This window comes from Streptomyces sp. NPDC050211 (assembly GCF_040656035.1).
GTDB lineage: Bacteria > Actinomycetota > Actinomycetes > Streptomycetales > Streptomycetaceae > Streptomyces.
This window is the reverse complement of the sequence record NZ_JBFALC010000004.1, coordinates 1-56114: the sequence shown is the minus strand read 5'-3', so window position 1 is coordinate 56114 and position 56114 is coordinate 1. Positions and strand designations below refer to the sequence as shown.

The following is a 56114-nucleotide window of genomic DNA, read 5'->3' as shown; positions in this document are numbered from 1 at the left end:
GGGTCATGTCCTTGTGGTCCGGTACGGGGGCCCCGGCCTGGATCACCGGTTTCTTGCCGCCCTCGCCCGACACGCGGACGAGCGAGTCGGTCTCCTCTTCGTCCTCTTCCTCGCTCCAGGTGGAGTCGGGCTCCGCCCCGGCGCGGGCGACGACGTCGCCCTCGTCGACGACGTACAGGGAGCCGTAGCGCGTGTGCTTGCGCAGGGCGTCGTCGAGCACGCCCGTGGTGGCGTCGGGGTCGTCCGCGTCGATCAGACGGGAGATGGAGACGAGGTCGGCCTGGGCCTCGTTGAGGGCCCGGCGGACGCGGTCGGCGACCAGGTCGGTGCGGTCGCGCTGGTCGTTGACCATGGTGCTCGGCACACTCACCGACGCGTCCGTGCGGTTGAGCAGCAGACCGACCGGCACGCACCACAGCAACAGCAGGGCGGCGGTCAGCGCCAGCGGAACCCGCAGTCCGAGCCGGCCCTTACGACCACTGGCCTGGGACTCCACGTCCCCACCGGACAGCTGCGCGCGCAGCCGCTCCAGGGCGGCGCCGATGCGGGCGGCCTCGCCCCAGCGGGGCACGGCCACGGGACGGGTCAGATCGCCGCGGGCCAGTCGGCGGGACTCCAGGAAGAGCCCCAGCAGGGGCCGCTGCACGGCCATCCACAGCAGGGCCGCCGCCACCAGCCCGAAGACCACCAGGACGCCGGCCGCCACCAGCCCGTACAGCTCCCGCTCCTGTCCGACGGCCTGCTCCTGCACCACGGGCAGCATGGCTACGACCGTCAGCCCGAGGCCCGCGCCGACGCTCTTGCGCTGCTCGGGGTCGGCGGAGGCGAGGGAGGCGTATCCGGCGGTGGCGATACGGCCGTTGTAGGAGTCGCCCAGCAGGGTTCCGCTGACGCCCGGGTAGCCGCGGGATCCGGGCTCCCTGGCGCTGACGGGATCCTGCTCGGTCTCCGTGGCCGCCTGTTCGGACAGCCGGGTCATCTGCTTCTGCAGGAAGGAGAGTTCGCTGCGCTCCGCGTCCGAGTTGAGCGCCTCGGCCCGCTCGAAGCCGGCCGTGGCGAGGACCTCGCCGCCGCGGGCCACCACGGCCATCGAGCGGAACGGGCCCAGGTTGATGGCGGGCACGGAGAGGCTGTTGGAGGCGATCAGCAGTTGCTGCGGACGGTCCTTCCAGTCGAGGAGGGCCATGGTCATCAGCCGCACATCGCCGGTCTTCAGCCGGACCATGCGGGGAGTGAGGGCGTTCTCACCGGTCAGGACGTCCTTGTCCAGCCAGGCGAGCGGAATCGTTTCACCCCTCGCGGCGAGCACCTTGCCGCTCTCCAGGTCCAGCACGGTGGTGCCGGTCCACTTCTGGTACGTGTTGCTCAGGTCCGACAGCACCCGCTCCGGATCGGCGGGCTCCCCCGCCTTCAGCGCGGCCGCGGTGCGGTTCAGGTCGGTGACCCGCTCGTCGATCGACGCACGCAGGGCGATGGCGCCGTCCTGCGCGAAGTGCTTCTGGGAGCTCAGCACCGCCTTCGGCACGGCCGGCTCACCGGCGGGGCCCAGCACTTTGGCGGTCAGCCCGGCCAGGGCGAGGATCAGCAGGCACAGCAGCGCGATCGGCGGTCGTATACCGCCCAGGAGCGGCATGTCGGCGCGTCTACGCATACGCCGCCGCCCGCCCCGTCCTGGGCGTGGCGCGCTTTGTGTCGAAATCACCGGTGGTTTCCTTCGCCTCTTCACTACTCAGGCGCTCGCTGGAGCCACCGCTGACGCGGACATGAGACGCCGTCACTTTAAAAGACGGTTAAAACGCGCCGGGGTTGGGTTTCGGCGGGCAACCGCTGTCTGTGTCACTCGTCACTTCGTCAACGAGAGCTGCTCCAGACCGTCGCCACCTGGGGCGCCGCGGTTGTAGAGGAAGCCGCGGGTGCGGTCGGCGGCCAGCCGGTAGCGGGCGAGCCGGTCCTCGGACAGCTCTCCGGGACGGTCGAGCAGCTGCTGCACGTCCACCACGCGATGGTCCTCGACGGCTCCTTCGGGCGCCTTCTCCCCTGCCTCCACCTCCGGCGGGATGTCGACCAGCGTGGTCCGGTAGCGGGCGCCGACGTCCCAGCCGTCGGTCGTCTCCCTGAACTCGAACCAGCCGATCGCGCCCTCCTCGGTGAGGCCGGTCGGCGAGGAGTGGCGGGCCACCTGGTTGCCGAGGCTGTAGGCGATCCAGGTGCCGTTGAGCTTCTGGATGGGCTGCACCACGTGGGAGTGGTGACCGATCACCAGGTCGATCCCGGTCTCCTTGGTGATCCGCTCCGCCAGCTTCAGCTGCGGGACGCTCGGCTCGTTGTAGTGCTCCAGGCCCCAGTGGACCGAGAGGATCACCACCTCGGCGCCCTTCTTGCGGGCCTGGGCCTCGGCCTTCTTGATGGGGTCGATGCCGATCCGGTTGAGGGCCCAACGCTCCTTCTCGGGCGTGGGGTTGAGGAAGGACTCCCAGGAGAAGGAGAGATGGGCGACCTTGACGCCGTTGACGTCCCGGATGTTGATCTGCTCTGCTTCCTCGGGCGTACGCGCGGACCCGGTGTGGCCGAGGCCCACCTTGTCCATCGTGTCCAGGCTCCGCTTCACGGCCTTGAGGCCGTGGTCGTAGGTGTGATTGGAGGCCGTGGAGCAGGTGTCGTACCCCACGTCCTTGAGAGTCGTGAGGATCTGCGGCGGAACGAGGAACTCGGGGTACCCCTCGAAGGGGCCCTCGGGCGTGCCGACCGGAGTCTCCATGTGACAGATGGCCAGATCGGCCTTGCTGATGACCGGCTTCACCCCGGCCATGAGCGGTCCGAAGTCCAGCCCGGCCTGCCCCTCATCGGTCTTCTTGGCGTCCTTGGCCGCCTGTTCGACCAGTTCGGGGTGGATGAGCACATCACCCGCGGCGGCGACGGTGAACGAGCGCCCGCCCGGCTTCACCTGCGCCCCGGACGGCTCGGAGGCACACGAGGCGACCAGGCCGGCCAGAGCTCCCAGAACCGCCACCGAACGGCCTATACGGAGAGACTTACGGAATGTCACCGCGCCATACTCACATGGGCCTCACAGCTCAATCGGTCATTGCCGTCACAAGACAGTCACGTTTCGCTCGCATTCTTGCCCAAGGGGTTTTGATCGTGGCACTGGCCGGCTGCCAGACGGCATCACCCGAGTCCACGGAAGGTTCGGTTCCGAAATCTCGGGAGCTGGTGGACCTCCGCAGCCGGATCCTCACGTATACGGCCGACCTCGAGCCCGACGCCTCCTACACACCGCCCGGCGCGGCCCGGCGCGAACAGCTGGCGCGCGGCGTAGGCCGTCTGCTGGACGGCGACGCGGAGAAAGCTGAGCGCCTGCTCGCCCCCCTCGGCCTCGGCGTCACCCGCCTCACCGACACCGACTCCGGCCGCCGCTACGACGAGATCGCCGCCCTGCGACCGGACGGCGAGGCCGCGAGCTGGGGCCGCCTCTACCTGACCGCCGACTCCGCGGTGCGCTGGAACGTACAAGTACCGCACCCGGTCTCCGACCGCGACACCGAGGCACTAGGCGTCCGACTGCTGGAGGACACCCCCTCGGGCGCCCTCGTCGTGGCCGGCGCCCACCGCCGCGCCGGCCGCGCGGACGCCGCGGACGTCGCCCACCGCGAGGACAGCGCCTTCCACGCCATCGTCGTCGAGCTCCAGAAGCGCGGGGTGCCCGGCCTCCAACTCCACGGCTTCGCCGAGACGTCCGAGCGCCCCTACGAGGCCATCGTCTCCGGCGGCGCGGCCCAGAGCACGTCCGACGAGGCCTCGGCACTGGCCGACCATCTGGAGTCGGAAGGGCTGCGCGTCTGCCGCGGCTGGTCGGCCCGCTGCCCACTGGAAGGCACCTCGAACGTCCAGGGCAGGTCCGCGGAACGCCGTCACGCCACGTTCCTCCACGTGGAACTGTCCCCCGACGCCCGCGACGACGGCCCCGACGCCGACGAAACGACGGAGGCCCTCGGCGACCTCCTGAGGACGTGGTCGCAGGACTGAGTACGCCATGACCAACGCCCTATAGGGGCGCGGGGAACTGCGCGACAAGCCACGACGAACCCGCACCCTCCAACGATCCGTAGCGCCCGCCCCGTACCGAGAGACAATCACCCCACGTCATATCGGGGAGGGGGCGAGGGCAATGCGCATGCGAGGCCGGATCCGGCTGGTAGGTGCCGCGGCGAGCGCTGCGGTGCTGGCCCCGCTCGCAGTGTGGGCCTGGCCCGACCAGGACGACGGCGAGACCGGACCCCCGCCGGTGCCGACCGATCTCCGGGACCGCGACCCGAAGGCCACCCCCGAGGCACGCCAGGTGTACGCGATGCTCGCGAACCTGGAGAACACCGCCCGCCGCGGCCGCCCGAGCCGCACGGTGATCGGCCAGCACGTCGAGCTGCACAACGAGCGGTACAACGCGCAGTACGGCGACTACCGGGGCACCAAGCCGCCGGGCTACTACTACCGCAAGGCCCGCGACATCACCGGCCGCCTGCCCGGCTTCGTGGAGCTGGACCTCGGCCCCGGCTACGGCCAGCCCGGCTGGGCGGTGGGCCGGTCCCGCTCCTACTCCGGCGACTGGCCGGGCTGCCGCCGCCATTGGGGGTATGTCGAGGACGCCGTGGACCTGGCCGTCGGCGTGTGGGCGGGCCTGCCCAGGGCGGCGGCCGATGGCTCGTACCGCCCCTCGGGCACCCACCGGGAGTGCGCGACCGGAGCCGAGATGTCCCTGCCGCACAACGGCGGCGCCCCGGCGGGCCTGGTCGGCTTCTCGTTCCACCAGCCCTACCCCGGCAGCCCGGTCAAGGGCTTCCCGCAGACGCTGCACCGCAACTCGCCCGCCGCCAAGGACCCCCGCTGGTTCGCCCGGGTGGTGAGCCGGGGCACCACCGAGCACCGGGACCTGCTGCGGGACCTCGCCTATCTCGCGGACCACCTGGGCTACCTCGCCGACCAGGGCGTACCCGTGCTGCTGCGGCCGTACCACGAGATGAACACCGCACCGGGTCGTGGCTTCTGGTGGTCCGGCCAGGACCCGGCGGCCTTCCGGAAGCTGTGGCATGTGACATACGACTACCTCGTCCACCGCCGCGGTCTGCACAACCTGATCTTCGTCTGGGCCCCGAACTCCTGGCACAGTTCCTACGGCCGCGAGCCCGGGCCGTACTACCCCGGCGGGCGCTACGTCGACATCGTCGGCGTCGACGACTACAGCGACACCCCGGCCGAGCCGTTCGGCGGCGGAACCTGGACCGAGGTGTGGTTCCGCGGTCTGGAGACGTACCGCAGGCCCCGGATCGTCTCCGAGTCCTTCCATGTCCCGCTCAACGCCGCGCAGCCCAAGACCCTGGTCAGGACGCCGTGGGTGCTGTGGACGGTGTGGGGGCAGGCACTGTCGTACGACAACGTCTCCGAGCCGCGGAAGAAGAACACCACAGACGACGTGAAACGGACTTACCACTCCTCCCGTGTGATCACGGCTCAAGACTTCGCCTGATTAACTTTTAAACACATCTTCCTCACAGCGGTTCCATGGTCCGGACACGTATGCCAGGATCGTGCTCCTGTTCGGTCAATGGTTCTGGACGCCTGGGGGGGCATCTGAGCGGCGATTGGCCGATTTTTACGCCAGCAGGGCGTTGAGGGGTGGGGATCCCGGAGTGAAGGTGCCGTAGTGCGCTCTGTCGCGCCGCGGCCGAGATCTGTCGCTGCCTCAACGCACCACCGATCTCACGGGGGAGTTCCGCAGTCGTCATGGCATCGACACTGGTCGACGGGGGTGTGCCGCACTCACGGCACAATCAGAAACTGGCCAAGCGCACAGCGTCGTGGAAGCCCGGCATCCTCCCGTTCCTGCTGCCCTTCGTCCTTCTGGTCGCCTTCGGGCTATGGACCTATCGGCCCAGTTCATCACCGCTGAGCTGGGCACTGACCGTCGTATGGTCCCTGCCCGTGATCGGCGTGATGGTGGGCATCCAAGGCGCCCTGCTGATCCGCCGCCGGGTCCGCAAGAACGACCGGATGACCCCGCCGGCGCCGGCCCAGGAGGACTTCCTGATCGTCCTCTGCCCGACCATCGGGCGGCACGACACCTACCCGGCCCTGGAGCGCTCGATCCTTTCCTACGTCGAGCATCTGCCCGAGTGGTTCCCGTACATGCGCGTCGACATCCTCACCGAAGAGGGCTGCGAGGCGGCGGAGGACATCGACCGGCTCGCCGCCTCCCACCCTCTGATCCGGGTGATCACCGTTCCCAAGGCGTATGTCCCGGCCAACGGCACCCGCTTCAAAGCGCGTGCCAACCACTACGCCCATGAGCTGCGCATCGAGGAAGGCGAGGCCCTCGACCACGTCTGGGTGCTGCACATGGACGACGACACCGGCGTCGGCCCCGACACCGCCTCCTCGCTGGCCCAGTTCATCAACCGCCAGCGCCGCGCCCACCCCGACGAGGCCAAGCACATGGCCCAGGGCATCCTCACGTACCCCCGCGAGAACGCCGTCAACCTCTTCACCTGGCTCGCCGACGCGGTACGTCCCGCCGACGACATCGCCCGCTTCCGCGCTCTGACCGGCATGGGCACGCCGGCCGCCGGTGTGCACGGCGAGTTGCTGGTGCTGCGCGCCTCCATCGAGGCCACGATCGGCTGGGACTTCGGCCCCAAGGAGATCGTCGAGGATGCCCGCCTCGCCCTGACTTTCTGCCGCCGCTACCCGGGCCGCAGCGACTGGTTCAACGGCCGCTGCTACGGGGCCTCCCCTGCGACCGCCCGGGACTTCATCAAGCAGCGCGACCGGTGGGCCTGGGGCCTGGTGGCACTCTGCTTCAACAAGGCAGTGCCCTGGCGCTACCGATGGTTCCTGTCGATCTGTGTCACCACCTGGATCCTCGGCCCGCTCCAGCACATCGTCGCCGTGCTGTGCATCGGTCTTCTCGTCGGCGATCTCAACACCTCGCCCGTGACCCAGTCCGTGGTCATCCTGTGGGCCCTCAACTTCGCCTATGTCATCTGGACCTACTGGGAGGGGCTGCGGCTGAACGCGCTCGCGTCGATCAGCGGGCGGCGCAAGTGGTGGGAGCCGATCGTCGTGGTCGCGCTCATCCCCGTCTTCTCCGTGCTGGAAGGACTCGGCGGCTTCAAGGGCTTCCTGAAGTTCGTCCGGCGCGAGGAGAACAAGTTCGTCGTGATCGCCAAGCCCGCCTGATCCCCCGGAAGACACCTGACATGCGCTCGCGACTGCCTCTGCTCGCCATCTTCCCGGTGACCGTCCTCACCATCGTGCTGGCCACCCCCTTCGTCCTCGGCGACCACCCGGTGCGCTGGGAGTCGGGCTCGGCCCTGCCCCGAATCGTCAAGGACGGCTCCAAGGACTCCACCACCCCGGCCGACGACTCCTCCGGTACGACACCCTCGTCGTCCGCTGCGTCTTCCGCCGCCGACACCCTCAAGGTCGCCAAGCCCTGGAAGGCCGGCATGGCGCAGTGGGGCGTGCAGCTCTACTGGGAAGAGGAGAAGAAGAAACGCTCCGGCACGTTCATCGAGGACCAGGCCCGCAAGCACGCCAAGTACCTCATCGGCCTGGGCGCGAATTCGGTGTCCCTGTCCTTCCCCTTCTTCACCGAGGGCATCACGTCCGACGAACTCTCCGCCGAATCCAAGACACCGTCCCCTGAACGCCTGCAGCGAGTGCTGAAGGTGTTCGAGGACGCCGGCTTCCGCACCACGCTCCGCCCGATCATGGACGAGGCGTCCCTGGACCCGCCGACCGGCTGGCGCGGCAACATCGAACCGGCCTCGCGCTCCGCTTGGTTCGCGTCCTACAAGAAGTTCCTCACCCCGTATCTCGAGGTCGCCGAAGAAGAGAAGGCGAACACCTTTGTGATCGGCACCGAGCTCAACTCCTTGGAGGGCGACGCAGGCTGGGACGCCCTGGTCGCCTCCGCCGAGAAGACCTTCTCCGGCGAGGTCGCCTACGACGCCAACTGGGACAACTACGTCTCCGGCCGCATCAACATGCCGGTCAGCCACCTCGGCGTCGACGCCTACTTCCCCGTGAAGGTCGCGGACACCGCACCCGTCGAGACGCTGGTCGAGGGCTGGAACGACTGGCTGGACAAGAAGGCCACCGGCCCGCTGCCCAACCTCACCATCGCCGAGGCCGGCATCGGCGCGATGACCCGCGCCTACCACGCGCCCGGCGACTTCTACACCAAGCGCGCCGTCAATCCCCAGGTGCAGGCCAACTGGTACAAGGCCGTCTGCCAGGTCGTCCAGGAACGGCAGATGCAGGGCCTCTACTGGTGGTCGATCTGGTTCGACGACGACCCGAACACCCCGCCGGACGACAAGGTCGCGTCCCGGCTCGACTTCGCCGGCCGTCCCCAGACCGAGAAGGCCGTCAAAGCCTGTTTCACCTCCGACTACGCAGGTCCTGGCACCACAGCCCAGTAATCCGGCAGCACAGGAGATCCCCCCACGCCTCCATCACCCGTCCCCGCGACCCAAGGCGGACACCACATGACTGAAGCGATCCTTCTCGTGGGCGGTCAGGGCACCAGACTCCGGCCCCTGACCAGCCACACCCCCAAGCCGCTGCTCCCCGTGGCCGGGGTGCCGTTCCTCACGCACCAACTCGCGCGAGCAGCCGCGGCCGGGATCACCCGGATCGTTTTCGCGACCTCCTACCTTGCCGAGCTCTTCGAGGAGGAGTTCGGTGACGGCAGCCGCCTCGGCCTGGAGCTGGAGTACGTCACCGAGACGACCGCCCTCGGCACCGGCGGCGCCATACGCAACGCCGCCGAGCGGCTGCGCAGCGCACCCGACGAGCCGGTGCTGATCTTCAACGGCGACATCCTCTCCGGCGTGGACCTCGCTGCCCTGCGTGAGGACCACCGTGCCTCGGGAGCCGATGTCACCCTGCATCTGAAGCGGGTGGCCGATCCCCGTGCCTTCGGTCTCGTCCCCACCGACGCGGAGGGCCGCGTCCAGGCGTTCCTGGAGAAGCCTCAGACCCCGGAAGAGATCACCACCGACCAGATCAACGCGGGTTGCTACGTCTTCACCCGCTCCGTGATCGACCGCATCCCCGCCGGCCGGGTCGTCTCCGTGGAGCGCGAGACCTTCCCCGAGTTGCTCGCTACGGGCGCGCATGTGCGCGGAGTCGTAGACGACAGCTACTGGCTGGACCTGGGTACCCCGGCCGCCTTCGTGCAGGGCTCTGCCGACCTGGTGCGCGGCCTGGTCACCTCCCCCGCGCTGCCCGGCCCGGTCGGTGACGCCCTGGTGCTGCCCGGCGCTGAGGTGCACCCCAGCGCGGTGCTCAGCGGCGGCACGGTCGTGGCCGCCGGCGCCGTGGTCGGTGAGGGAGCCGTGGTCGAGGGCAGTGTGCTGCTGGCCGGCGCCCGGATCGACGCCCGGACCAGCCTGCACCGCTCCGTCGTGGGCCGCCACGCCCGAATCGGCGAGGGCAGCGTGCTGCAAGCCGCCGTGGTCGGCGACGGGGCCCACGTGGCCGAGGGCAACGAACTCCCACCCGGCCTCCGTGTCGCCTGCGGCGCCCTGCTGGCCGCCCACGCCGTCCGCACCTCCGCATCCCCCGCTCCCTGCACCTCGCAGGGCGTCGCCCACTCTGGAGTACCCCATGCATCGTCAGCCGCCCACTGACCATCCCGGCCAGGACGGCCACGGTCAGCAGGGGTACGGCCGGCCGAGCTACGGACAACCGGCGAACGGACAACAGCCGTACGGCACCCCGCCCGTTCCGCAGCAGCACGTCGGCGGGCTGGTTCCGCAGCAGCCGCAGAGCTACGTCCCGCACGTCCCTCACGTCCCTCAGCAGCCACAGGCGCAGCAGCCGTACGTCCCTCAGCACGATGGATTCGACGCGTACGACACCGCGGTCGCCGCTCCCGAGCCGGAACCCGCGCCGCGGCGGGCGCCGGAGCCGAAGCCGGAAGCCAAACCGGAACCGGCTCCTCTGCGGTCCCGCTTCCAGGCCGTCGACGGCCTGCGCGGCATCGCCATCCTGTCCGTGCTGCTGTACCACACCAACTGGTTCAGCAACGGCCTGTTCGGCGTGGACGCCTTCTTCGTGCTGTCGGGCTTCCTGACCACTCTCCTGCTGATCCGCGAGGTCGAGCGCACCGGCCGTATCCGCATCGGCCGCTTCTACCGCCGCCGCTTCAAGCGGCTGCTGCCGGGACTGATGGTGACCCTCACCCTGGTCGTGGGGATCTCCTATCTCACCAGCCCGCTCAAGGAGGCCCAGACCGTCTCCGAGCAGGCGCTCGGCGCGCTCCTCCAGATCGGCAACTGGGCCCAGATCGCCCGCGGTGACGCGTACTGGGACCACTTCGGTGCCATCCAGCCCCTGTCGGCGATGTGGTCACTGAGCATCACCGAGCAGTTCTACGTCGTGTGGCCGCTGGTCCTCGTGGTGTCCTTCGCCGTCTTCCGCAAGCGTGTGCTCCCGGTCGCCTTGGTCACCATGCTGTTGTTCGGTGCCTCGGCGCTGGTCGCGCCGGTGCTGTGGCGGGGCGGCAACCACGACACCGACTTCCTGTACCTGGCGACGCAGACCCGCGCCGTGGCCTTCATGGCGGGCGCGGCCGCCGCGTTCCTCGTGTACCTGGTGCAGCGCAGGGCGGCGCAACGCGACACCGAGAGCAGCGCCGGGTACCACCTGGCCACGGTGACCGGAATCCTGTCCCTCGCCGTCGTGATCTATCTCAGCATCAAGGTCAGCACCTACCATGAGCCCCGCCTCTACCAGGGCGGACTGGCAATCGTCGCCTTCCTGATCGCGCTCACCGCGGCCTGCCTCAGCACCGACCGCGGCCCACTGGCTCGGGTGCTGCGGCTGAAGCCGCTCATGGAGATCGGCCAGATCTCGTACAGCCTTTACCTGCTGCACCTGCCGGTGTACTGGCTGCTGCTGATGGTCTACCCGGACATGAAGCCGTACGCCCTGTTCCTGCTCGGCACCGGTCTCACCTGGCTCCTGTCGATGGTCATGCACTACACCATCGAGCAGTACCGGGTCCGCGACTGGCGCCCCGTCAAGGTGGTCCCCTTGTTCACCGCGGCCTCGTTGGCCATCGGCTTCGGCTCCTGGTACCTGCCCACTTACATCGCCGACTCCATGCGCCCCGACGGCAAGCCGCTGGTGCTCACCCTGGGCGACTCCATGGCTGAGGACTTCGCGACGGCGCTGGCACAGCACGGGGACGACTACGCGGTGGTCGACGGCGGCCAGCGCGGCTGCGGTGTGATGTCCCCGGCCGCCGTTCGCGACCGAACGGACACGGTCTTCGACAACTGGGACTCCTGCCTGAACTGGGAGGAGTTCTGGGCGGACCAGCTCCAGGGCTCCCAGCCAGACGCGGCCCTCATCCATCTGGGCTGGGACGCGGCGGAACAGAAGATCGACGGCAAGTGGCTGACCGCGTGCAGTCCCGCCTACAAGTCCCGCTACGTCAAGCAGCTCGGCAAGGCCATGGAGCTGATCCGTACGGAGTCCCCCGACACCCGGATCATGCTCATGAACGAGCGGAACTACAACGGCGCGATCACCTCGGACTGGGGAACCTGCTTCAACGAGGTCGTCGCCGAGTTCACGAAGGCCTCCGACACCCAGGTCCACCTGGTCGACCTCGACGGGTTGCTGTGCGACAGCACGGACTGCCGCCAGACGACGGACGGGGGCGGCCGCCTCTATCCGCAGGGCGACGACGTCCATCTCTCCAAAGCGGGCCTCGACTTCGTGGCACCGTGGCTGGAGAACGAAGTGGCAACGGCCCTGAAGTCCTGATACCGGAGGAGGCCTGGCCGGCTCCCCCCCTACCCGCAGCACCCCGCCGACGGCAACGTCCGCCTGTTCCGCGCCTCCTTGTTCCGCGCGGCCAGCAACTCGTCGGCGGGGTAACCGACTTCCTCCAACGTCAGCCCGTGCGGCCGTACGACATGCACGGCGGAGTCACGCACCCCGGCGGCCAGCACCTTCCCCGGCCAGTCCGGCCCCCGATGCCCGTCCCCCACGAACAACAACGCGCCGATCAACGACCGCACCATGTTGTGGCAGAACGCATCGGCCCGCACGGTCGCCGTGACGATCCCGTCCTCACCCCGCACCAGGCTCAGCTCCTGCAGCGTGCGAATGGTGGTCGCCCCCTCCCGCTTCTTGCAGTAGGCGGCGAAGTCATGCTCCCCCAGCAGCCCTTGAGCCGCCTCGTTCATGGCATCGACGTCGAGCGGCCAGTCATGCCACAGCACATGACTCCGCAGCAACGGATCAACGCCCCCCGGATTGTCGGTGACGCGATACGCATACCGCCGCCAGACAGCCGAGAACCGCGCATTGAACCCGGCCGGCGCCTCCCTCAGCGCCCACACCCGCACGTCCTTCGGCAACCGCCCGGCCAGCCGCTTCAGCAACTTCTCGTGATGCTCCCCCCACACCTCCCGAGGCAGATCGACATGCGCGACCTGCCCCCGCGCATGCACCCCGGCATCAGTCCGCCCGGCCACGGTCAGCTCATACGTCTCCCGGGACCGCGTAACGGTCCGCAGAGCGTCCTCGATCTCACCCTGCACGGTCCTACGCCCACCGGCCTGCTTGGCCCAGCCGGAGAACTCGGTCCCGTCGTAGGACAGATCAAGGCGCACTCGCACGAACCCGGGCGCTGCGTCATCACTCACGTACAGATCCTCTCAGCAACACAAAAGCGGGCCCGCCCCTTGAAAGGAACGGACCCGCAATCGCGCCCCAAAGGGGCGCGGGGAACTGCGCGACAAGCCACGACGGCGCCGCAGCCGCCACCACACAGCCCCCGGCAGAACGCTTACGCGTCCTTCGACTCCTCGGCGACAGTCTCCTCGGCAGGAGCCTCCTCCGCCTTGGTCACGTCAACCTTGGTCTCAACCGCAACCTCGGCGTCCTTGGCGGCACGCTTAGTCGCAGCCTCGGCCTCACCCGTCGCCTCCTGCGCGACCGTCAGCGCCTCGACCAGCTCGATGACAGCCATGGGCGCGTTGTCGCCACGGCGGTTACCGATCTTGGTGATCCGGGTGTAACCACCCGGACGGTTCTCGTAGCGCGGACCGATCTCGGTGAAGAGCGTGTGGACGACGCTCTTGTCCGTGATGACCTGGAGCACCTGACGGCGGTTGTGAAGGTCGCCCTTCTTCGCCTTGGTGACCAGACGCTCGGCGTACGGCCGCAGACGACGGGCCTTCGCCTCGGTGGTGGTGATCCGGCCGTGCTCGAAGAGCGCCTTCGCGAGGTTCGCGAGAAGCAGCTTCTCGTGCGCGGCACTGCCGCCCAGACGGGCACCCTTGGCGGGCTTCGGCATGATGTTTCTCCTAGGTGTCTGCCCCGGCCGTATCAGGTACCGAGGTCAGTATCCGAGCAGACGGTCGTCTGTCGGAGATCCGGGGTCCGCTGACGCGAACCCCGGAGGAGGAAACCGATCAGTACTGCTCGGTCTCCACAAAGCCCGCGTCCGCGTCGTCGTCCGCGCCGAACGCGTCCGCCGCAGCAGTCGGGTCGAATCCGGGCGGGCTGTCCTTGAGCGCCAGGCCCATACCCGCCAGCTTCGCCTTGACCTCGTCGATGGACTTCGCCCCGAAGTTACGAATGTCGAGGAGGTCCGCCTCGGAGCGCGCGACCAGCTCACCCACGGAGTGGATGCCCTCACGCTTGAGGCAGTTGTACGACCGAACGGTGAGCTCAAGCTCCTCGATCGGCAGCGCCAGGTCGGCGGCAAGGGCGGCGTCCGTGGGGGACGGACCCATGTCGATGCCCTCGGCGTCGATGTTGAGCTCGCGCGCCAGACCGAACAGCTCGACCAGGGTCTTACCGGCCGACGCCATGGCGTCACGCGGACGCATCGCCTGCTTGGTCTCGACGTCGACGATCAGCTTGTCGAAGTCGGTGCGCTGCTCGACACGCGTGGCCTCGACCTTGTACGTGACCTTCAGCACCGGCGAGTAGATGGAGTCGACCGGAATACGCCCGATCTCCTGGCCCACCTGCTTGTTCTGCACGGCGGAGACATAACCACGGCCGCGCTCGACCGTGAGCTCCATCTCCAGCTTGCCCTTGCCGTTGAGAGTGGCAAGAACCAGATCCGGGTTGTGCACCTCGACACCGGCCGGGGGCGCGATGTCGGCGGCGGTGACCAGACCCGGACCCTGCTTGCGCAGGTACATCACGACCGGCTCGTCGTGCTCACTGCTCACGACCAGCTGCTTGATGTTGAGGATCAGGTCGGTGACGTCCTCCTTGACGCCCGGCACGGTGGTGAACTCGTGCAGGACACCGTCGATGCGGATGCTGGTGACAGCAGCGCCGGGGATCGACGACAGGAGGGTGCGGCGGAGGGAGTTGCCGAGGGTGTAACCGAAGCCCGGCTCCAGCGGCTCGATCACGAACCGGGAGCGGAATTCGTCGACGACCTCTTCGGTCAACGAGGGACGCTGAGCGATCAGCATGTGTGGATCAGATCCTTCTTTCGTGGACGCCCGCTATTTGACGTCCGACGGAACCGCCCCCGGCAAAAGGGACGGGTACTGCAAGGGTACGGGCGATACCGCCCCGAAGAGCCGTACCGCCCGAGAAGCCCTGCGAAGCGAGGTCAGACGCGACGACGCTTCGGCGGACGGCAGCCGTTGTGCGGGGTCGGGGTGACGTCCTGGATGGAGCCGACCTCGAGACCGGTCGCCTGGAGCGAGCGGATGGCGGTCTCACGACCGGAACCCGGGCCCTTGACGAACACGTCGACCTTGCGCATGCCGTGCTCCTGGGCGCGGCGGGCAGCCGACTCGGCGGCCATCTGCGCGGCGAACGGCGTGGACTTCCTGGAGCCCTTGAAGCCGACGTGGCCGGCGGAGGCCCAGGAGATCACGTTGCCGGACGGGTCCGTGATGGAGACGATCGTGTTGTTGAACGTGCTCTTGATGTGCGCGTGGCCGTGAGCGACGTTCTTCTTTTCCTTGCGGCGCACCTTCTTGGCAGCGCCCTGACGACCCTTGGGGGGCATCTATAACTCCTACGGGGAGGTGGTCGGTCCTACAGCGAAGACCGCTGATGAAGCGTTGTCCGCTGCGGACTACTTCTTGCCCGGCTTCTTCTTACCGGCGATGGCGCGACGCGGGCCCTTGCGGGTACGAGCGTTCGTGCTGGTGCGCTGACCGCGGACGGGCAGGCCACGACGGTGACGGAGACCCTGGTAGCAGCCGATCTCCACCTTGCGGCGAATGTCGGCCTGGATCTCACGACGGAGGTCACCCTCGGTCTTGATGTTGTTGTCCACGTACTCGCGGATCGCGACGAGCTGCTCCTCGGAGAGGTCGCGAACACGGGTGTTCGGGTCGATGCCCGTCTCCGCCAGCGTCAGCTGCGAAAGGGTCCGGCCGATGCCGAACACGTAGGTCAGGGCGACTTCCACACGCTTTTCGCGCGGGATGTCGACACCGGAAACGCGTGCCATTCAATGGCTCCAGTTGTCGTTCGGAGGTCTGACGCGGAACCGATTCCCAGCCGCCGTACGAGGTACGAACTGGGTCCCCAGCCTCCGACCGGGGGTGTCAGGCCTGATGAGTCTCAGCCCTGGATTCCGCGTATGAACATGTACTGCTTGCGTCGCGCGAAGTTCTGCGGATGCAGAGAGTCGGTCGTGCGTCAGCCCTGGCGCTGCTTGTGGCGCGGGTTCTCGCAGATGACCATGACCCGACCGTGACGGCGGATCACCCTGCACTTGTCGCAGATCTTCTTGACGCTCGGCTTGACCTTCATTAGGTGAGGTTCTCCGGGTCAGTGCCACCACCCCGGCGAGCCGGGGCACAGGCAAGATCTACTTGTACCGGTAGACGATCCGGCCACGCGTCAGGTCGTACGGAGACAACTCCACCACGACCCGGTCGTCAGGGAGGATACGGATGTAGTGCATTCGCATCTTGCCGCTGATATGTGCCAGGACCTGGTGGCCGTTCTGGAGCTCGACCTTGAACATGGCGTTCGGAAGAGACTCGACGACAGTGCCCTCGATCTCGATGGCACCTTGCTTCTTGGCCACGCTTCGCCCTTCGAATCGACTACCTTGATCGACCCTGTGCGAGCGCATGCAGACATGCGGGTACACAAGAGCCGACGAGTCAGTCTACGACAGCGCACCCGGAAAGACGAATCGGGGAAGTCTGCCCCAACAGCCAGATCATTAAGCGCTGGGAAGTGGAACGCCCCGTAAGGGGCGCGGGGAACTGCGCGAGGACGGCGCTCAGACCAACGGATCCGGCGCGGCAACGACCCCGTACTCCGCCAACTTCGCCTTACCCCCGTCGGGAGACGTAAGCACCAACGGCCCCTGCTCGGTCAACGCAACCGAATGCTCCCAGTGCGACGACCACGTACCGTCCGTCGTGACAACCGTCCAGTCATCTGCGAGAACCTCCGTCTTCGGCGTCCCCAGCGACACCATCGGCTCGATCGCCAGACAGAACCCCGGCACCAGCTTCGGCCCCTTGCCACGCCGCTTCTCGACATAGTTCAGCAGATGCGGATCCATGTGCATCTCCGTGCCGATGCCATGACCGCCGTAGTCCTCAATGATCCCGTAGCGCCCGCCCCCGGGCTTCGGCTGGCGGCGGATGTACGTCTCGATGGCACGGGAGACGTCGACGAGGCGATGCCCCTGCTTCATCGCCGCGATGCCCGCCCACATCGACTCCTCCGTCACCCGGGAGAGCTCGATCAGCTCCGGAGCGTGACCCGAGCCCACGAAGGCGGTGTAGGCCGCGTCGCCGTGCCAGCCGTCGATGATCGCGCCGGCGTCGACGGAGATGATGTCGCCGTCCTTGAGGACGACCTCGTCGGACGGGATGCCGTGGACCACGACCTCGTTCACGGAGGTGCAGATGGTGGCCGGGAAGCCGCCATACCCGAGGAAGTTCGACTTCGCCCCGTGCTCCGCGAGCACCTTCCGCGCGACCTCGTCCAGGTCCTTGGTGGAGGCACCCGGCACGGCGGCCTCCCGCGTCGCCGCGTGAATGGCGGCAACGACCAGCCCTGCCTCACGCATCTTGGCGATCTGCTCAGGGGACTTGATCTGCACCATGGCGGCGGTGGCCTTTCTGGACCGGGGAGAAAAGAGGCTGCTTCCACAACCATACGTGCGCGGCCTGCGTCCGCTCTCACGCAGTAGCCGCGGTCCCCCGACGGGGAACCGCGGCTACGACAACGTACGAACGACTACTTCTCGTCGCCCTCGCGCTTCAGCGCCTCCAGCGCACGACCCGTGACCTCGTCCACCGGGCCCATCGCGTTGATCGTCACGACCAGGCCCTGCGTCTTGTAGTAGTCGATGATCGGCTCGGTCTGCGTGTGGTAGACCTCGAGGCGCTTGCGGACGGTCTCCTCGGAGTCGTCGCCCCGCAGGTACAGCTCGCCGCCGCAGACGTCGCAGACGCCTTCCTTCTTCGGCGGGCTGTACGTCATGTGGAAGACGTGCGCGGAGTCGTTCCGGCAGGTGCGCCGGCCGGCAATCCGCTTGACGACCTCTTCCTCGGGTGCCTCGAGATCCAGCACCGCGTCCAGCTTGACGTCCTCGGTCTCCAGCACCTCGTCCAGCGCCTCGGCCTGCGAGACATTGCGCGGGAAGCCGTCGAGCAGGAAGCCGTTCTCCGCGTCGGGCTGCTCCATGCGGTCCTTGGCCATCGCGATGGTGACCTCGTCCGGGACCAGGTTGCCGGCGTCCATGTAGGACTTCGCGAGTTTGCCGAGCTCCGTCTGCTGGCTGATGTTCGCGCGGAACAGGTCGCCCGTGGAGATGTGCGGGATGCGCAGCTTCTCGGCAAGGCGCGTGGCCTGCGTACCCTTACCGGCGCCCGGCGGCCCGACGAGGACGATTCGCATCAGCGGAGGAACCCTTCGTAATTGCGCTGCTGGAGCTGGCTCTCGATCTGCTTCACCGTCTCGAGACCGACACCCACGATGATCAGGATGCTGGTGCCGCCGAACGGGAAGTTCTGGTTTGCCCCGAAACCAGCCAACGCCATTGTCGGGACGAGAGCGATCAGACCCAGGTACAGCGAACCCGGCCAGGTGATCCGGTTGAGCACGTACGACAGGTACTCAGCGGTCGGCCGGCCAGCCCGGATGCCCGGGATGAAGCCACCATACTTCTTCATGTTGTCGGCTACTTCTTCGGGGTTGAAGGAGATAGCCACGTAGAAGAACGCGAAGAAAACGATGAGCAAGAAGTACAGAGTGATGTAAATCGGATGGTCACCCTTCACCAGGTGTGACTCGATCCACGTTTTCCAGCTGGAGTTACCGCTCGAGAACTGCGCGATCAGTGCCGGGATGTAGAGCAGTGACGAGGCGAAGATGACGGGAATCACACCCGCCTGGTTCACCTTGAGCGGGATGTACGTGGATGTACCGCCGTAGGACCGGCGGCCGATCATCCGCTTCGCGTACTGCACGGGGATGCGGCGCTGTGCCTGCTCGACGAAGACGACCAGGCCGACCATGAACAGGCCGACGAGGACGACGGTGCCGAACTCGATCCAGCCGCCGGCCAGGGAGCCCTGCGTCTTGATGGCCCACAGCGCGGACGGGAAGGTCGCGGCGATCGAGATGAACATCAGGATCGACATGCCGTTGCCGATGCCGCGGTCGGTGACGAGCTCACCGAGCCACATCACGACGGCCGTACCGGCGGTCATGGTGATGACCATGGTGATGGTCACGAAGATCGACTGGTCAGGGACGATCTCGGAGGCCACGGGGCAGCCCTGGAAGAGCGCGCCGCTGCGGGCGGTGGCGACCAGGCCGGTGCCCTGGAGGACGGCGAGCGCGACCGTCAGATAACGGGTGTACTGCGTGATCTTCGCTGTGCCGGCCGAGCCCTCCTTCTTCAGGGCCTCGAGGCGTGGGATGACCACCGTCAGCAGCTGCAGGATGATGCTCGCCGTGATGTACGGCATGATGCCGAGCGCGAAGATCGTGATCTGCAGCAACGCGCCGCCGCTGAACATGTTGACCAGACCGAACAGGCCCTGGTTGCCCTTGGCCACGTCGATACAGGTCTGGACGTTCTGATAGTCGACACCGGGGATCGGGATATGCGTACCGATCCGGTAGATCACGATGATGCCGAGCGTGAAGAGCAGCTTCTTGCGCAGGTCGGGCGTCTTGAACGCCCGGGCGAACGCGGTGAGCACGGTGCCTCCTGCGACCCCCGCGCTTCTGCGTCAAGGGTGACGGTTGTGAGATTCCGATGGATAACGACATACGTAACGGTCAACTGCCGCTCTGAGTGCCCCACGTGAAGCACTCAGTAAAAGTTGGCAGTGCAGGCCACCTTACCCGCGGGACTGCCACCCTTGGAACGACCAACCGGGGATACCCCATTTGTGGGTATCCCCGGTCGGGATCGCTCAAGTCATCGAGACGCCTGAGGTGTTCAGACGAGCTCGGTGACGGTGCCGCCGGCGGCGGTGATCTTCTCCTTGGCGGAGCCGGAGACGGCGTCGACCGTCACCTGCAGCGCCACGGAGATCTCGCCCTGGCCGAGCACCTTGACGAGGCTGTTCTTGCGAACGGCACCCTTGGCCACCAGACCCTCGACGGTGACCTCGCCACCCTCGGGGTAGAGCGCGGCCAGCTTGTCGAGGTTCACGACCTGGTACTCGGTCTTGAACGGGTTCTTGAAGCCCTTCAGCTTCGGGAGGCGCATGTGGAGGGGCATCTGCCCACCCTCGAAGCGCTCCGGAACCTGGTAGCGGGCCTTGGTGCCCTTGGTACCACGACCGGCCGTCTTACCCTTCGACGCCTCACCACGACCCACACGGGTCTTGGCGGTCTTGGCGCCGGGGGCCGGACGGAGGTTGTGGATCTTGAGCGGGTTCTGCTCCGCCATGATCAGTCGACCTCCTCGACCGTCACGAGGTGGCGGACGGTGTGCACCATGCCGCGGAACTCGGGACGATCCTCCTTGACGACCTGCGTGTTGATGCCCTTGAGACCAAGGGAGCGCAGGGTGTCACGGTGGTTCTGCTTGCTGCCGATGTACGACTTCGTCTGCGTGATCTTGAGCTGAGCCATTACGCAGCACCAGCCCCGGCACGCGCACGCAGCAGAGCCGCGGGAGCGACGTCCTCGAGCGGCAGACCACGGCGGGCCGCGATCTCCTCGGGACGCTGCAGGCCCTTCAGGGCCTCCACGGTCGCGTGCACGATGTTGATCGCGTTCGACGAGCCGAGCGACTTCGACAGCACGTCGTGGATACCGGCGCACTCCAGGACGGCACGCACGGGACCACCGGCGATAACACCGGTACCCGGCGAAGCCGGCTTGAGGAGAACGACGCCGGCAGCCTTCTCACCCGTGATCGGGTGCGGGATGGTGCCCTGGATACGGGGGACCTTGAAGAAGTGCTTCTTGGCCTCCTCAACACCCTTGGCGATGGCGGCCGGCACCTCCTTGGCCTTGCCGTAACCGACACCCACGGTGCCGTCACCGTCGCCCACTACGACGAGCGCAGTGAAGCTGAAGCGACGACCACCCTTCACAACCTTGGCGACGCGGTTGATCGCGACAACGCGCTCAACGTACGCGGTCTTCTCGGCGGCAGCTGCGCCGCCGTCACGGCCCTTCCGGTCCCGCCGCTCGCCGCCACCGGCACCGCCACCGCGGCGCTGGGGTCCAGCCATTGGAATTACCTCTCTCTGTCTCCGCTAGCTACGGAACCGACTAGAACTTCAGTCCGGCTTCGCGGGCGGCGTCCGCCAGAGCGGCAATGCGCCCGGCGTACTGGTTACCACCACGGTCGAATACGACGGTCTCGACGCCCGCGGCCTTGGCGCGCTCGGCGACCAGGGCGCCGACCTGCTTGGCCTGTGCGGACTTGTCGCCCTCGCCACCGCGCACCGAGGTGTCCAGGGTGGACGCCGACGCCAGGGTGTGACCCTTGATGTCGTCGATCACCTGGGCCACGATGTGGCGGTTGGAGCGGGTAACGACCAGACGGGGACGCTCCGCCGTACCCGCGACCTTCTTACGGATCCGGATGTGGCGGCGCTTGATCGCGGCGCGCTTGTAGGCGTCGCCCTTAAGGATCTTCTGTCCGTATGCCATGGCTTACTTACCCGCCTTTCCGACCTTGCGGCGGATGACTTCGCCCTCGTACTTGACGCCCTTGGCCTTGTACGGGTCGGGCTTGCGCAGCTTGCGGATGTTGGCCGCAACCTCGCCGACCTTCTGCTTGTCGATGCCCTCGACCGAGAAACGGGTGGGGGCCTCCACCTTGAAGGTGATGCCCTCGGGGGCCTCGACGGTGATCGGGTGGCTGTAGCCGAGAGCGAACTCGAGGTTCGATCCCTTGGCCTGCACGCGGTAACCGACACCGCTGATCTCGAGCTTCTTCACGTAACCCTGGGTCACGCCGGTGATCATGTTCGCCACCAGCGTGCGGGACAGGCCGTGCAGGGCCTTGTTCTGACGCTCGTCGTTCGGACGCACGACGTTCAGCACGCCGTCCTCGCCCTTAGCGATCTCGATCGGCGCCGCAATGGTGTGGGAGAGGGTGCCCTTGGGGCCCTTCACCTGGACCGTGCGGCCATCGATGGTGACGTCCACGCCGGCGGGAACCGTGATGGGGAGCTTGCCAATGCGCGACATAGCTGTTTCCTCCGTTCCCTTCCGCTACCAGACGTAGGCGAGAACTTCTCCGCCTACGCCCTTCTTGCCGGCCTGCTTGTCGGTGAGAAGCCCGTGCGACGTGGAGATGATCGCCACGCCGAGGCCGCCGAGCACCTTCGGCAGGTTGGTGGACTTCGCGTAAACCCGGAGACCGGGCTTGGAGATCCGCTTGATGCCCGCGATGGAGCGCTCACGGTTGGGGCCGAACTTCAGCTCCAGGACGAGGTTCTTGCCGACCTCGGCGTCCTCGACCTTCCAGCCCGTGATGAAGCCCTCCTGCTGGAGGATCTCCGCGATGTGAGACTTGATCTTCGAGTGCGGCATCGCCACGGTGTCGTGGTACGCCGAGTTCGCGTTCCGCAGACGCGTAAGCATGTCTGCGATCGGATCAGTCATGGTCATGAATTGGCCTTCGGCCTCTCTCGCCGGGGTTTCCTGGTGCGCCATCCCTCTCCCCGATCCGAGACGGGGCGGGTGCGGCGCGGTGGACCTACGGCGTAGTAAGTCGTATGGGCGTCCAGGCGCCCAACCCTCCTAGCCTAAGCCACGGAGAGGTGGGCACCTGACACTGCCCTTTACTTACCGAGAGTTCCTGACGTCCCGAAGTACGGGACTACCAGGAGCTCTTGGTCACGCCCGGCAGCTCGCCACGGTGAGCCATCTCACGAAGGCACACGCGGCAGAGGCCGAACTTGCGGTACACGGAGTGCGGACGACCACAGCGCTGGCAGCGCGTGTAGCCACGTACACCGAACTTGGGCTTACGAGCAGCCTTGGCAATCAGAGCCTTCTTCGCCATCTCGCTTACGCCTCCTTGAAGGGGAAGCCGAGGTGACGGAGGAGCGCGCGGCCCTCGGCGTCGTTGGTCGCCGTGGTGACCACGGTGATGTCCATACCCCGGACGCGGTCGATCTTGTCCTGGTCGATCTCGTGGAACATGACCTGCTCCGTGAGACCGAAGGTGTAGTTGCCACGGCCGTCGAACTGCTTGGGGGACAGACCACGGAAGTCGCGGATGCGCGGCAGCGCGAGCGACAGGGTGCGGTCCAGGAACTCCCACATGCGGTCGCCACGGAGCGTGACGTGGGCACCGATCGGCTGACCCTCACGCAGCTTGAACTGCGCGATGGACTTGCGGGCCTTGGTGACGGCCGGCTTCTGACCGGTGATCGTGGTGAGGTCGCGAATCGCGCCGTCGATCAGCTTGGAGTCGCGGGCGGCGTCGCCCACACCCATGTTGACCACGATCTTGACGAGGCCGGGGATCTGCATGACGTTCTCGTACTTGAACTCGTCACGCAGCTTGCCCGCGATCTCCTCGCGGTACTTCTGCTTCAGACGCGGGCTGGTGGTGGTCGTCATCAGATGTCCTCACCCGTCCGCTTGGCAACGCGGATCTTGTTGCCTTCGTCGTCGAAGCGGTAACCGACACGCGTGACGACCTTGTTGCCGTCCTTCTCAACGACCAGCTGGACGTTGGAGACGTGGATCGGCGCCTCGGTCGTGACGATGCCACCGGCCTGCGAACCGCGAGCGGTCGGACCGGCCTTGGTGTGCTTCTTGACCCGGTTGACACCCTCGACCAGGACACGGTCCTCACGGGGGAAGGCCGCGATGACCTTGCCCTGCTTGCCCTTGTCCTTACCGGTGATGACCTGGACCAGGTCGCCCTTCTTGATCTTCATGCTTACAGCACCTCCGGCGCGAGCGAGATGATCTTCATGAACTTCTTCTCGCGCAGCTCACGGCCGACGGGGCCGAAGATACGGGTGCCGCGAGGGTCGCCGTCGTTCTTCAGAATGACGGCGGCGTTCTCGTCGAAGCGGATGTACGAGCCGTCCGGACGGCGGCGCTCCTTGACGGTGCGAACGATGACCGCCTTGACGACGTCACCCTTCTTCACGTTGCCACCGGGGATCGCGTCCTTGACGGTGGCGACGATGACGTCACCGATGCCCGCGTAGCGGCGACCGGAGCCACCGAGCACACGGATGCAAAGGATCTCCTTCGCACCAGTGTTGTCGGCGACACGCAGTCGCGACTCCTGCTGGATCACGTCTATCTCCTGATTGTCTGCCGGTTCCCTCCGGGGGTGAGCCGGAGAGCCTGGCGGAACCGTCCTGCGGGTTGCTCCCGCAGGAATTACTGGGCCTCTTGAGGAAGAAAACCTCCGCCGGGGGCCTGGGGAGCCCCCAGCGGGGGGCAGCGGGGGCGGAGCCCCCGCTTATTACTTCGCCTTCTCGAGGATCTCGACGACGCGCCAGCGCTTCGTCGCGGACAGCGGACGGGTCTCCATCAGGAGAACCCGGTCGCCGACGCCCGCGGCGTTCTGCTCGTCGTGCGCCTTGAGCTTGTTCGTACGGCGGATGACCTTGCCGTACAGCGCGTGCTTGACGCGGTCCTCGACGGCGACGACGACGGTCTTGTCCATCTTGTCGCTGACGACGAGACCCTCACGGGTCTTGCGGAAGCCGCGCGCCTCTGCGGTCTGCTCAGTCACGTTGCTCTCACTCATCAGGCGCTCTCCACCGTCTCGATGCCCAGCTCGCGCTCACGCATCAGGGTGTAGATCCGCGCGATGTCCTTACGGACGGCCTTCAGCCGACCGTGGTTCTCGAGCTGTCCGGTCGCCGCCTGAAAGCGGAGGTTGAACAGCTCTTCCTTGGCCTCGCGGAGCTTGTTGAGGAGCTCCTCGTTGCCCAGCTCGCGCAGCTCCGACGCCTTGGTACCGGCCGACATCACGCTTCACCTGCCTCGCGCTTGACGATCTTGCACTTCATCGGCAGCTTGTGAGCCGCACGGGTCAGGGCCTCGCGCGCGATCTTCTCGTTGGGGTACGACAGCTCGAACATCACACGTCCGGGCTTGACGTTGGCCACCCACCACTCGGGAGAACCCTTACCGGAACCCATGCGGGTCTCGGCCGGCTTCTTCGTCAGGGGGCGGTCCGGGTAAATGTTGATCCAGACCTTGCCGCCACGCTTGATGTGACGGGTCATGGCGATACGAGCCGCTTCGATCTGACGGTTCGTGACGTACGCCGGGGTCAGCGCCTGGATGCCGTATTCGCCGAACGCGACCTCAGTACCACCCTTGGCCATACCACTGCGCTTCGGGTGGTGCTGCTTGCGGTGCTTGACCCTACGGGGGATCAGCATGACGGTCAGGCCTCCGTTCCGGTGCTCTCAGCCGGAGCGGCGGCAGCGGGAGCCTCGGCCTTGGGGGCCTCGGCGCCGGCAGCCTGCTGCGGCTTACGACCGCGCCCGCCACGCTCGCCACCGCGGCCACCACGGGCCGGGCGGTCGGCGCCGCCACCGCGAGCCGGGCGGTTACCCGCACGGGCGGCAGCGTTCTCGGCGCGGACCTCGGCGATGTTCTTGACGTCGCCCTTGTAGATCCAGACCTTCACACCGATACGGCCGAAGGTCGTCTTGGCCTCGAAGAAGCCGTAGTCCACGTTCGCGCGGAGCGTGTGCAGGGGCACACGGCCCTCGCGGTAGAACTCCGAGCGGGACATCTCGGCGCCGCCGAGACGGCCACCGCACTGGATCTTGATGCCCTTGGCGCCGGCCTTCATGGCGGACTGCATGCTCTTACGCATGGCCCGACGGAAGGAGACGCGGGAGGACAGCTGCTCGGCGACGGCCTGGGCCACCAGCTGAGCGTCCGTCTCCGGGTTCTTGACCTCGAGGATGTTCAGCTGGACCTGCTTGCCGGTCAGCTTCTCCAGGTCACCGCGGATGCGGTCGGCCTCGGCGCCACGGCGGCCGATGACGATGCCCGGACGCGCGGTGTGGATGTCGACGCGGACACGGTCACGGGTGCGCTCGATCTCCACCTTCGAGATACCGGCGCGCTCCATGCCGGACGTCATCATCCGACGGATGGCGACGTCTTCCTTGACGTAGTCCTTGTACAGCTTGTCGGCGTACCAACGCGACTTGAAGTCGGTCGTGACACCGAGGCGGAACCCATGCGGGTTTACCTTCTGGCCCATTACCGGGTTCCTTCCTTGCTGCTGACGACCACGGTGATGTGGCTGGTCCGCTTGCGGATCCGGTAGGCGCGGCCCTGGGCACGCGGACGGAACCGCTTCAGGGTCGGGCCCTCGTCGACGTACGCCTCGGAGATGAAGAGGCTGTCGGCGTCGGTGTGGTCGTAGTTGTGCGCGGCGTTGGCAATGGCGCTGTCGAGCACCTTGCCGACCGGCTCGGAGGCGGCCTGCGGAGCGAATCGCAGGACCGCCTGGGCCTCCGTGGCATCCATGCCACGGATGAGGTCCACCACGCGGCGGGCCTTCATGGGCGTGACGCGGATGTACCGCGCCTGGGCCCTGGCTTCCATGGTTGTCCCTTTCAGGTTTCTTTGTCTGAATGCGATCCGCTACTAGCGGCGCTTCGACTTCCGGTCGTCCTTGACGTGGCCCCGGAAGGTGCGCGTCGGCGAGAACTCGCCGAGCTTGTGGCCGACCATCGACTCGGTGACGAACACCGGGATGTGGGTCTTGCCGTTGTGCACCGCGATCGTGTGGCCCAGCATGGCCGGGACGATCATCGAGCGACGGGACCAGGTCTTGATGACGTTCTTGGAACCGGCTTCGTTCTGGGCGTCCACCTTCTTGATCAGGTGGTCGTCGACGAAGGGCCCCTTCTTGAGACTGCGCGGCATCTAAACCCGCTCCTAGCGCTTCTTGTTCGTCTTGCGGCGGCGGACGATGTACTTGTTCGACGCCTTCTTGGGCGAACGAGTACGTCCTTCCTTCTGACCCCAGGGGCTGACCGGGTGGCGACCACCGGAGGTCTTGCCCTCACCACCACCGTGCGGGTGGTCAACCGGGTTCATCGCCACACCGCGAACGGTCGGGCGGACGCCCAGCCAGCGCTTGCGGCCGGCCTTGCCCCAGTTGATGTTGGACTGCTCGGCGTTGCCGACCTCGCCGACGGTGGCGCGGCAGCGCACGTCGACCAGGCGGATCTCACCGGACGGCATGCGGAGGTGGGCCATCTGGCCCTCCTTCGCGAGCAGCTGCACGGAGGCACCGGCGGAGCGGGCGAACTTGGCGCCGCCACCGGGACGGAGCTCGATCGCGTGGATCGTGGTACCGACCGGGATGTTGCGGAGCGCCAGGTTGTTGCCCGGCTTGATGTCGGCCCCGGGACCGTTCTCGACGCGGTCACCCTGCTGCAGGTTGCGCGGGGCGAGGATGTAGCGCTTCTCGCCGTCGGCGTAGTGCAGCAGCGCGATGCGCGCGGTGCGGTTGGGGTCGTACTCGATGTGCGCGACCTTCGCCGGCACGCCGTCCTTGTCATGGCGACGGAAGTCGATGACACGGTAGGCGCGCTTGTGTCCGCCACCCTGGTGGCGAACGGTCACACGACCGGCGTTGTTACGGCCGCCCTTGCTGTGCAGCGGGCGGACCAGCGACTTCTCCGGCGTGGACCGCGTGACCTCGACGAAGTCGGCGACGCTGGAACCACGACGGCCCGGCGTAGTCGGCTTGTACTTGCGGATTCCCATTTCTCAGTCCTCGTCCGATATCGGACGATCCGACCCGCTTACGCGGTCGGACCGCCGAAGATGTCGATACGGTCGCCCTCAGCGAGGGTCACGATCGCGCGCTTGGTCGCCGCACGCTGGCCGAAGCCGGTGCGGGTCCGCTTGCGCTTGCCCTGGCGGTTGATCGTGTTGACCCCGGTGACCTTGACCGAGAAGACCGCCTGGACGGCCTGCTTGATCTGGGTCTTGTTGGCACTCGGGTCGACCAGGAACGTGTACTTGTTCTCGTCGATGAGCGCGTAGCTCTTCTCGGACACAACCGGCTTCAGCAGGACGTCACGGGGGTCCGTGTACGCCTTGCTCGCCGGGGTGACGACGGTGTTCTTGCCCTCGGTGGCGTGGCGACGCGCCTTGGCGACGCGCGCGGCCTTGGCCTTCTTGGCGGCCTTGGAGGCAATGGCGGGGTGACGGATGGCCATCAGACCTCGCTCCCTTCGGTGTCATTGGCCTTCGGGCCGGACACGAAGGACTCGAAGGCGGCCTGGGTGAAGACCACGTCGTCCGAGACGAGAACGTCGTACGTGTTCAGCTGGCCCGGCTCCAGGATGTGGACCTGGGGCAGGTTGCGGGCGGACAGCCACGCGGCCTCGTCGGCACGGTCGATGACGAGCAGCAGGTTCTTGCGCTCGCTGATCTTGCCGAAGAGCGTCTTCGCGGCCTTCGTCGACGGGCTCTCGCCCTCGATGACGCCGGAGACGACGTGGATGCGGTTGTTGCGGGCCCGGTCGGTGAGGGCGTGGCGCAGGGCCGCGGCCTTCATCTTCTTCGGGGTCCGCTGCGAGTAGTCACGCGGCTGCGGGCCGTGGACGACGCCACCGCCGGCGAACTGCGGCGCACGCGTCGAACCCTGACGGGCGCGACCGGTGCCCTTCTGGCGGTAAGGCTTGCGGCCACCACCACGGACTTCACCGCGGCGCTTGGTCTTGTGGGTGCCCTGGCGGGCAGCGGCAAGCTGCGCGACGACGACCTGGTGAAGCAGCGGAACGCTGATCTTCTCTACGTCGAAGATCTCCGCGGGGAGCTCGACGCTTCCGGCCTTCTCGCCGGCGGGCGAAAGGATGTCAACAGTGCTCATCGGTTACCTCAGGCCCCCTTGGCCGCGGTGCGGACCAGGACGAGGCCGCCGTTCGGACCGGGGACAGCGCCCTTGATGAGCAGCAGACCCTTCTCCGCGTCAACGGCGTGGACGGTCAGGTTCTGGGTGGTGACGCGCTCATTGCCCATACGACCCGCCATGCGGAGGCCCTTGAACACACGGCCCGGGGTGGCGCAGCCACCGATGGAACCGGGAGAGCGGTGCTTGCGCTGGGTGCCGTGTCCGGCGCCGAGGCCACGGAAGTTGTGGCGCTTCATGACACCGGCGAAGCCCTTGCCCTTGCTCTTGCCGGTCACGTCGACCTTGATCCCGGCCTCGAACACCTCGGCGGTGATCTCCTGGCCGAGGGTGTACTCGCTGGCGTCAGCGGTACGGATCTCGACGAGGTGGCGACGGGGGGTGACGTCGGCCTTGGCGAAGTGGCCCTTGAGGGGCTTGTTCACCTTGCGCGGGTCGATCTCGCCGAAGGCGATCTGGACCGACTCGTAGCCGTCACTGTCATTCGTACGGACCTGGGTCACGACGTTCGGGCCGGCCTTGACGACGGTGACCGGAACAACACGGTTGTTCTCGTCCCACACCTGCGTCATGCCGAGCTTCTCGCCCAGGATGCCCTTGATCTGCTTGGTCATTCTCAGCTCACCGACCCTCAGAGCTTGATCTCGATGTCGACACCGGCCGGGAGGTCGAGTCGCATCAGAGAGTCAACGGTCTTGGGGGTGGGGTCGAGGATGTCGATCAGGCGCTTGTGGGTACGCATCTCGAAGTGCTCGCGCGAGTCCTTGTACTTGTGCGGCGACTTGATGACGCAGTACACGTTCTTCTCAGTGGGCAGCGGCACCGGGCCCGCGACCGACGCACCAGTACGCGTCACCGTCTCGACGATCTTCTTCGCCGAGGAGTCGATGACCTCGTGGTCGTAGGCCTTGAGCCGGATGCGGATCTTCTGTCCCGCCATGGCTACTCAGTAGTCCTGTCTCTCGTAACGCTCTGGAACCCGGTGTTCCGTTCACTTCGCTCCGACCCACGCGGTCGGGCGTGTCGCACTTCCGCTGACACAGATGCCCCTTGATCGAACATCCCTGCTGGGAAGCACGGCCCTTCCGGAACCGCAAGCCGAGGGCGACTGCATCAATTGGCTGACGCGGGCCCACCGGGTGCCTGGCCGGTGCCGCACTGACACTTCCCGAAAGATTCCCGTACGTCCGCCCCAGCGCTGCCGTGTGGCAGTTAGGGCGACGAGTACTGTGGGACTCGCTTCCGGTCCTCCCGGCGGGAGGCGCGCAGCATCAACACTCGACCGAGCAACTCGGACAGTCTGCCATATGGGGCAGGTCGCTGGCCAATCGAGCCGGAGACAATACCCCGAGCGTGACGCAGGTCAAACACAGGGCAGTGAATCCGCAGGCCTCAGGCCGCGCGCTGGAAGCCCCGCAGCCGTACGAAGGACGAGTCCAGCCCCTTCTTCAGTGCCCGTGCCGCCGGACGCTCCACGAGCCGGTGCACCAGCCAGCTGAGCACCATGAAGCCGGCGATGAGGGAGGCGACCAGCAGGCGGGGGTCCATCGTGTCGTGCAGGCGGCTGATGAGGACCGTACCGGCGACGTAGTGCACGAGGTAGAGCGGATAGGTCAGGCAGCCCGCCGTCACCAGCCACTTCCACTGGATGCGGTCGGTGTAGCCGAGGGCGATGGCGACCATGAACAGCATGAAGGCGGTGAAGATGACCACCGCGCCGCGCCAGCTGCTGACGCCCTCGTGCCCGACCCGCTCCCCCAGCTCCAACTGGCCCATGAGCCAGGCCATCGCGAGGATGCCCCACAGGAGCAGGTCCTGGCCGAAGCGGTGCATGAGGTAGAGGGCGAGGCCGGCGATGAAGTACCAGGCGGCGCTCGGGTCGGCGACCAGCACCATGAGCGGGAACTTGGAGATGGGGGCGAGCATCGCGGCCGCGCCCCAGACGCAGCAGAAGATGATGACCCTGCGGTAGGTCAGGCCCATGGCGACGACGATCAGGAACAGCAGATAGAACCGCAGCTCCGACCAGAGGGTCCAGTACACGCCGTCGACGTGCGGCACGCCCGAACCCGCTTGCAGCATCGTCAGGTTGAAGAGCACCTTCCGCATCGACAGCCGCTCCCACACCCCGGGCATGAGCACCAGCACGGCGGTCGTGAAGAAGACCGCGAACCAGTAGGCCGGGTAGAGGCGGATCACCCGCGACACGAAGAAGTCCTTGGGCGTACGGCCCCAGCAGGACATGCAGATCACGAAGCCGCTGATCACGAAGAAGATCTCGACGCCGATCCAGCCGAAGGACGAGACACGGAACACCGTCGGCATGATCTCCGACACCGGGCGGTCCCAGATCACGTTGCCCGGCCGGTTGACCCGGCTCGTGCCGACGAAGTGGTGCAGGACCACCATCAGGGCGGCGAGGAGGCGGATGCCGTCGAGGACGTAGAGCCTGGGGCGCTGCCGGGCAACGCGGGTGGGCCGGTCCGGGCTTGGTGCGGGGGTCAGTTGTGGTGGACGCTCGGCCACCACGGCCGGCATCGGTACCGACAAGCGGCTGCGCACACCCTGCATCAAGAGACCTTGCCATCCTCGGTAGTTGGGGCCCGACGGCCACGGACGACCGTTCACGCTACGGCTGTACGTTCCGCCCCACCGGGACAGAAAAGAACATTCCTCGCGCAGGCGTTTCGAAATTGCCGGAACTCTCGCCAATCCGCCCCACAACGTTCGACTAGGTTTCACCTAGCCACAGCACAACCATCGGAATTGTTCGAATAGAGCGCATAGAGAAGAGCGCATAGAGAAAGGGCCCGCACGACCGAAGTCGTACGGGCCCCTTCAGGGAGCTACCGGGTCAGATCACTTGTTGATCTTGGTGACCTGGCCGGCGCCCACGGTCCGGCCACCCTCACGGATGGCGAACTTCAGGCCCTCCTCCATGGCGACGGGCTGGATGAGCTCCACCTTCATCTCGGTGTTGTCACCCGGCATGACCATCTCGGTGCCCTCGGGGAGGGTCACCACGCCGGTCACGTCCGTCGTACGGAAGTAGAACTGCGGGCGGTAGTTGTTGAAGAACGGCGTGTGGCGGCCACCCTCGTCCTTGGACAGGATGTAGGCCTGCGCCTCGAACTCGGTGTGCGGGGTGACCGAGCCCGGCTTGATGATGACCTGGCCGCGCTCGACGTCCTCGCGCTTGATGCCACGAAGCAGCAGACCGACGTTCTCACCGGCCTGGCCCTCGTCGAGCAGCTTGCGGAACATCTCGATGCCGGTGACCGTGGTGGTGGTCTTCTCCTGCTTGATGCCCACGATGTCGACGGTCTCGTTGACCTTCAGGACACCACGCTCGATACGGCCGGTGACGACCGTACCGCGACCGGTGATCGTGAAGACGTCCTCGATCGGCATCAGGAACGGCTTGTCGACGTCACGCTCGGGCTGCGGGATCGACTCGTCGACGGCCTTCATCAGGTCGAGGACGGACTGACCCCACTCCTTGTCGCCCTCAAGGGCCTTGAGCGCCGAGACCTTGACGACCGGCAGGTCGTCGCCCGGGAACTCGTACTCGGAGAGCAGCTCACGAACCTCGAGCTCGACGAGCTCCAGGATCTCCTCGTCGTCCACCATGTCGGCCTTGTTCAGGGCGACGACGATGTACGGAACGCCGACCTGGCGGGCCAGGAGCACGTGCTCCTTGGTCTGCGGCATCGGGCCGTCGGTGGCGGCGACCACGAGGATGGCGCCGTCCATCTGGGCAGCACCGGTGATCATGTTCTTGATGTAGTCCGCGTGACCGGGGCAGTCGACGTGGGCGTAGTGACGCGTCTCCGTCTGGTACTCGACGTGCGCGATGGAGATGGTGATACCGCGCTGGCGCTCCTCAGGAGCCTTGTCGATCTGGTCGAAGGCCGAGGCCTCGTTCAGGTCCGGGTACGCGTCGTGCAGCACCTTGGTAATGGCGGCCGTGAGGGTCGTCTTACCGTGGTCGATGTGACCGATGGTGCCGATGTTGACGTGCGGCTTAGTCCGCTCGAACTTCGCCTTCGCCACTGGGGTCCTCCTGTGGAGTGGTTCTGAACGCCTTGCTTCATCGGCGCCAGGTGATCTTTGCTGGAAAGCCCGGGCCCGGGGCATTCCCACCATGATTGTGGCGGAATGCCCCCTGAGGCTCCGGAGTCAAGCCTAAAGCGTGTGAACGGAGTGCGTTACTCGCCCTTGGCCTTCGCGATGATCTCCTCGGCGACGTTCCGCGGAACCTCGGCGTAGGAGTCGAACTGCATCGAGTAGCTTGCGCGACCCGACGTCTTGCTGCGGAGGTCTCCGACGTAGCCGAACATCTCCGAGAGGGGCACGAGACCCTTCACGACGCGGGCACCGGCCCGCTCCTCCATGGCCTGGATCTGACCACGGCGGGAGTTGATGTCGCCGATGACCTCACCCATGTAGTCCTCGGGCGTGGTGACCTCGACGGCCATCATCGGCTCGAGCAGCACGGGGCTGGCCTTGCGCGCGGCCTCCTTGAAGGCCTGCGAACCGGCGATCTTGAACGCGAGCTCCGAGGAGTCGACCTCGTGGTAGGCGCCGTCGAGGAGCGTGACGCGCACGCCCGTCATCTCGTACCCGGCGAGGATGCCGAACTGCATGGCCTCCTGCGCACCGGCGTCGACCGAAGGGATGTACTCCTTCGGGATACGACCACCGGTCACCTTGTTCACGAACTCGTACGAGGCGTCGCCGCCCTCGATGGGCTCGATCGCGATCTGCACCTTGGCGAACTGACCGGTACCACCGGTCTGCTTCTTGTGGGTGTAGTCCACGCGCTCGACGGCCTTGCGGATCGTCTCACGGTACGCGACCTGCGGCTTGCCGACGTTGGCCTCGACCTTGAACTCACGGCGCATACGGTCGACCAGCACCTCGAGGTGCAGCTCGCCCATACCGCCGATGATGGTCTGGCCGGTCTCCTCGTCCGAGTGGACCTGGAAGGACGGGTCCTCCTCGGCCAGGCGCTGGATCGCGACGCCCAGCTTCTCCTGGTCGCCCTTCGACTTGGGCTCGATGGCGACCTGGATGACCGGCGCCGGGAAGTCCATGGACTCCAGGATCACCGGGTTCTTGTCGTCGGCCAGCGTCTCACCGGTGGTGGTCTGCTTCAGGCCCATGACGGCGACGATGTCGCCGGCGCCCACCGACTCGATCTCCTCACGCTTGTTCGCGTGCATGCGGTAGATCTTGCCGATGCGCTCCTTCCTGCCCTTGACGGAGTTCAGCACGGCGGTGCCGGACTCCAGGCGGCCCGAGTAGACCCGGACGAAGGTGAGCTTGCCCAGGTGCGGGTCGCTCATGATCTTGAACGCCAGCGCGGACAGCGGCTCGTCGTCGGACGGCTTGCGCCGGACGACCAGCTCCGGGTCCTTGACGTCGTGGCCCTCGATGGCCTCGACGTCGAGCGGGGAGGGGAGGTAGCGCACGACCGCGTCGAGCAGGGGCTGAACGCCCTTGTTCTTGAACGCGGTACCGCAGAACACCGGGGTGACCGTGGTGTCGCTGGACTTGCCGGACGCGATGGTGATGCGACGGATCGCGGCGTACAGCTGCTCCGCAGAAGGCTCCTCGCCCTCCAGGTACAGCTCCATGATCTCTTCGTCGTTCTCGGCCACGGCCTCCAGCAGCTTGCCGCGGTACTCCTCGGCAGCCTCGGTGTGCGTGTCCGGGATGTCGACGACGTCGTACATCTCGCCCTTGGTGGCCTCGGCGGACCACACGAACGCCTTCATGGTGACCAGGTCGACGACGCCCTTGAAGTCGGCCTCGGCACCGATCGGGAGCTGCATGACGATCGGCTGCGCGCCCAGGCGGTCCGAGATCATGTCCACGCAACGGTGGAACTCGGCGCCCGTGCGGTCGAGCTTGTTCACGAAGCAGATGCGCGGAACGCCGTAGCGGTCCGCCTGACGCCACACCGTCTCGGACTGCGGCTCAACGCCGGCGACGCCGTCGAACACCGTCACGGCACCGTCGAGCACCCGCAGCGAACGCTCCACCTCGACGGTGAAGTCCACGTGGCCCGGGGTGTCGATGATGTTGATGGTGTGGTCGACGTCTTCCAGCGGCCAGTGACAGGTGGTGGCAGCAGAGGTGATCGTGATGCCACGCTCCTGCTCCTGCTCCATCCAGTCCATGGTGGCAGCGCCGTCGTGGACCTCACCGATCTTGTACGAAACGCCGGTGTAGAACAGGATCCGCTCGGTGGTGGTCGTCTTGCCCGCGTCGATGTGGGCCATGATGCCGATATTGCGCACCTTGGCCAGGTCAAGCGAAGTGGTAGCCATAAGGCTTTCGTCTTCTCTCGGTTCTCTCGATGGGGTAGCGACTACCAGCGGTAGTGCGCGAAGGCCTTGTTGGACTCGGCCATCTTGTGCGTGTCCTCGCGCTTCTTGACGGCCGCACCGAGGCCGTTCGAAGCGTCGAGAAGCTCGTTGAGCAGACGCTCGGTCATGGTCTTCTCGCGACGGGCGCGGGAGTAACCGACCAGCCAGCGCAGCGCCAGGGTGTTGGCACGGCCGGGCTTGACCTCGACCGGGACCTGGTAGGTGGCGCCACCGACACGGCGGGACTTGACCTCGAGGGTCGGCTTGATGTTCTCGAGAGCGCGCTTCAGCGTGATGACCGGGTCGTTGCTGGTCTTCTCGCGCAGGCCCTCCATGGCGCCGTACACGATGCGCTCGGCGGTGGAGCGCTTGCCGTTCAGCAGCACCTTGTTGATGAGGGAGGTGACCAGAGGAGAACCGTAGACCGGGTCGATGATGACCGGGCGCTTCGGGGCGGGGCCCTTACGAGGCATTCTTACTTCTCCTTCTTGGCGCCGTAGCGGCTGCGGGCCTGCTTGCGGTTCTTGACACCCTGGGTGTCGAGCGAGCCGCGGATGATCTTGTAACGAACACCGGGCAGGTCCTTCACACGGCCGCCACGCACGAGCACGATGGAGTGCTCCTGCAGGTTGTGTCCCTCACCCGGAATGTAAGCGGTGACCTCGATCCCGCTGGTCAGACGCACACGCGCGACCTTACGCAGGGCCGAGTTCGGCTTCTTCGGGGTGGTCGTGAACACACGCGTGCAGACGCCGCGGCGCTGAGGGGAACCCTCGAGTGCGGGCGTCTTGTTCTTCTCGACCTTGTCCTGCCGGCCCTTGCGGACCAGCTGCTGGATCGTAGGCACTACTTCTCCGGTTTCTGTGTGCCGAATGGTGAAGCTAACCTGGAACGTCGCCGACCCACGCGGTCGGGTGTGTCGAACCCGCAGACTCCCGCCGCAAGGCAGAAAGAGGCGCAGATTACGGTGGCCGCTCTCGGACCCCGGTGCGGTTGAAGGCACGCACAAGGGCCAGGGCACACCCCAGGCACAAGGTCTGAGCGTACCTACCTCATACGCTGCGGTCAAAACAAATGGGCCTCGGCCGGATCGCCGCACGGAGCATGTCAAGCCCCTGTGCGGCTGATGATCTTCGAATCTACGATCCGAGCACGTCACGCGGACGCGGCGGCGGCCACGATCATCGCGGTCAGTATGATCGCCCATCCCACCGTGGACAGCCAGCCGATCACCAGCCCGGTGAGCGCGAGCGCATCGCCCGCCTCCCCGGTCCGGCGGATCTCGGCACGGGCGGCGTGCCCCAGGACCACCGCGGGGACGCCGGTCAGCCCGAACGTCAGCAGGCACAGCGCACCGCACACCGCGGAACCGACCGCCTTGCCGTTCGTCTGCGGCCGGGCCGGCAGAAAGGTCCCCGGCACGTGCGTGACGGGCGCAGGGTGCGGTACGGGCCCCTGCGGCAGGTCGGCGACGAGCAGCGCCAGCTCACCCACCGTACGGGCCGCGTAGGCCCGCCCGACCCGCTTCTCGAACTCCGCCTGCTCCAGCCGCCCCTCCCCGAACCCCGCTCTGAGCACGTCCACGGCACGCTCACGGTCCGCGTGCGAGGCGAGCATGGACGGACTGCCCTGGCCGGCCCACGGCTGCGGGACACCGCCCCCCTGCCACCGCTGCGGGGCAGGACTCCCGCTCCCCTGCCACGACTGCGGCGTGCCGTTCCCCTGCCACGGCTGCCACGACGGGTGCGTCATGGAGCACCTCCCCCGTATCGGTCGGAGTGCCTCCATCATGCGCCGAAACCGGCATCTCCGGCACCAGGGACGACCCGGAGAAAACCCGGAGAGGCCCCTGAGACGCCGAAGGGCGGCCACCCCGAGAGGTGACCGCCCTTCAGTTCGTGCGACTCAAGCGACTCGCTTACTGGTTGTACGGACCGTAGTCGTAGTCCTCCAGCGGAACGGCCTGGCCGGAGCCCGTGCCGAACGGCGAGTAGTCGATGTCGTCGTAGCCGACGGCCGAGTACATCGCGGCCTTGGCCTCCTCGGTCGGCTCGACCCGGATGTTGCGGTAGCGGGACAGGCCCGTACCGGCCGGGATGAGCTTACCGATGATGACGTTCTCCTTGAGGCCGATGAGGCTGTCGGACTTGGCGTTGATCGCCGCGTCCGTCAGAACTCGGGTCGTCTCCTGGAAGGAGGCGGCCGACAGCCAGGATTCCGTCGCCAGCGAGGCCTTGGTGATACCCATCAGCTGCGGACGACCGGAGGCCGGGTGACCGCCCTCCTGGACCACACGACGGTTCTCGGTCTCGAACTTCGTGCGCTCGACCAGCTCGCCGGGCAGCAGCTCGGCGTCGCCGGACTCGATGATCGTCACCCGGCGGAGCATCTGCCGGATGATGATCTCGATGTGCTTGTCGTGGATCGACACACCCTGCGAGTTGTAGACCTTCTGGACCTCGCCGACCAGGTGGACCTGGACGGCACGCTGGCCCAGAATGCGCAGCACGTCGTGCGGGTTGGTGGCACCCACGGTGAGCTTCTGGCCCACCTCGACGTGCTCGCCCTCGCTGACCAGGAGCCGGGCACGCTTCGAGATCGGGAACGCCGTCTCGTCGCTGCCGTCGTCCGGCGTGATGACGATCTTCTTGGTCTTCTCGGTCTCCTCGATCCGCACGCGGCCCTGGGCCTCGGAGATCGGGGCGACACCCTTCGGAGTACGGGCCTCGAAGAGCTCGACGACACGGGGCAGACCCTGGGTGATGTCGTCACCGGCCACACCACCGGTGTGGAAGGTACGCATCGTCAGCTGGGTACCGGGCTCACCGATGGACTGGGCGGCGATGATGCCGACCGCCTCACCGATGTCGACCAGCTTGCCGGTGGCCAGCGAGCGGCCGTAGCACATGGCGCAGGTGCCGACCTGGGACTCGCAGGTCAGGATCGAGCGGGTCTTCACCTGCTCGATGCCGTGGTGCACCAGCTGGTCGATGAGCACATCGCCGAGGTCCACGTTGGCCGGCGCGATCACCTTGCCGTCGACGACGACGTCCTCGGCGAGCATGCGGGCGTAGACGCTGGTCTCGACGTCATCGGTCTTGCGGAGCGAGCCGTCGGCGCCGCGCTCGGCGATCTTCAGCTTCAGACCGCGCTCGGTGCCGCAGTCCTCCTCGCGGATGATCACGTCCTGCGAGACGTCCACCAGACGACGGGTCAGGTAACCCGAGTCGGCGGTACGCAGGGCGGTGTCGGCGAGACCCTTACGGGCACCGTGCGTGGAGATGAAGTACTCCAGCACCGACAGACCCTCACGGAACGAGGCCTTGATCGGACGCGGAATCGTCTCGTTCTTGGCGTTCGACACCAGACCACGCATACCGGCGATCTGACGCATCTGCATCATGTTGCCTCGTGCACCCGAGTTCACCATCATGAAGATCGGGTTGGTCTTCGGGAAGTTCTCGTTCATGGCCTCGGCAACCTCGTTGGTCGCCTTGGTCCAGATCGCGATGAGTTCCTGGGTGCGCTCGTCCTTGGTGATCAGACCGCGCTCGTACTGCTTCTGGACCTTCTCGTCCTGCGCCTCGTACCCCTTGACGATCTCCTTCTTCGCCTCGGGAACGACGACGTCGGAGATGGCCACGGTGACGCCGGAACGGGTCGCCCAGTAGAAGCCGGCCGCCTTCAGGTTGTCGAGCGTCGCCGCCACGATGACCTTGGGGTAGCGCTCGGCGAGGTCGTTGACGATCTCGGAGAGCTGCTTCTTGCCGACCTCGTAGTCGACGAACGGGTAGTCCTCGGGCAGCAGCTCGTTGAAGAGCGCCCGGCCAAGGGTCGTCTTCAGACGGAAGCTGTCACCCTGCTGCCACTCCGGGTCGCCCTCCTCCTGCGTCGGCGGGGTCCAGCCGCGCGGCGGGATGGTGCCCACCGGGAAGCGGATGTCCACGCGCGACTGCAGCGAGAGCTCGCCGGCGTCGAACGCCATGATCGCCTCGGCCGCGGAGCCGAAGGACCGGCCCTCGCCCTTGACGTCCCGCATCTCGCCGTCGGTGGTGAGGAAGAACAGACCGAGGACCATGTCCTGGGTCGGCATCGTCACCGGACGGCCGTCAGCGGGCTTGAGGATGTTGTTCGAGGACAGCATCAGGATGCGGGCCTCGGCCTGCGCCTCCGCGGACAGCGGAAGGTGTACGGCCATCTGGTCACCGTCGAAGTCCGCGTTGAACGCGGTGCAGACGAGCGGGTGGATCTGGATGGCCTTGCCCTCGACCAGCTGCGGCTCGAAGGCCTGGATGCCGAGGCGGTGCAGGGTGGGAGCACGGTTCAGCAGAACCGGGTGCTCGGCGATGACCTCTTCGAGGACGTCGTACACGACCGTGCGGCCGCGCTCCACCATGCGCTTGGCGCTCTTGATGTTCTGCGCGTGGTTCAGGTCGACCAGGCGCTTCATCACGAACGGCTTGAAGAGCTCCAGCGCCATCGCCTTCGGCAGACCGCACTGGTGCAGCTTCAGCTGCGGACCGACGACGATCACGGAACGCGCCGAGTAGTCGACTCGCTTACCGAGCAGGTTCTGACGGAAGCGGCCCTGCTTGCCCTTCAGCATGTCGCTGAGGGACTTCAGCGGGCGGTTACCGGGACCGGTGACCGGACGGCCACGACGACCGTTGTCGAAGAGGGCGTCAACAGCCTCCTGAAGCATGCGCTTCTCGTTGTTGACGATGATCTCGGGCGCGCCGAGGTCGAGGAGCCTCTTCAGACGGTTGTTGCGGTTGATCACACGCCGGTACAGGTCGTTCAGGTCGGAGGTCGCGAAGCGGCCACCGTCCAGCTGCACCATCGGGCGAAGGTCCGGCGGGATGACCGGGACGCAGTCGAGGACCATGCCCTTGGGGCTGTTGGAGGTCTGCAGGAAGGCAGACACGACCTTCAGCCGCTTCAGCGCACGGGTCTTCTTCTGGCCCTTGCCGGTACGGATGATCTCGCGGAGACGCTCGGCCTCCTCGTCCAGGTCGAAGGACTCCAGGCGCTTCTGCAGCGCCGCGGCACCCATCGAACCGTCGAAGTACGTACCGAAGCGGTCCCGCAGCTCGCGGTAGAGCAGCTCGTCGCCCTCGAGGTCCTGGACCTTGAGGTTCTTGAAGCGGGTCCACACCTCGTCGAGCCGGTCGATCTCGCGCTGCGCACGGTCACGCAGCTGCTTCATCTCCCGCTCCGCACCTTCGCGCACCTTGCGGCGTACGTCGGCCTTGGCGCCCTCGGCCTCGAGCTCGGCCAGGTCGGTCTCGAGCTTCTTGGCGCGGGCCTCCAGGTCGGAGTCGCGACGGTTCTCGATCTGCTGCCGCTCGACGGAGACATGCGCCTCCAGGGAGGGCAGGTCGCGGGTACGGCGCTCCTCGTCGACGTACGTGATCATGTACGCCGCGAAGTAGATGACCTTCTCGAGGTCCTTGGGCGCCAGGTCCAGCAGGTAGCCCAGGCGCGACGGGACACCCTTGAAGTACCAGATGTGCGTGACGGGGGCGGCCAGTTCGATGTGGCCCATCCGCTCACGACGCACCTTGGCGCGAGTCACCTCGACGCCGCAGCGCTCACAGATGATGCCCTTGAACCGGACACGCTTGTACTTGCCGCAGTAGCACTCCCAGTCCCGGGTCGGACCGAAGATCTTCTCGCAGAAGAGTCCGTCCTTTTCGGGCTTGAGCGTGCGGTAGTTGATCGTCTCGGGCTTCTTGACCTCGCCGTGGCTCCACTGACGGATGTCGTCAGCGGTGGCCAGGCCGATCCGGAGCTCGTCGAAGAAGTTGACGTCGAGCACTATGCGTCAATCCCTCTCAGGGTCGTAAGTCTTGGGGTCTGAAACGGGGTCCCGGGGTCGGCGGGCCTTTGCTGATCTCTCAGAAAGGCCCGCCGGACTCCGTCAGACCTCTTCGACGCTGCTCGGCTCACGCCGGGACAGGTCGATGCCGAGCTCCTCCGCAGCGCGGAAGACATCCTCGTCTGTGTCACGCATCTCGATGGACATACCGTCGCTGGACAGCACCTCCACGTTCAGGCAGAGAGACTGCATCTCCTTGATGAGCACCTTGAAGGACTCGGGGATGCCGGGCTCAGGGATGTTCTCGCCCTTGACGATGGCCTCGTAGACCTTCACGCGGCCGGTGACGTCGTCGGACTTGATGGTCAGCAGCTCCTGGAGGGCGTACGCGGCGCCATAAGCCTCCAGCGCCCACACCTCCATCTCGCCGAACCGCTGGCCACCGAACTGGGCCTTACCACCCAGCGGCTGCTGGGTGATCATCGAGTACGGACCGGTCGAACGGGCGTGCAGCTTGTCGTCGACCAGGTGGTGCAGCTTCAAGATGTACATGTAGCCGACCGAGATCGGCTCCGGGAACGGCTCACCGCTACGGCCGTCGAACAGCCGCGCCTTGCCGGACGGGAGGACCATGCGGTCGCCGTCACGGTTCGGGATGGTGTGCTGCAGCAGACCGGCGAGCTCGTCCTCACGCGCACCGTCGAAGACGGGGGTCGCGACGTTCGTGCCCGCGTCGACCTGGTCGGCGCCGATCACCTGGAGGCGCTGCGCCCACTCGTCGGCGAGGCCGGAGACGTCCCAGCCGCGGCTGGCGAGCCAGCCGAGGTGGATCTCCAGGACCTGTCCCGGGTTCATTCGGGACGGGACACCCAGCGGGTTGAGGATGATGTCGACCGGGGTGCCGTCCTCCAGGAACGGCATGTCCTCGATCGGCAGGATCTTGGAGATGACGCCCTTGTTGCCGTGCCGGCCGGCGAGCTTGTCACCGTCGGTGATCTTGCGCTTCTGCGCCACGTACACGCGCACCAGCTGGTTCACACCGGGGGGAAGCTCGTCGCCCTCCTCGCGGTCGAAGACGCGCACACCGATGACCTTGCCGGTCTCGCCGTGCGGCACCTTCAGCGAGGTGTCACGGACCTCACGGGCCTTCTCACCGAAGATCGCGCGCAGCAGGCGCTCCTCCGGCGTCAGCTCGGTCTCACCCTTGGGCGTGACCTTGCCGACGAGGATGTCACCGGCGATGACCTCGGCGCCGATACGGATGATGCCGCGCTCGTCGAGGTCGGCGAGGACCTCCTCGGAGACGTTCGGGATGTCCCGGGTGATCTCCTCGGGGCCGAGCTTGGTGTCACGGGCGTCGACCTCGTGCTCCTCGATGTGGATCGAGGAGAGGACGTCGTCCTGTACGAGGCGCTGCGACAGGATGATCGCGTCCTCGTAGTTGTGACCCTCCCACGGCATGAACGCCACGAGCAGGTTCTTGCCCAGCGCCATCTCGCCCTGCTGGGTGGCCGGACCGTCGGCGAGGACCTGGCCCTCGATGATCCGGTCGCCCTCGTGGACGATGACCTTCTGGTTGACCGAGGTGCCCTGGTTGGAGCGGGCGAACTTGGCCAGGCGGTACGTGATGTACGTGCCGTCGTCGTTGGCGGTGGTGATGTAGTCCGCGGAGACCTCCTGGACGACACCCGCCTTCTCGGCCTTGACCACGTCACCGGCGTCGACGGCGGAGCGGTACTCCATGCCGGTGCCGACGAGCGGGGCCTCGGACTTGATGAGCGGCACGGCCTGCCGCATCATGTTCGCGCCCATGAGGGCACGGTTGGCGTCGTCGTGCTCGAGGAACGGGATCATGGCGGTCGCGACCGACACCATCTGGCGCGGCGAGACGTCCATGTAGTCGACGTCGTCACCGGGGACGTAGTCGACCTCGCCGCCACGGCGGCGGACCAGCACGCGGGACTCCTCGAACCGGAAGTCCTCGGAGAGCGGCGCGTTGGCCTGCGCGATGACGAAGCGGTCCTCCTCGTCGGCGGTCAGGTAGTCGACGTCGTCGGTGACGACACCGTCGACGACCTTGCGGTACGGCGTCTCGATGAAGCCGAACGCGTTGACCCGGCCGTAGGAGGCGAGCGAGCCGATCAGACCGATGTTCGGGCCTTCAGGCGTCTCGATCGGGCACATACGGCCGTAGTGCGACGGGTGAACGTCACGGACCTCGAAGCCGGCCCGCTCACGGGAGAGACCACCCGGGCCGAGGGCGTTCAGACGACGCTTGTGCGTCAGCCCCGACAGCGGGTTGTTCTGGTCCATGAACTGGGACAGCTGGCTGGTGCCGAAGAACTCCTTGATGGAGGCGACGACCGGCCGGATGTTGATCAGGGTCTGCGGCGTGATCGCCTCGACGTCCTGCGTGGTCATGCGCTCACGCACGACGCGCTCCATACGGGCGAGACCCGTACGGACCTGGTTCTGGATCAGCTCGCCGACGCTGCGGATACGACGGTTGCCGAAGTGGTCGATGTCGTCGGTCTCGACCATGATCGAGCGACCGGACTCGCCGACCGTCTCGGTCTCACCGGCGTGCAGCTTCACCAGGTACTTGATGGTGGCGATGATGTCGTCGGTGGTGAGCACACCGGCGTCCAGCGGCTCGTCCGCGCCGAGCTTCTTGTTCACCTTGTAGCGGCCGACCTTGGCGAGGTCGTAACGCTTCGGGTTGAAGTAGAGGTTCTCGAGCAGCGTCTGCGCGGCCTCCCGGGTGGGGGGCTCGCCCGGACGCAGCTTGCGGTAGATGTCGAGCAGTGCGTCGTCCTGGCCCTGGGTGTGGTCCTTCTCCAGAGTGGCGCGCATGGATTCGTACTCGCCGAACTCCTCCAGGATCTGCTCGGTGGTCCAGCCGAGAGCCTTCAGGAGAACGGTGACGGACTGCTTGCGCTTGCGGTCGATGCGGACACCGACCATGTCGCGCTTGTCGATCTCCATCTCCAGCCAGGCACCCCGGGACGGGATGATCTTGGCCGAGAAGATGTCCTTGTCGGACGTCTTGTCGATGGAGGAGTCGAAGTAGACGCCGGGCGAGCGGACCAGCTGGGACACCACGACACGCTCGGTGCCGTTGATGACGAAGGTGCCCTTGTTCGTCATGAGCGGGAAGTCGCCCATGAAGACGGTCTGGGACTTGATCTCGCCGGTCTCGTTGTTGGTGAACTCAGCCGTGACGAAGAGCGGGGCGGCGTACGTGAAGTCGCGCTCCTTGCACTCGTCGATGCTGTTCTTAGGGGGCTCGAAACGGTGGTCGCGGAAAGTCAGCGACATCGACCCGGAAAAGTCCTCGATCGGAGAGATCTCCTCGAAGATCTCCTCCAGACCGGACTTGGTGGGGACGTCCTGACCGGACTCCAGAGCCGCCTCGACCCGACTCTGCCAGGCGGTGTTGCCGAGCAGCCAGTCGAAGCTCTCGGTCTGCAGCGCGAGCAGGTTGGGAACCTCGAGGGGCTCCTTGATCTTTGCAAAGGAGATGCGCAGCGGGGCGGTGCTGGCGCCGTTGTTCGTATTCGCGGTCGAGGCAGTGCGCGAGGCGGCCAAGAGGGGGTCCTTCCGAGGGCTCGGACTCACTACGCGCGTACCGGTCCCCCTCCTGCACACAGAGACAGGACTCCCTGATTTAGCCAAAAGGCCAGGTCAGGGACGTTCTGATCGTCGGTGCTCAAGCGAGGGCATGCCCCTGGTGACGGGCAGGAGGCAGCTAACAGGCAGCGCAAAGGGTCAGTGTAGCCACTAGGCTCACTGATGTCCAGTGCGGGTTTTTGAAGACCCTCGTTGTTCTCAACCCCTGCTGCAAGCCACGCCCTCAATGCACTTCGATGCTTCCCTCTTCGCCGTCGATCCATGCCTCGGATCCGGATCGTTGTGACGACGCGTCCTGAGAATTGCGCGCTGCGTGCGGTTCGTCAAGGCCCCCCTTGCCCAAACCGGGTGCTGCCATCGTCACTTGCGGCCGGCTTCGGAGGTGCCCGGAGACACGACGAAGATCACCATACTCCGCGCATCCGCCCGTGCAAGGCCGCCACCACCAGGCACCGGGAACGCCGAAGAGCGACCACCCAGATGGATGATCGCTCTTCGGTTCGCTCGCGTTACAGCCCTACGGCTGTATCAGCTCGCAAGGGTCCGTGTAGGGACCCTCAAGGTCTTACTTGACCTCGACGGAGGCGCCGGCGGCCTTGAGGGACTCGGCAGCCTTCTCGGCGGCCTCCTTGGCGACCTTCTCGACGACGGGCTTCGGGGCGCCGTCCACGAGGTCCTTGGCCTCCTTCAGGCCGAGCGAGGTCAGCTCACGCACGACCTTGATGACCTGGATCTTCTTGTCGCCGGCGCCGGTGAGGATGACGTCGAACTCGTCCTTCTCCTCGGGGGCCTCGGCCGCGGCACCCGGGGCACCCGGGGCGGCGACGGCAACCGCGGCGGCGGCAGCGGTGACGTCGAACTTCTCCTCGAACGCCTTCACGAACTCGGAGAGCTGGATCAGGGTCATGTTCTCGAACTCGGCGAGCAGTTCGTCCTGGGTGAGAGCCACGATGGCTTTCCTTCCACTAATTCGGCTGGTGCCGTGTGTACATGTCTGGCGGGCGTACGTTCGGCCCGCTACGACCGTTGCCTGAAGGCGAGGAGCCTCAGGCGGCGGTCATTTCGCGAGCCGAATTACTCGGCACCGCCCTGCTCGTCCTGCTTGGCGCGAAGCGCGTCCACGGTGCGGACGAGCTTCGACGGGAGCGCCTGGAAGACCTGAGCAGCCTGCGTCTGCTTGCCCTTCAGGACGCCCGCCAGCTTGGCGAGCAGAACCTCGCGGGACTCGAGGTCCGCAAGCTTCTTGATCTCGTCGGCGGACAGCGCCTTACCGTCAAGGACACCGCCCTTGATGACGAGGTTCGGGTTGTCCTTGGCGAAGTCACGAAGACCCTTCGCCGACACCACCGGGTCACCGGTGACGAAGGCGACCGCCGTCGGACCGTTGAACAGGTCGTCGAGCGTCGTGATCCCGGCCTCGTTGGCCGCAATCTTGGTCAGCGTGTTCTTCACCACGGCGTACTGGGCGTTCTCACCGAGCGAACGGCGCAGCGTCTTGAGCTGCGCCACGGTGAGACCCCGGTACTCGGTCAGCACGGCGGCGTTCGAGCTGCGGAACTGCTCCGTCAGCTCGGCTACCGCGGCAGCCTTGTCGGGCCTTGCCATAGAGCGTCGGCCTCCTTCCGGGTGTTGAGGACCGCTCGGAAGGGGCTGGGGTAAACGAAACGCCCCGGCGCAGGCGCACGGGGCGTAGCTCGACTGAATTCCCATGAGACATGGGCACTCCAGGAGCACTTCCACATTCACCTGCGCGGGTCGTCCGCAGTTCAGCGGATCCTTCGGCCACCGCACCCTCTCGTGAGCGCACAGCAACGACCAGCGGTCTTTGGCTTCTGTAGGAGCGTACGTGACCGGATCGCCGTCAGGCAAATCCGGTCGTACGGTGCTCAGGCCTTCTCGAGTTCCTTCATCATGTCGCCGAGGTCCATGGTGTCCTTGGCGGGCGGGGCCTGGACGGTGACCGGCTCGTTGAGGTCGGAGAAGGTGACGGTCATGTCGAGGGTGCCCTTGTCGGCGTCGCCGCGCATGCGGAACTGCTTGGTGTGGTCCTCACCGTCGACCCACATGTCCATGGTGAGCTTGTCGACGCCCATGTCCTCGTACTGTTCGAGGCTCTTCTCGCGCAGTTCGCGAGTCTTCTTGTCCTCGTCCTTGAGGCTGTCCCGCATGTCGTCGAGGGTGAGCGTGCCCTTGTAGTGGGTGGTCTTCACCCCGTCGACCGTCTCGGTGCCGACCTCGGTGACATCGTCGGCGCCGGTGAGGAAGGCGGATTCGGCGGCCGGGTTCCGCTCGGCCTGGGCGACACCGGCCGTCTCGGCGCCCAGCCGGTGCTCGCCGCCACCCGACTTGGGGGCGTCGATCTTCATCCAGCTCTTGCCGTCCATCTGCTCGGCCATCGCCTCGCCGCCGATGTACAGCGACTTGCCGAAGATGCGCATCTCGACCGCGCCCTTGATCTCGGGGTCGTCGGGCATCCGTATCTTCATGCTCATCGCCAGCGGCTCCATGCGCATCGCGGCCTCGGCCTCGACCCGGCCATCGCCCGGTACCTCGCCGCGCATCCGATAGCTCAGGGAGGTGATCTTCTCCGTCTTCTCGGCGGCCTTGGCCACGGCCGCCACCGGCGTCATCTCCGGCGACTGCTCGGTGCCGCAGCCGACGGCGCCCCCCGCGAGCAGCAGCGTGGCAAGGCCGGCGCCAGTCGCCCGGCGTCGCGCGGAACGGCGTACAGCAGTCTTCATCGATTCCCCCCAAGGAACACACGGCCGATTCACAGCCTCGCGAGCGTATCCCAGCGGGCTTGAGGAGGCCGCTGAATTCCCTGAGGTTCAGGAGGCGCTGCCGCCTTGTTTCTTCAGTAGTTCCTTGAAGTCCTCGGTGTCGGAGGCCGGCGGCTCGGCGGCGGTGACCCGCACGCCGTAGTCGCTGTAGTACGCGGTCTGCGTGAGGTGGCCGGTCGCCAGCCGGCCCTGCTCGATCTTCTTGATCAGCAGGTCCTGGTCGTCGACCCAGATGTCGACGGTCTGGGTGGTGACGCCGGCCTGCTGGAGCAGTTCCTTGAGCTCGGCGTCGGCGAGGTCGCCCACGGAGACCGTGCCGGAGTAGTGCGTGGTGTGCTTGCCGCGCACCTGCTCCTCGCCGATCTTGTGTACGTCCCCGGAGGCGAGCAGAAGCTTCACCGACTGGTTCGGGGTGGCGCTGCGCATCTGGTCCGCGAAGTTCGCGGCCGCGCCGCCCCCGAGGTCGTCCAGATCGTCGTAGGCGTACCGGATCCAGTGCTTGCCGCCGGTCTGCTCGGCGAACGTGTCGCCCATCCGGGCGTAGTAGGCGTCGGGGAGGTAGCGGGCCTCCATCGATGTGACGCCGAGGTCGCGCATGGTCTCGGCCGTGGTGCCGCCGGTGTAGGTGATGGTCAGGGTGCCGGTGAGGCCGTCGCCCCAGCCGAGGGCGCCGTCGGCTTCGAGGGACAGGTCGCTGCCCATGACGGTGGTGGACTCCACCTTGGCCGAATCGGCGCCGTCCGTGGAGCGTTCCACGGAGCGCAGGGCGGCGAGGAGAGCGCCGGGCGGCCTGCGCTCCTGGTCGTCCTCGTCGGGGCCGTCGGAGGAGGTACAGCCGGTCGCCGCCGTCAGCGCGATCGCGAGGGCCAGGCAGTGTGCCGTAGTCCTCTTCATGCGTTCCACCCCCGTGCGTTGCCCTGCTCGCACGCTAACCCAACGGAGCGCGAAAAGGGGACGGGCCCCGCACCTCGGAAGGTGCGGGGCCCGTCGCCGGACGTCAGCGAGCCGGTGGGGCTCAGACCGCGGCCGGGTCCTCCTCGACGAGGAGGTTGCGGGTGCGGTTCGGGTCGACCGGGATGCCGGGGCCCATCGTGGTGGTGATGGCGGCCTTCTTGATGTAGCGACCCTTGGCGGCGGACGGCTTCAGACGGAGGATCTCCTCCAGCGCGGCGCCGTAGTTCTCCACCAGCTTGGTGTCGTCGAAGGACGCCTTGCCGATGATGAAGTGCAGGTTCGAGTGCTTGTCGACGCGGAACTCGATCTTGCCGCCCTTGATCTCGGTCACGGCCTTGGCCACGTCCGGGGTCACGGTGCCGGTCTTCGGGTTCGGCATCAGACCACGCGGGCCGAGGACACGGCCGAGGCGGCCGACCTTGCCCATGAGGTCCGGGGTGGCGACGACGGCGTCGAAGTCCAGACGGCCCTTCGTCACCTCGTCGATGAGCTCGTCGGAGCCGACGATGTCGGCGCCCGCGGCACGCGCGGCCTCGGCACGGTCGCCGGTCGCGAAGACCAGGACCCGGGCGGTCTTGCCGGTGCCGTGCGGGAGGTTCACGGTGCCACGGACCATCTGGTCGGCCTTGCGCGGGTCGACACCCAGACGGAAGGCGACCTCGACGGTGCCGTCGAACTTGGTCGTGGAGGTCTCCTTGGCGAGACGGACGGCCTCGAGCGGGGCGTAGAGCTTCTCCCGGTCGATCTTGGCGTCCGCAGCGCGGAGAGACTTGCTGCGCTTGCTCACTACTGCTCCTGGGGATTCTTAGGAGTCGTGGTCCGGGCCGAGCAGGCCCCGCCACTTCTGCTGCTGGAGGTTGGGGTTCAGCCCTCGACCGTGATGCCCATGGAACGGGCGGTACCGGCGATGATCTTCGCGGCGGCGTCGATGTCGTTGGCGTTGAGGTCGGGCATCTTCGTGGTGGCGATCTCGCGGACCTGCGCCTCGGTGATCTTGGCGACCTTGGTCTTGTGCGGCTCGCCGGAGCCCTTCTCCACGCCCGCGGCCTTGAGGATCATCTTGGCGGCCGGCGGCGTCTTGGTCACGAAGGTGAAGGAGCGGTCCTCGTAGACCGTGATCTCCACCGGGATGACCCAGCCACGCTGCGACTCGGTCGCGGCGTTGTAGGCCTTGCAGAACTCCATGATGTTGACGCCGTGCTGACCCAGCGCGGGGCCGACCGGCGGCGCCGGGTTGGCCGCACCGGCCTGGATCTGGAGCTTGATGAGCCCCGTGACCTTCTTCTTCTTGGGAGGCATTGCTCTCTCCGGGTCCTAGTGAGAGGTGATCGCCTGCCACCCGATCATCCGGATGGAGGCATACCGCACAACGATAACGGGTATCCCTGCGCAGCCAAAAACCGAGCAGGTCAGACCGGCTTCAGCAGCCCGTCTGACCTGTTCGGAAGGCGTACGTCCAGAAGGTGCTAGTTCTTCTGGATCTGGTCGAAGGACAGCTCGACCGGCGTCTCCCGGCCGAAGATCTCCACGAGGCCCTTGACCTTCTTCGAGTCGGCGTTGATCTCGTTGATGGTGGCCTGCAGCGTGGCGAACGGGCCGTCGGTGACGGTGACCGAGTCGCCGACCTCGAAGTCCAGCACCTGGACCTCGACCTTGCGCTGCGGGGCGGGCTTGCCCTCGGCCTCGGCGGCCTCGCGGGCGGCCTTCTCCTCGGCCTCGGGGGCGAGCATCTTGACGATCTCGTCCAGGGTCAGCGGGTACGGGTCGTAGGCGTTGCCCACGAAGCCAGTGACGCCGGGGGTGTTGCGGACGACGCCCCAGGACTCGTTCGTCAGGTCCATGCGGACGAGGACGTAGCCCGGGAGCTTGTTCTGCTTGATCGTCTTGCGGTCGCCGTTCTTGATCTGGACGACCTCTTCCTGCGGCACCTCTGCCGCGAAGATGTAGTCCTCGACGTTCAGCGAGACGGCGCGCTGCTCCAGGTTGGTCTTCACGCGGTTCTCATAGCCGGCGTAGGTGTGGATGACGTACCACTCGCCGGGCAGCGTGCGCAGTTCCTCGCGGAGGGCGGCGACGGGGTCGACCGGCTCGGCCGGCTCCTCTTCCTCGGTCGCCTCAGCCTCGTCCTCAGCCGCCTCGGCCTCGGTCGCCTCGTCCTCGACGTGTTCGGCGGCTTCCTCGGCGGGCTCACCCTCGGCGGCGTCGGCAGCCTCGACCTCGTCCAGGTCGTCGTCGGCACCCTCGACGATCTCGAGCTCGTCTTCCACGGACTCGACCGGCTCGATGGCGTCGTTCACGTTCGGGTCAGACACGGTGGCTGCTTCTTCCTGGATACATGGGGTGGAACGCGCGAATAGGGGCGCCGGGTACGGCGCCCTTCGCTTTCGGCTCAGCCGAAGACGTACTTGGCGGCCTTGTCGAGTCCGAAGTCAATCACAGTCACCAGACCGATCATGATGACGACGAAGATGATCACGACGGTCGTGTACGTCGTCAGCTGATTGCGCGAGGGCCAGACGACCTTGCGGAGTTCCGCGACGATCTGGCGGTAGAAGAGCGCGAGCCGCTTCAGCGGGCCCTTCTTTGCGCGCTTGCCGCCCTTGCGGCCCTGCTTCTTCGGCGTCTCGTCCTGGGCATCAGGCGTGTCGATGGAGCCCACGGCGTCCGTCATTCGTCCTCACCTGATTCCGGGTCGTGGCCGTGCCGCGCCCGGTCTGAGCCGCACGGCGCATTGCTGCTTGTACGTACATGCGCACACATCCTGGCGAAGGTGTGTGTAGCAGGGCCGGAGGGACTTGAACCCCCAACCGCTGGTTTTGGAGACCAGTGCTCTACCAATTGAGCTACGACCCTTTGGTTCTCCCCAAACGTACCGCATCCGCCCGGATGCTCGGTGTGCACCGGATGAGTGCGGCCTGTATGAGGCCAACGAGGTGAGAGTGTACGTGTTCTGCGGCCGGGCGTCGAACAGAAAGTGCCCGTAGGGGCTTTGCCGGTGACGGTGTGGCCGAAGATCACCCTGGCCGCGGGCCGGTTCCGGACGCTTGTTCAGCGATCGGCCCGGTGTTGTTCAGTCCGTGAAACCCGCGTGCCGGGCAGGTTTCCGGTCTGAAACGATGGGGCCCATGAGCGCTGCAACCCCTCCCACCGAGCGCCGGGTCTCCGCCCGAGTCGGCGCGATCTCCGAGTCCGCCACCCTCGCCGTGGACGCCAAGGCCAAGGCCCTCAAGGCCGCCGGGCGACCGGTGATCGGCTTCGGCGCCGGCGAGCCCGACTTCCCGACCCCGGACTACATCGTCGAGGCCGCGATCGAGGCCTGCAAGAACCCGAAGTACCACCGCTACACGCCCGCGGGCGGTCTGCCCGAGCTGAAGGCCGCGATCGCCGCGAAGACGCTGCGCGACTCCGGCTACGAGGTCGACCCCTCGCAGATCCTGGTCACCAACGGCGGCAAGCAGGCGATCTACGAGGCCTTCGCCGCGATCCTCGACCCGGGTGACGAGGTCATCGTCCCGGCGCCGTACTGGACGACGTACCCGGAGTCGATCCGGCTGGCCGGCGGTGTGCCGGTGGACGTCGTCGCGGACGAGACGACCGGCTACCGGGTGAGTGTGGAGCAGCTGGAGGCGGCGCGCACGGAGAAGACGAAGGTCGTCCTCTTCGTCTCCCCGTCGAACCCGACCGGCGCGGTCTACAGCGAGCAGGACACCGAGGCGATCGGCCGCTGGGCCGCGGAGCACGGCCTGTGGGTGTTGACGGACGAGATCTACGAGCACCTGGTGTACGGCGACGCCGCGTCCGTGTCGCTGCCCGCGCTGCTGCCCGAGCTGCGCGACAAGTGCATCGTGGTCAACGGGGTGGCCAAGACGTACGCCATGACGGGCTGGCGGGTGGGCTGGATCATCGGTCCGAAGGACGTGGTGAAGGCGGCGACGAACCTCCAGTCGCACGCCACGTCGAACGTGTCGAACGTCGCCCAGGTGGCGGCGCTGGCCGCGGTCTCCGGCGACCTGGACGCGGTCGCGAAGATGCGCGAGGCCTTCGACCGGCGCCGCAGGACGATCGTGCGGATGCTCAACGAGATCGACGGCGTGGTGTGCCCGGAGCCGGAGGGCGCCTTCTACGCGTACCCGTCGGTGAAGGCCCTGCTCGGCAAGGAGATCCGCGGCAAGCGCCCGCAGGACTCGGTCGAGCTGGCCGCGCTGATCCTGGAGGAGGCCGAGGTCGCGGTCGTACCCGGCGAGGCCTTCGGCACTCCGGGCTATCTGCGGCTGTCGTACGCCCTGGGTGACGAGGATCTCGTCGAGGGTGTCTCGCGGATCCAGAAGCTGCTGGCGGAGGCCCGCGACTGACGGTTCCTCTCCGGCCTGGGGCACATACCGAATTCGGTATGTGCCCCATTCTTTTGTGCGAGCAAGACCACTAACGGGGAAAGCGCTACCGGGAGGGCGGGAACGTACGGCAGGATCCTGGGATGGAGCGTGTACGTGATGTCTCTGAGCTGCCGAAAGCCCATCTGCACCTGCACTTCACCGGCTCGATGCGGCCCACCACCCTGCTGGAGCTGGCCGACAAGTACGGCGTGCGGCTGCCCGAGGCGCTGACCGATGCGCTGACGAGCGGGGAGCCGCCGAGACTGCGGGCGACGGACGAGCGGGGCTGGTTCCGCTTCCAGCGGCTGTACGACTCGGCGCGCTCGTGTCTGCGGCAGCCCGAGGACATCCAGCGGCTGGTGCGGGAGGCCGCGGAGGAGGACATCAAGGACGGCTCGGGGTGGCTGGAGATCCAGGTCGACCCGACGTCGTACGCCCCTCGGCTGGGCGGTCTGATCCCGGCGCTGGAGGTCATCCTGGACGCGGTGGACTCGGCGATGCGGGAGACCGGGCTCGGGATGCGGGTGCTGGTCGCCGCGAACCGGATGAAGCATCCGCTGGACGCCCGCACGCTGGCCCGGCTGGCGGTGCGGTACGCGGACCGAGGTGTGGTCGGCTTCGGCCTGTCGAACGACGAACGGCGGGGCATGGCGCGGGACTTCGACCGCGCGTTCCACATCGCGCGCGAGGGCGGCCTGCTGTCGGCTCCGCACGGCGGCGAGCTGACCGGCCCGGCGTCGGTGCGGGACTGCCTGGACGACCTGCACGCGAACCGGATCGGGCACGGCGTACGGGCGGCGGAGGACCCGCGGCTGCTGAAGCGGCTGGCCGACCGGGGGGTGACCTGCGAGGTGTGCCCGGCGTCGAATGTGGCCCTCGGTGTCTACGAGGAACCGGAGGACATCCCGCTGCGGACGCTGTTCGAGGCGGGCGTCCCGATGGCGCTGGGCGCCGACGACCCGCTGCTCTTCGGCTCCCGGCTGGCCGCCCAGTACGAGCTGGCCCGCCGCCACCACGCCTTCACGGACGCCGAGTTGGCGGAGCTGGCCCGCCAGTCGGTACGGGCGTCCGCGGCGCCGGAGGATGTGCGGCGCAAGCTGCTGTCGGGCATCGACGACTGGCTGGCGGCGTAGCTCACGCAGTGACGCCTCACGCAGTGACGCCGGCCAGGAGCGTGCGGGCGAGCCGCCGGGCGAAGGTGTCCAGGGGCGGCCGCACGCCTTCCGGTGTCGCGTCGTAGGCGAACGCGCGCTGGGCGCAGGCGCCGAGGAGCAGGGACGCGGCCGCGAAGGTGTCGGCGTCGGCGCGGATGCGGCCGGCGTCCTGCTCGGCGCGGAGGTAGGCGTCCAGGCCCTCGATGGGCTTGTGCGGCCCCATGCCCATCTGCCGCATCGCGTCGTCGTGCCGTCGCTTCAGTTGGGTCTCGGCGTACAGCGAGGCGGCGATCGGGAAGCTCTGCTCGTAGAAGAGGGCGGCCTGGCGGGCGATCTCGGTGAGGTTCTCCTCCAGCGTGTGCCGGCCCGGTTCGGCGGCGAGGCTGGTCAGCAGGGGGCCGAGGCGTGGCAGGCGCTCGGCGAGGACGCGGATGAACAGGTCCTCCTTGCTCGCGAAGTGCTTGTAGAGCGCGGCTTCCGAGCAGCCGGCCGCCTTGGCGATCTCCTTGGTGGTGGCGCGGGCCAGGCCGACGGTGAGCATCAGCTCGTGGGCGGCGTCGAGGATGCGGACGCGGGCGGGTTCGCGGGCGGGTTTTTGCACGGATTCCACGAGGGCGGACCTTACCGGGCTTGACGGGTGGGTGAGTACTTACCCACCCTGGAGTCGGGGCAGGGTGAGTGAACGCTCACCCACCCAGATCGCGGAGACCGGATTGCGGAGACGAGATTGCGGAGACGGGAGAATCACCCATGAACCTCACGGTTTTCGGTGCCACCGGCGGCATCGGGCAGGAGATCGTCCGGCAGGCGCTGACCGCCGGGCACCAGGTGACGGCGGTCGTACGGGATCCCGCGCGGCTTGCGGTGACGGGCGCGGGCCTGGAGGTGTTCCGGGCGGACATGACCGACCCGGAAGCGCTGCGCCCCGCGGTGACCGGCCGGGACGCGGTCCTTTCGGGCCTCGGCGCGCGCAGCCGTAAGGACGCCGGTGTCGCCGCCCGCCTTACGCGTACGGTGCTGCGGGCCATGGAGGCGGAGGGCACGCGGCGGCTGCTGGTGGTGAGCGCGGCTCCGCTCGGGCCCGCCCCGGAGCGGGACGGCCCCCTCGACCGCGCCGTGCGCGGTCTGGTCTCCGCGATCCTCAAGGACGTCTACGACGACCTCAGGGAGATGGAGGCGGAGCTCGCCCGCAGCGCGGTCGACTGGACCTCGGTGCGACCGCCCCGACTCCAGGACAAGCCGCTCACCGGCAGGTACCGCACGGTCGTCGGCGGCACTCCGGCCAAGGGCCGCTACATCGGCCGCGCGGACGTGGCCCACGCGATGCTGGCGATGGCGGACGAGCCGGGGACGGTGAAGCAGGGGGTGGGTGTCGCCTACTGATCCTTGAAGGTCTGGGTGGCCCTTACAAGGTCACGCCCACGGTCACCGGTTCGTTGACCAGCGTGATGCCGAAGGCCTCGCGAACACCGGCGACGACCTCACGGGCGAGCGCCAGCAGGTCCTCGGTGGTCGCCTCGCCGCGGTTGGTGAGGGCGAGGGTGTGCTTGGTGGAGATGCGGGCCGGGCCTGTGCCGTAGCCCTTGGTGAAACCGGCCTTGTCGATCAGCCAGGCGGCGGAGGTTTTGGTGTGGCCGTCGCCCGCGGGATAGGCGGGCGGCTCCACGCCGTCGCCGAGCCGGGCGTGCACGCGCGCGTGGAACTCGGCGAACTCCGCGTCGGTGAGGATCGGGTTGGTGAAGAAGGAGCCGGCGGACCAGGTGTCGTGGTCCTCGGGGTCCAGGACCATGCCCTTGCCGGTGCGGAGCTTGAGCACGGTCTCGCGGGCGGCTGTGAGGGGCACGCGGTCGCCGGGGTCGACGCCGAGCGCGCGGGCCGTCTCGGCGTACTTGATGGGGGCGGAGAGGCCGTCGGCGTCCTCCAGCTGGAAGCGGACGCGTAGGACGACATAGCGCTCGGGGTCGGCCTTGAAGCGGCTGTGGCGGTACGAGAAGGCGCAGTCGGTGTTGTGGAGGGTGACCGTCTCGCGGGTCGTTCGGTCGTAGGCGACGACCTCGGTGATCGTCGAGGAGACCTCCTGGCCGTACGCGCCGACGTTCTGGATCGGGGTCGCGCCTGCCGAGCCGGGGATGCCGGCCAGGCACTCGATGCCGGCGAGTCCGGCCTCTACGGTGCGGGCGACGGCGTCCGTCCAGACCTCGCCGGCGGCCAGTTCGAGCGTGGTGCCGGTGAGTTCGAAGCCTTGTGTCGCGATGCGCAGGGCCGTGCCGTCGAAGCCCTTGTCGCCGATGACCAGGTTCGAACCGCCGCCGATGAGCAGCAGGGGCGTTCCCTTCTCGTCGGCCTCCCGTACGACGGCGACCACCTCGGCGTCGGTCGTCGCGGTGACCAGGCGAGTGGCGGGGCCGCCCAGCCGGAAGGTGGTCAGGGGGGCGAGGGGGGCGTCGTGGAGTTCCTGCACGGGCTCAAGAGTACGAGACGGTGGGTGGGGGCTTCGGTGGCGATGCCTCCCGGCGGGGGGCGCGGGTGGGTGGGGGTGCGCGTAGCGCCTTCGGTGTGGGGTGGGGTCGGGGCCGCGGCGGGGGTGCCCGTCCTCGGAACGTCGCGGCTCGGTCGGCTGCAGGGGTTCCCGCGA

Annotated in this window: 59 protein-coding genes, 1 tRNA gene and 1 pseudogene (1 of these 61 running past the window's edge); 9 read left to right on the top strand and 52 right to left on the bottom strand. The window is 67.1% G+C overall.

The genetic code is table 11. The annotated features are described in order from the left end of the window. Positions 1-1633, bottom strand: the 5' portion of a protein-coding gene (locus AB0I98_RS05915) for a HAMP domain-containing protein (protein WP_362936446.1). The gene continues 620 nt to the left of window position 1, outside the view; the window shows 1633 of its 2253 coding nt (coding positions 1-1633); its start codon is at positions 1631-1633; its stop codon lies beyond the left edge, outside the window. 210 nt (positions 1634-1843) lie between these two features. Beyond that, complete coding sequence (locus AB0I98_RS05910) at positions 1844-3010, bottom strand: CapA family protein (protein WP_362935832.1); 1167 nt, start codon at positions 3008-3010, stop codon at positions 1844-1846. 200 nt (positions 3011-3210) lie between these two features. Here AB0I98_RS05910 and AB0I98_RS05905 point away from each other — a divergent pair, with 200 nt between their 5' ends. From AB0I98_RS05905 to AB0I98_RS05880, 6 genes and pseudogenes are all read left to right on the top strand, one after another. Continuing rightward, on the top strand, positions 3211-4026 hold the full coding sequence (locus tag AB0I98_RS05905; protein WP_362936443.1) for a hypothetical protein: 816 nt from the start codon (positions 3211-3213) through the stop codon (positions 4024-4026). Positions 4027-4168: 142 nt separating this feature from the next. Then, entirely contained in the window at positions 4169-5521 is a 1353-nt protein-coding gene (locus AB0I98_RS05900; RefSeq protein WP_362935829.1) for a glycosyl hydrolase, read from the top strand. A 257-nt stretch (positions 5522-5778) separates the two neighbouring features. After that, on the top strand, positions 5779-7230 hold the full coding sequence (locus tag AB0I98_RS05895; protein ID WP_362935826.1) for a glycosyltransferase family 2 protein: 1452 nt from the start codon (positions 5779-5781) through the stop codon (positions 7228-7230). Positions 7231-7250: 20 nt separating this feature from the next. Then, the gene (locus tag AB0I98_RS05890; protein WP_362935823.1) at positions 7251-8477 is read left to right on the top strand and encodes a hypothetical protein; all 1227 of its coding nucleotides are present in this window, start codon (positions 7251-7253) and stop codon (positions 8475-8477) included. A 66-nt stretch (positions 8478-8543) separates the two neighbouring features. After that, positions 8544-9617: pseudogene (locus tag AB0I98_RS05885) on the top strand (NDP-sugar synthase); the annotation flags it as partial. Between the two features lie 49 nt (positions 9618-9666). Then, positions 9667-11835 (top strand): acyltransferase family protein, encoded by a 2169-nt coding sequence (locus AB0I98_RS05880; RefSeq protein WP_362935820.1) that lies wholly within the window; start codon positions 9667-9669, stop codon positions 11833-11835. A gap of 29 nt (positions 11836-11864) precedes the next feature. Here the strand turns inward: AB0I98_RS05880 and truA are convergent, their stop codons facing one another. The 48 genes from truA to AB0I98_RS05640 form a co-directional block, all read right to left on the bottom strand. After that, on the bottom strand, positions 11865-12722 hold the full coding sequence (gene truA / locus AB0I98_RS05875) for a tRNA pseudouridine(38-40) synthase TruA (RefSeq protein ID WP_362935817.1): 858 nt from the start codon (positions 12720-12722) through the stop codon (positions 11865-11867). Positions 12723-12865: 143 nt separating this feature from the next. Further along, entirely contained in the window at positions 12866-13375 is a 510-nt protein-coding gene (rplQ, locus tag AB0I98_RS05870) for a 50S ribosomal protein L17 (RefSeq protein WP_362935814.1), read from the bottom strand. A 118-nt stretch (positions 13376-13493) separates the two neighbouring features. After that, positions 13494-14516, bottom strand: a complete 1023-nt coding sequence (locus tag AB0I98_RS05865) for a DNA-directed RNA polymerase subunit alpha (protein WP_003966937.1) — start codon at positions 14514-14516, stop codon at positions 13494-13496. Positions 14517-14659: 143 nt separating this feature from the next. Further along, complete coding sequence (gene rpsK / locus AB0I98_RS05860) at positions 14660-15064, bottom strand: 30S ribosomal protein S11 (protein ID WP_003956432.1); 405 nt, start codon at positions 15062-15064, stop codon at positions 14660-14662. 69 nt (positions 15065-15133) lie between these two features. Further along, complete coding sequence (rpsM, locus tag AB0I98_RS05855; RefSeq protein ID WP_037680379.1) at positions 15134-15514, bottom strand: 30S ribosomal protein S13; 381 nt, start codon at positions 15512-15514, stop codon at positions 15134-15136. A gap of 191 nt (positions 15515-15705) precedes the next feature. Further along, positions 15706-15819, bottom strand: coding sequence for a 50S ribosomal protein L36 (gene rpmJ, locus AB0I98_RS05850; protein ID WP_003998809.1), 114 nt, complete (start codon positions 15817-15819; stop codon positions 15706-15708). A 58-nt stretch (positions 15820-15877) separates the two neighbouring features. Further along, a complete protein-coding gene (gene infA / locus AB0I98_RS05845) occupies positions 15878-16099 on the bottom strand; it encodes a translation initiation factor IF-1 (protein ID WP_003948620.1) in 222 nt (73 codons plus the stop codon). Positions 16100-16300: 201 nt separating this feature from the next. Next, positions 16301-17137, bottom strand: coding sequence for a type I methionyl aminopeptidase (map, locus tag AB0I98_RS05840; RefSeq protein WP_362935811.1), 837 nt, complete (start codon positions 17135-17137; stop codon positions 16301-16303). A gap of 134 nt (positions 17138-17271) precedes the next feature. Beyond that, complete coding sequence (locus AB0I98_RS05835; protein ID WP_362935808.1) at positions 17272-17934, bottom strand: adenylate kinase; 663 nt, start codon at positions 17932-17934, stop codon at positions 17272-17274. Next, positions 17934-19247, bottom strand: coding sequence for a preprotein translocase subunit SecY (gene secY / locus AB0I98_RS05830; RefSeq protein WP_210572737.1), 1314 nt, complete (start codon positions 19245-19247; stop codon positions 17934-17936). The genes AB0I98_RS05835 and secY overlap by 1 nt, the downstream gene beginning before the upstream one ends. A 242-nt stretch (positions 19248-19489) precedes the next feature. Beyond that, a complete protein-coding gene (gene rplO, locus AB0I98_RS05825; RefSeq protein ID WP_014674382.1) occupies positions 19490-19945 on the bottom strand; it encodes a 50S ribosomal protein L15 in 456 nt (151 codons plus the stop codon). Positions 19946-19947: 2 nt separating this feature from the next. Beyond that, complete coding sequence (gene rpmD / locus AB0I98_RS05820; RefSeq protein WP_005481207.1) at positions 19948-20130, bottom strand: 50S ribosomal protein L30; 183 nt, start codon at positions 20128-20130, stop codon at positions 19948-19950. Then, positions 20130-20738, bottom strand: coding sequence for a 30S ribosomal protein S5 (gene rpsE / locus AB0I98_RS05815; protein WP_030671799.1), 609 nt, complete (start codon positions 20736-20738; stop codon positions 20130-20132). Before rpsE ends, rpmD begins: the two co-directional genes overlap by 1 nt. Positions 20739-20778: 40 nt before the next feature. Next, the gene (rplR, locus tag AB0I98_RS05810; protein ID WP_362935805.1) at positions 20779-21162 is read right to left on the bottom strand and encodes a 50S ribosomal protein L18; all 384 of its coding nucleotides are present in this window, start codon (positions 21160-21162) and stop codon (positions 20779-20781) included. A 3-nt stretch (positions 21163-21165) separates the two neighbouring features. After that, positions 21166-21705, bottom strand: coding sequence for a 50S ribosomal protein L6 (rplF, locus tag AB0I98_RS05805; RefSeq protein WP_362935802.1), 540 nt, complete (start codon positions 21703-21705; stop codon positions 21166-21168). 24 nt (positions 21706-21729) lie between these two features. Next, complete coding sequence (rpsH, locus tag AB0I98_RS05800; RefSeq protein WP_015658459.1) at positions 21730-22128, bottom strand: 30S ribosomal protein S8; 399 nt, start codon at positions 22126-22128, stop codon at positions 21730-21732. Positions 22129-22339: 211 nt separating this feature from the next. Beyond that, complete coding sequence (locus AB0I98_RS05795; protein ID WP_003948630.1) at positions 22340-22525, bottom strand: type Z 30S ribosomal protein S14; 186 nt, start codon at positions 22523-22525, stop codon at positions 22340-22342. Positions 22526-22530: 5 nt separating this feature from the next. Beyond that, the gene (gene rplE / locus AB0I98_RS05790; RefSeq protein ID WP_210572734.1) at positions 22531-23088 is read right to left on the bottom strand and encodes a 50S ribosomal protein L5; all 558 of its coding nucleotides are present in this window, start codon (positions 23086-23088) and stop codon (positions 22531-22533) included. Next, the gene (rplX, locus tag AB0I98_RS05785; RefSeq protein WP_003992365.1) at positions 23088-23411 is read right to left on the bottom strand and encodes a 50S ribosomal protein L24; all 324 of its coding nucleotides are present in this window, start codon (positions 23409-23411) and stop codon (positions 23088-23090) included. The genes rplE and rplX overlap by 1 nt, the downstream gene beginning before the upstream one ends. Before the next feature lie 2 nt (positions 23412-23413). Continuing rightward, positions 23414-23782 (bottom strand): 50S ribosomal protein L14, encoded by a 369-nt coding sequence (rplN, locus tag AB0I98_RS05780; RefSeq protein WP_003998823.1) that lies wholly within the window; start codon positions 23780-23782, stop codon positions 23414-23416. 171 nt (positions 23783-23953) lie between these two features. Further along, complete coding sequence (rpsQ, locus tag AB0I98_RS05775; protein ID WP_003992363.1) at positions 23954-24241, bottom strand: 30S ribosomal protein S17; 288 nt, start codon at positions 24239-24241, stop codon at positions 23954-23956. Beyond that, a complete protein-coding gene (gene rpmC, locus AB0I98_RS05770) occupies positions 24241-24465 on the bottom strand; it encodes a 50S ribosomal protein L29 (RefSeq protein WP_010036720.1) in 225 nt (74 codons plus the stop codon). The genes rpsQ and rpmC overlap by 1 nt, the downstream gene beginning before the upstream one ends. Further along, positions 24465-24884, bottom strand: a complete 420-nt coding sequence (gene rplP / locus AB0I98_RS05765) for a 50S ribosomal protein L16 (protein WP_086601013.1) — start codon at positions 24882-24884, stop codon at positions 24465-24467. Before rplP ends, rpmC begins: the two co-directional genes overlap by 1 nt. Positions 24885-24889: 5 nt before the next feature. Beyond that, positions 24890-25723 (bottom strand): 30S ribosomal protein S3, encoded by an 834-nt coding sequence (gene rpsC, locus AB0I98_RS05760; protein WP_210572717.1) that lies wholly within the window; start codon positions 25721-25723, stop codon positions 24890-24892. After that, positions 25723-26070, bottom strand: a complete 348-nt coding sequence (gene rplV, locus AB0I98_RS05755) for a 50S ribosomal protein L22 (protein ID WP_155058649.1) — start codon at positions 26068-26070, stop codon at positions 25723-25725. The genes rpsC and rplV overlap by 1 nt, the downstream gene beginning before the upstream one ends. 42 nt (positions 26071-26112) lie before the next feature. Beyond that, complete coding sequence (rpsS, locus tag AB0I98_RS05750) at positions 26113-26394, bottom strand: 30S ribosomal protein S19 (RefSeq protein ID WP_007384069.1); 282 nt, start codon at positions 26392-26394, stop codon at positions 26113-26115. A gap of 12 nt (positions 26395-26406) precedes the next feature. After that, complete coding sequence (gene rplB, locus AB0I98_RS05745) at positions 26407-27243, bottom strand: 50S ribosomal protein L2 (protein ID WP_059192905.1); 837 nt, start codon at positions 27241-27243, stop codon at positions 26407-26409. Positions 27244-27281: 38 nt separating this feature from the next. Further along, on the bottom strand, positions 27282-27701 hold the full coding sequence (gene rplW / locus AB0I98_RS05740) for a 50S ribosomal protein L23 (RefSeq protein ID WP_210572716.1): 420 nt from the start codon (positions 27699-27701) through the stop codon (positions 27282-27284). After that, positions 27701-28357 carry a 50S ribosomal protein L4 gene (rplD, locus tag AB0I98_RS05735; protein ID WP_210572714.1) on the bottom strand — a complete coding sequence of 219 codons (657 nt, stop codon included), beginning with the start codon at positions 28355-28357 and terminating at the stop codon, positions 27701-27703. The genes rplW and rplD overlap by 1 nt, the downstream gene beginning before the upstream one ends. Before the next feature lie 8 nt (positions 28358-28365). Then, positions 28366-29010, bottom strand: a complete 645-nt coding sequence (rplC, locus tag AB0I98_RS05730; protein ID WP_301983280.1) for a 50S ribosomal protein L3 — start codon at positions 29008-29010, stop codon at positions 28366-28368. A 17-nt stretch (positions 29011-29027) separates the two neighbouring features. Then, the gene (rpsJ, locus tag AB0I98_RS05725) at positions 29028-29336 is read right to left on the bottom strand and encodes a 30S ribosomal protein S10 (protein ID WP_003948644.1); all 309 of its coding nucleotides are present in this window, start codon (positions 29334-29336) and stop codon (positions 29028-29030) included. A gap of 452 nt (positions 29337-29788) precedes the next feature. Then, positions 29789-30946, bottom strand: coding sequence for an acyltransferase (locus AB0I98_RS05720; RefSeq protein ID WP_362935799.1), 1158 nt, complete (start codon positions 30944-30946; stop codon positions 29789-29791). Between the two features lie 309 nt (positions 30947-31255). Continuing rightward, positions 31256-32449, bottom strand: coding sequence for an elongation factor Tu (tuf, locus tag AB0I98_RS05715; protein ID WP_151482642.1), 1194 nt, complete (start codon positions 32447-32449; stop codon positions 31256-31258). A 155-nt stretch (positions 32450-32604) separates the two neighbouring features. Then, positions 32605-34731, bottom strand: coding sequence for an elongation factor G (gene fusA, locus AB0I98_RS05710; RefSeq protein ID WP_362935796.1), 2127 nt, complete (start codon positions 34729-34731; stop codon positions 32605-32607). 41 nt (positions 34732-34772) lie between these two features. Continuing rightward, positions 34773-35243, bottom strand: a complete 471-nt coding sequence (gene rpsG / locus AB0I98_RS05705; protein WP_007384059.1) for a 30S ribosomal protein S7 — start codon at positions 35241-35243, stop codon at positions 34773-34775. Positions 35244-35245: 2 nt separating this feature from the next. Next, positions 35246-35617, bottom strand: a complete 372-nt coding sequence (gene rpsL, locus AB0I98_RS05700) for a 30S ribosomal protein S12 (protein WP_003948652.1) — start codon at positions 35615-35617, stop codon at positions 35246-35248. Between the two features lie 308 nt (positions 35618-35925). After that, a complete protein-coding gene (locus tag AB0I98_RS05695) occupies positions 35926-36522 on the bottom strand; it encodes a DUF1707 and DUF4190 domain-containing protein (RefSeq protein ID WP_362935793.1) in 597 nt (198 codons plus the stop codon). 166 nt (positions 36523-36688) lie between these two features. Then, positions 36689-40588 carry a DNA-directed RNA polymerase subunit beta' gene (locus tag AB0I98_RS05690; RefSeq protein ID WP_362935790.1) on the bottom strand — a complete coding sequence of 1300 codons (3900 nt, stop codon included), beginning with the start codon at positions 40586-40588 and terminating at the stop codon, positions 36689-36691. Positions 40589-40690: 102 nt separating this feature from the next. Next, positions 40691-44176, bottom strand: coding sequence for a DNA-directed RNA polymerase subunit beta (rpoB, locus tag AB0I98_RS05685; RefSeq protein ID WP_362935787.1), 3486 nt, complete (start codon positions 44174-44176; stop codon positions 40691-40693). Between the two features lie 607 nt (positions 44177-44783). After that, complete coding sequence (rplL, locus tag AB0I98_RS05680) at positions 44784-45170, bottom strand: 50S ribosomal protein L7/L12 (RefSeq protein WP_362936440.1); 387 nt, start codon at positions 45168-45170, stop codon at positions 44784-44786. A 122-nt stretch (positions 45171-45292) separates the two neighbouring features. After that, positions 45293-45823, bottom strand: a complete 531-nt coding sequence (rplJ, locus tag AB0I98_RS05675) for a 50S ribosomal protein L10 (RefSeq protein WP_362935784.1) — start codon at positions 45821-45823, stop codon at positions 45293-45295. A 281-nt stretch (positions 45824-46104) separates the two neighbouring features. Beyond that, positions 46105-46959: a DUF1396 domain-containing protein gene (locus AB0I98_RS05670; RefSeq protein WP_362935781.1), complete on the bottom strand. Its 855-nt coding sequence runs from the start codon at positions 46957-46959 to the stop codon at positions 46105-46107. Between the two features lie 87 nt (positions 46960-47046). Then, the gene (locus AB0I98_RS05665) at positions 47047-47892 is read right to left on the bottom strand and encodes a hypothetical protein (protein WP_362935778.1); all 846 of its coding nucleotides are present in this window, start codon (positions 47890-47892) and stop codon (positions 47047-47049) included. 121 nt (positions 47893-48013) lie between these two features. Then, positions 48014-48739, bottom strand: a complete 726-nt coding sequence (gene rplA / locus AB0I98_RS05660; RefSeq protein WP_362935775.1) for a 50S ribosomal protein L1 — start codon at positions 48737-48739, stop codon at positions 48014-48016. Between the two features lie 77 nt (positions 48740-48816). Beyond that, entirely contained in the window at positions 48817-49251 is a 435-nt protein-coding gene (gene rplK, locus AB0I98_RS05655; RefSeq protein WP_155058660.1) for a 50S ribosomal protein L11, read from the bottom strand. 167 nt (positions 49252-49418) lie between these two features. Next, positions 49419-50264, bottom strand: coding sequence for a transcription termination/antitermination protein NusG (gene nusG / locus AB0I98_RS05650; protein ID WP_362935772.1), 846 nt, complete (start codon positions 50262-50264; stop codon positions 49419-49421). Between the two features lie 77 nt (positions 50265-50341). After that, positions 50342-50623, bottom strand: a complete 282-nt coding sequence (gene secE / locus AB0I98_RS05645) for a preprotein translocase subunit SecE (RefSeq protein ID WP_362935769.1) — start codon at positions 50621-50623, stop codon at positions 50342-50344. 109 nt (positions 50624-50732) lie between these two features. Then, a tRNA-Trp gene (locus AB0I98_RS05640) sits at positions 50733-50805 on the bottom strand. A gap of 272 nt (positions 50806-51077) precedes the next feature. On the opposite strand from AB0I98_RS05640, the gene AB0I98_RS05635 reads away from it, so the two are divergent. Together AB0I98_RS05635 and AB0I98_RS05630 are read left to right on the top strand one after the other, a co-directional pair. Beyond that, positions 51078-52304 carry a pyridoxal phosphate-dependent aminotransferase gene (locus AB0I98_RS05635; protein ID WP_362935766.1) on the top strand — a complete coding sequence of 409 codons (1227 nt, stop codon included), beginning with the start codon at positions 51078-51080 and terminating at the stop codon, positions 52302-52304. 122 nt (positions 52305-52426) lie between these two features. After that, positions 52427-53458, top strand: coding sequence for an adenosine deaminase (locus tag AB0I98_RS05630; protein ID WP_362935763.1), 1032 nt, complete (start codon positions 52427-52429; stop codon positions 53456-53458). A gap of 16 nt (positions 53459-53474) precedes the next feature. On the opposite strand, the gene AB0I98_RS05625 is transcribed toward AB0I98_RS05630, so the two are convergent. Further along, positions 53475-54089, bottom strand: coding sequence for a helix-turn-helix domain-containing protein (locus AB0I98_RS05625; RefSeq protein ID WP_362935760.1), 615 nt, complete (start codon positions 54087-54089; stop codon positions 53475-53477). 140 nt (positions 54090-54229) lie between these two features. Between AB0I98_RS05625 and AB0I98_RS05620 the strand changes: the two genes are divergently transcribed. Then, positions 54230-54862: an NAD(P)H-binding protein gene (locus AB0I98_RS05620; protein WP_362935757.1), complete on the top strand. Its 633-nt coding sequence runs from the start codon at positions 54230-54232 to the stop codon at positions 54860-54862. A gap of 22 nt (positions 54863-54884) precedes the next feature. On the opposite strand, the gene AB0I98_RS05615 is transcribed toward AB0I98_RS05620, so the two are convergent. Continuing rightward, the gene (locus AB0I98_RS05615; protein WP_362935754.1) at positions 54885-55940 is read right to left on the bottom strand and encodes a UDP-N-acetylmuramate dehydrogenase; all 1056 of its coding nucleotides are present in this window, start codon (positions 55938-55940) and stop codon (positions 54885-54887) included. Positions 55941-56114: the final 174 nt, after the last annotated feature.

What these genes read in the sequence shown, in the direction of transcription:
- AB0I98_RS05900 (WP_362935829.1), top strand. Translation starts at nt 4,169, where the DNA reads ATGCGCATGCGAGGCCGGATCCGGCTGGTAGGTGCCGCGGCGAGCGCT.
- AB0I98_RS05895 (WP_362935826.1), top strand. Translation starts at nt 5,779, where the DNA reads ATGGCATCGACACTGGTCGACGGGGGTGTGCCGCACTCACGGCACAAT.
- AB0I98_RS05890 (WP_362935823.1), top strand. Translation starts at nt 7,251, where the DNA reads ATGCGCTCGCGACTGCCTCTGCTCGCCATCTTCCCGGTGACCGTCCTC.
- AB0I98_RS05880 (WP_362935820.1), top strand. Translation starts at nt 9,667, where the DNA reads ATGCATCGTCAGCCGCCCACTGACCATCCCGGCCAGGACGGCCACGGT.
- rplQ (WP_362935814.1), bottom strand. Translation starts at nt 13,375, where the DNA reads ATGCCGAAGCCCGCCAAGGGTGCCCGTCTGGGCGGCAGTGCCGCGCAC.
- AB0I98_RS05865 (WP_003966937.1), bottom strand. Translation starts at nt 14,516, where the DNA reads ATGCTGATCGCTCAGCGTCCCTCGTTGACCGAAGAGGTCGTCGACGAA.
- rpsK (WP_003956432.1), bottom strand. Translation starts at nt 15,064, where the DNA reads ATGCCCCCCAAGGGTCGTCAGGGCGCTGCCAAGAAGGTGCGCCGCAAG.
- rpsM (WP_037680379.1), bottom strand. Translation starts at nt 15,514, where the DNA reads ATGGCACGCGTTTCCGGTGTCGACATCCCGCGCGAAAAGCGTGTGGAA.
- rpmJ (WP_003998809.1), bottom strand. Translation starts at nt 15,819, where the DNA reads ATGAAGGTCAAGCCGAGCGTCAAGAAGATCTGCGACAAGTGCAGGGTG.
- map (WP_362935811.1), bottom strand. Translation starts at nt 17,137, where the DNA reads ATGGTGCAGATCAAGTCCCCTGAGCAGATCGCCAAGATGCGTGAGGCA.
- AB0I98_RS05835 (WP_362935808.1), bottom strand. Translation starts at nt 17,934, where the DNA reads ATGCGAATCGTCCTCGTCGGGCCGCCGGGCGCCGGTAAGGGTACGCAG.
- rplO (WP_014674382.1), bottom strand. Translation starts at nt 19,945, where the DNA reads ATGGCGGAGCAGAACCCGCTCAAGATCCACAACCTCCGTCCGGCCCCC.
- rpmD (WP_005481207.1), bottom strand. Translation starts at nt 20,130, where the DNA reads ATGGCTCAGCTCAAGATCACGCAGACGAAGTCGTACATCGGCAGCAAG.
- rpsE (WP_030671799.1), bottom strand. Translation starts at nt 20,738, where the DNA reads ATGGCTGGACCCCAGCGCCGCGGTGGCGGTGCCGGTGGCGGCGAGCGG.
- rplR (WP_362935805.1), bottom strand. Translation starts at nt 21,162, where the DNA reads ATGGCATACGGACAGAAGATCCTTAAGGGCGACGCCTACAAGCGCGCC.
- rplF (WP_362935802.1), bottom strand. Translation starts at nt 21,705, where the DNA reads ATGTCGCGCATTGGCAAGCTCCCCATCACGGTTCCCGCCGGCGTGGAC.
- rpsH (WP_015658459.1), bottom strand. Translation starts at nt 22,128, where the DNA reads ATGACCATGACTGATCCGATCGCAGACATGCTTACGCGTCTGCGGAAC.
- AB0I98_RS05795 (WP_003948630.1), bottom strand. Translation starts at nt 22,525, where the DNA reads ATGGCGAAGAAGGCTCTGATTGCCAAGGCTGCTCGTAAGCCCAAGTTC.
- rplE (WP_210572734.1), bottom strand. Translation starts at nt 23,088, where the DNA reads ATGACGACCACCACCAGCCCGCGTCTGAAGCAGAAGTACCGCGAGGAG.
- rplX (WP_003992365.1), bottom strand. Translation starts at nt 23,411, where the DNA reads ATGAAGATCAAGAAGGGCGACCTGGTCCAGGTCATCACCGGTAAGGAC.
- rpsQ (WP_003992363.1), bottom strand. Translation starts at nt 24,241, where the DNA reads ATGAGTGAGAGCAACGTGACTGAGCAGACCGCAGAGGCGCGCGGCTTC.
- rpmC (WP_010036720.1), bottom strand. Translation starts at nt 24,465, where the DNA reads ATGTCGGCCGGTACCAAGGCGTCGGAGCTGCGCGAGCTGGGCAACGAG.
- rplP (WP_086601013.1), bottom strand. Translation starts at nt 24,884, where the DNA reads ATGCTGATCCCCCGTAGGGTCAAGCACCGCAAGCAGCACCACCCGAAG.
- rpsC (WP_210572717.1), bottom strand. Translation starts at nt 25,723, where the DNA reads ATGGGCCAGAAGGTAAACCCGCATGGGTTCCGCCTCGGTGTCACGACC.
- rplV (WP_155058649.1), bottom strand. Translation starts at nt 26,070, where the DNA reads ATGGAAGCCAGGGCCCAGGCGCGGTACATCCGCGTCACGCCCATGAAG.
- rpsS (WP_007384069.1), bottom strand. Translation starts at nt 26,394, where the DNA reads ATGCCGCGCAGTCTCAAGAAGGGGCCCTTCGTCGACGACCACCTGATC.
- rplB (WP_059192905.1), bottom strand. Translation starts at nt 27,243, where the DNA reads ATGGGAATCCGCAAGTACAAGCCGACTACGCCGGGCCGTCGTGGTTCC.
- rplW (WP_210572716.1), bottom strand. Translation starts at nt 27,701, where the DNA reads ATGGCCATCCGTCACCCCGCCATTGCCTCCAAGGCCGCCAAGAAGGCC.
- rplD (WP_210572714.1), bottom strand. Translation starts at nt 28,357, where the DNA reads ATGAGCACTGTTGACATCCTTTCGCCCGCCGGCGAGAAGGCCGGAAGC.
- rplC (WP_301983280.1), bottom strand. Translation starts at nt 29,010, where the DNA reads ATGACCAAGCAGATCAAGGGCATCCTGGGCGAGAAGCTCGGCATGACG.
- rpsJ (WP_003948644.1), bottom strand. Translation starts at nt 29,336, where the DNA reads ATGGCGGGACAGAAGATCCGCATCCGGCTCAAGGCCTACGACCACGAG.
- fusA (WP_362935796.1), bottom strand. Translation starts at nt 34,731, where the DNA reads ATGGCTACCACTTCGCTTGACCTGGCCAAGGTGCGCAATATCGGCATC.
- rpsG (WP_007384059.1), bottom strand. Translation starts at nt 35,243, where the DNA reads ATGCCTCGTAAGGGCCCCGCCCCGAAGCGCCCGGTCATCATCGACCCG.
- AB0I98_RS05695 (WP_362935793.1), bottom strand. Translation starts at nt 36,522, where the DNA reads ATGACGCACCCGTCGTGGCAGCCGTGGCAGGGGAACGGCACGCCGCAG.
- rplJ (WP_362935784.1), bottom strand. Translation starts at nt 45,823, where the DNA reads ATGGCAAGGCCCGACAAGGCTGCCGCGGTAGCCGAGCTGACGGAGCAG.
- AB0I98_RS05670 (WP_362935781.1), bottom strand. Translation starts at nt 46,959, where the DNA reads ATGAAGACTGCTGTACGCCGTTCCGCGCGACGCCGGGCGACTGGCGCC.
- AB0I98_RS05665 (WP_362935778.1), bottom strand. Translation starts at nt 47,892, where the DNA reads ATGAAGAGGACTACGGCACACTGCCTGGCCCTCGCGATCGCGCTGACG.
- rplK (WP_155058660.1), bottom strand. Translation starts at nt 49,251, where the DNA reads ATGCCTCCCAAGAAGAAGAAGGTCACGGGGCTCATCAAGCTCCAGATC.
- secE (WP_362935769.1), bottom strand. Translation starts at nt 50,623, where the DNA reads ATGACGGACGCCGTGGGCTCCATCGACACGCCTGATGCCCAGGACGAG.
- AB0I98_RS05635 (WP_362935766.1), top strand. Translation starts at nt 51,078, where the DNA reads ATGAGCGCTGCAACCCCTCCCACCGAGCGCCGGGTCTCCGCCCGAGTC.
- AB0I98_RS05630 (WP_362935763.1), top strand. Translation starts at nt 52,427, where the DNA reads ATGGAGCGTGTACGTGATGTCTCTGAGCTGCCGAAAGCCCATCTGCAC.
- AB0I98_RS05620 (WP_362935757.1), top strand. Translation starts at nt 54,230, where the DNA reads ATGAACCTCACGGTTTTCGGTGCCACCGGCGGCATCGGGCAGGAGATC.